54 protein-coding genes and 2 tRNA genes (1 of these 56 only partly in view) are annotated in these 55083 nt (G+C 66.6%); 26 read left to right on the top strand and 30 right to left on the bottom strand.

Features of this window, described 5'->3' with window-relative positions:
• Positions 1-91, bottom strand: the beginning of a protein-coding gene (egtD, locus tag ACWCIA_RS00280; protein WP_454159873.1) for an L-histidine N(alpha)-methyltransferase. Its footprint begins 821 nt before the window's first position; the window shows 91 of its 912 coding nt (coding positions 1-91); its start codon is at positions 89-91; its stop codon lies beyond the left edge, outside the window.
• A gap of 229 nt (positions 92-320) precedes the next feature.
• Between egtD and ACWCIA_RS00275 the strand changes: the two genes are divergently transcribed.
• From ACWCIA_RS00275 to ACWCIA_RS00250, 6 genes are all read left to right on the top strand, one after another.
• The gene (locus tag ACWCIA_RS00275) at positions 321-1193 is read left to right on the top strand and encodes a putative selenate ABC transporter substrate-binding protein (RefSeq protein WP_454159872.1); all 873 of its coding nucleotides are present in this window, start codon (positions 321-323) and stop codon (positions 1191-1193) included.
• A 22-nt stretch (positions 1194-1215) separates the two neighbouring features.
• Positions 1216-2031, top strand: coding sequence for a phosphonate ABC transporter ATP-binding protein (locus ACWCIA_RS00270; RefSeq protein ID WP_454159870.1), 816 nt, complete (start codon positions 1216-1218; stop codon positions 2029-2031).
• Between the two features lie 12 nt (positions 2032-2043).
• Positions 2044-2877, top strand: coding sequence for a PhnE/PtxC family ABC transporter permease (locus ACWCIA_RS00265; protein ID WP_454159868.1), 834 nt, complete (start codon positions 2044-2046; stop codon positions 2875-2877).
• Entirely contained in the window at positions 2874-3671 is a 798-nt protein-coding gene (gene phnE / locus ACWCIA_RS00260) for a phosphonate ABC transporter, permease protein PhnE (protein WP_454159866.1), read from the top strand. Before ACWCIA_RS00265 ends, phnE begins: the two co-directional genes overlap by 4 nt.
• 13 nt (positions 3672-3684) lie before the next feature.
• Positions 3685-4329 (top strand): ABC transporter ATP-binding protein, encoded by a 645-nt coding sequence (locus ACWCIA_RS00255; RefSeq protein ID WP_454159864.1) that lies wholly within the window; start codon positions 3685-3687, stop codon positions 4327-4329.
• Positions 4330-4594: 265 nt separating this feature from the next.
• Positions 4595-4882 (top strand): hypothetical protein, encoded by a 288-nt coding sequence (locus ACWCIA_RS00250; RefSeq protein WP_454159862.1) that lies wholly within the window; start codon positions 4595-4597, stop codon positions 4880-4882.
• A gap of 42 nt (positions 4883-4924) precedes the next feature.
• Here ACWCIA_RS00250 and ACWCIA_RS00245 read toward each other — a convergent pair whose 3' ends face one another.
• From ACWCIA_RS00245 to ACWCIA_RS00235, 3 genes are all read right to left on the bottom strand, one after another.
• On the bottom strand, positions 4925-5674 hold the full coding sequence (locus ACWCIA_RS00245; RefSeq protein ID WP_454159860.1) for a hypothetical protein: 750 nt from the start codon (positions 5672-5674) through the stop codon (positions 4925-4927).
• A gap of 40 nt (positions 5675-5714) precedes the next feature.
• Positions 5715-6716 (bottom strand): Ppx/GppA phosphatase family protein, encoded by a 1002-nt coding sequence (locus ACWCIA_RS00240; protein ID WP_454159858.1) that lies wholly within the window; start codon positions 6714-6716, stop codon positions 5715-5717.
• A 96-nt stretch (positions 6717-6812) separates the two neighbouring features.
• On the bottom strand, positions 6813-8003 hold the full coding sequence (locus ACWCIA_RS00235) for a GGDEF domain-containing protein (protein WP_454159856.1): 1191 nt from the start codon (positions 8001-8003) through the stop codon (positions 6813-6815).
• Positions 8004-8261: 258 nt separating this feature from the next.
• Between ACWCIA_RS00235 and ACWCIA_RS00230 the strand changes: the two genes are divergently transcribed.
• The 5 genes from ACWCIA_RS00230 (at position 8262) to ACWCIA_RS00210 (ending at position 14209) form a co-directional block, all read left to right on the top strand.
• Entirely contained in the window at positions 8262-9332 is a 1071-nt protein-coding gene (locus ACWCIA_RS00230; protein WP_454159854.1) for a DUF2515 family protein, read from the top strand.
• Positions 9329-10033 (top strand): hypothetical protein, encoded by a 705-nt coding sequence (locus ACWCIA_RS00225; protein ID WP_454159853.1) that lies wholly within the window; start codon positions 9329-9331, stop codon positions 10031-10033. The genes ACWCIA_RS00230 and ACWCIA_RS00225 overlap by 4 nt, the downstream gene beginning before the upstream one ends.
• A gap of 114 nt (positions 10034-10147) precedes the next feature.
• Positions 10148-10918 (top strand): fused MFS/spermidine synthase, encoded by a 771-nt coding sequence (locus ACWCIA_RS00220; RefSeq protein WP_454159852.1) that lies wholly within the window; start codon positions 10148-10150, stop codon positions 10916-10918.
• 118 nt (positions 10919-11036) lie between these two features.
• Positions 11037-13904, top strand: coding sequence for a bifunctional diguanylate cyclase/phosphodiesterase (locus tag ACWCIA_RS00215; protein WP_454159850.1), 2868 nt, complete (start codon positions 11037-11039; stop codon positions 13902-13904).
• A 95-nt stretch (positions 13905-13999) separates the two neighbouring features.
• Positions 14000-14209, top strand: coding sequence for a hypothetical protein (locus ACWCIA_RS00210; RefSeq protein WP_454159849.1), 210 nt, complete (start codon positions 14000-14002; stop codon positions 14207-14209).
• 120 nt (positions 14210-14329) lie between these two features.
• Here the strand turns inward: ACWCIA_RS00210 and ACWCIA_RS00205 are convergent, their stop codons facing one another.
• A complete protein-coding gene (locus tag ACWCIA_RS00205) occupies positions 14330-14701 on the bottom strand; it encodes a hypothetical protein (protein WP_454159848.1) in 372 nt (123 codons plus the stop codon).
• A gap of 99 nt (positions 14702-14800) precedes the next feature.
• On the bottom strand, positions 14801-14938 hold the full coding sequence (locus ACWCIA_RS00200; protein WP_454159846.1) for a hypothetical protein: 138 nt from the start codon (positions 14936-14938) through the stop codon (positions 14801-14803).
• Positions 14939-15135: 197 nt separating this feature from the next.
• Between ACWCIA_RS00200 and ACWCIA_RS00195 the strand changes: the two genes are divergently transcribed.
• Complete coding sequence (locus tag ACWCIA_RS00195; RefSeq protein ID WP_454159845.1) at positions 15136-15330, top strand: hypothetical protein; 195 nt, start codon at positions 15136-15138, stop codon at positions 15328-15330.
• Positions 15331-15445: 115 nt separating this feature from the next.
• Here ACWCIA_RS00195 and ACWCIA_RS00190 read toward each other — a convergent pair whose 3' ends face one another.
• Positions 15446-15628: a hypothetical protein gene (locus ACWCIA_RS00190; protein WP_454159843.1), complete on the bottom strand. Its 183-nt coding sequence runs from the start codon at positions 15626-15628 to the stop codon at positions 15446-15448.
• Between the two features lie 122 nt (positions 15629-15750).
• Positions 15751-15930 carry a hypothetical protein gene (locus tag ACWCIA_RS00185; RefSeq protein WP_454159841.1) on the bottom strand — a complete coding sequence of 60 codons (180 nt, stop codon included), beginning with the start codon at positions 15928-15930 and terminating at the stop codon, positions 15751-15753.
• 131 nt (positions 15931-16061) lie between these two features.
• On the opposite strand from ACWCIA_RS00185, the gene ACWCIA_RS00180 reads away from it, so the two are divergent.
• The gene (locus ACWCIA_RS00180) at positions 16062-16997 is read left to right on the top strand and encodes an alpha/beta hydrolase family protein (protein WP_454159840.1); all 936 of its coding nucleotides are present in this window, start codon (positions 16062-16064) and stop codon (positions 16995-16997) included.
• On the opposite strand, the gene ACWCIA_RS00175 is transcribed toward ACWCIA_RS00180, so the two are convergent.
• On the bottom strand, positions 16963-17277 hold the full coding sequence (locus tag ACWCIA_RS00175; protein WP_454159838.1) for a 2Fe-2S iron-sulfur cluster-binding protein: 315 nt from the start codon (positions 17275-17277) through the stop codon (positions 16963-16965). The genes ACWCIA_RS00180 and ACWCIA_RS00175 overlap by 35 nt on opposite strands.
• Positions 17278-17392: 115 nt before the next feature.
• Here ACWCIA_RS00175 and ACWCIA_RS00170 point away from each other — a divergent pair, with 115 nt between their 5' ends.
• Together ACWCIA_RS00170 and ACWCIA_RS00165 are read left to right on the top strand one after the other, a co-directional pair.
• Entirely contained in the window at positions 17393-18397 is a 1005-nt protein-coding gene (locus tag ACWCIA_RS00170) for a L,D-transpeptidase family protein (RefSeq protein ID WP_454159836.1), read from the top strand.
• A gap of 28 nt (positions 18398-18425) precedes the next feature.
• On the top strand, positions 18426-19127 hold the full coding sequence (locus tag ACWCIA_RS00165) for a M23 family metallopeptidase (RefSeq protein WP_454159834.1): 702 nt from the start codon (positions 18426-18428) through the stop codon (positions 19125-19127).
• Between the two features lie 164 nt (positions 19128-19291).
• Here ACWCIA_RS00165 and ACWCIA_RS00160 read toward each other — a convergent pair whose 3' ends face one another.
• The 5 genes from ACWCIA_RS00160 to ACWCIA_RS00140 all read right to left on the bottom strand — a co-directional run bounded on the left by ACWCIA_RS00160 (position 19292) and on the right by ACWCIA_RS00140 (position 24434).
• Complete coding sequence (locus ACWCIA_RS00160) at positions 19292-21097, bottom strand: M4 family metallopeptidase (protein WP_454159833.1); 1806 nt, start codon at positions 21095-21097, stop codon at positions 19292-19294.
• Between the two features lie 180 nt (positions 21098-21277).
• Entirely contained in the window at positions 21278-21949 is a 672-nt protein-coding gene (locus tag ACWCIA_RS00155) for a hypothetical protein (RefSeq protein ID WP_454159831.1), read from the bottom strand.
• A 9-nt stretch (positions 21950-21958) separates the two neighbouring features.
• Positions 21959-23179, bottom strand: a complete 1221-nt coding sequence (locus ACWCIA_RS00150; protein ID WP_454159829.1) for a zinc-dependent alcohol dehydrogenase — start codon at positions 23177-23179, stop codon at positions 21959-21961.
• Between the two features lie 212 nt (positions 23180-23391).
• Positions 23392-24261 (bottom strand): KPN_02809 family neutral zinc metallopeptidase, encoded by an 870-nt coding sequence (gene ypfJ / locus ACWCIA_RS00145; protein WP_454159828.1) that lies wholly within the window; start codon positions 24259-24261, stop codon positions 23392-23394.
• Positions 24258-24434 (bottom strand): hypothetical protein, encoded by a 177-nt coding sequence (locus tag ACWCIA_RS00140; RefSeq protein WP_454159826.1) that lies wholly within the window; start codon positions 24432-24434, stop codon positions 24258-24260. Before ACWCIA_RS00140 ends, ypfJ begins: the two co-directional genes overlap by 4 nt.
• A gap of 165 nt (positions 24435-24599) precedes the next feature.
• On the opposite strand from ACWCIA_RS00140, the gene ACWCIA_RS00135 reads away from it, so the two are divergent.
• Positions 24600-25535, top strand: coding sequence for a methyltransferase (locus ACWCIA_RS00135; RefSeq protein WP_454159824.1), 936 nt, complete (start codon positions 24600-24602; stop codon positions 25533-25535).
• Here ACWCIA_RS00135 and ACWCIA_RS00130 read toward each other — a convergent pair.
• The 3 genes from ACWCIA_RS00130 to ACWCIA_RS00120 form a co-directional block, all read right to left on the bottom strand.
• The gene (locus tag ACWCIA_RS00130; protein WP_454159822.1) at positions 25532-26728 is read right to left on the bottom strand and encodes an MFS transporter; all 1197 of its coding nucleotides are present in this window, start codon (positions 26726-26728) and stop codon (positions 25532-25534) included. The two genes, ACWCIA_RS00135 and ACWCIA_RS00130, sit on opposite strands and share 4 nt — an antisense overlap.
• Positions 26729-26785: 57 nt before the next feature.
• The gene (locus ACWCIA_RS00125; RefSeq protein WP_454159821.1) at positions 26786-27835 is read right to left on the bottom strand and encodes an NAD(P)-dependent alcohol dehydrogenase; all 1050 of its coding nucleotides are present in this window, start codon (positions 27833-27835) and stop codon (positions 26786-26788) included.
• Between the two features lie 198 nt (positions 27836-28033).
• Positions 28034-29110: an MBL fold metallo-hydrolase gene (locus ACWCIA_RS00120; RefSeq protein WP_454159819.1), complete on the bottom strand. Its 1077-nt coding sequence runs from the start codon at positions 29108-29110 to the stop codon at positions 28034-28036.
• Positions 29111-29394: 284 nt separating this feature from the next.
• Between ACWCIA_RS00120 and ACWCIA_RS00115 the strand changes: the two genes are divergently transcribed.
• Positions 29395-30288 carry a LysR family transcriptional regulator gene (locus ACWCIA_RS00115; RefSeq protein ID WP_454159817.1) on the top strand — a complete coding sequence of 298 codons (894 nt, stop codon included), beginning with the start codon at positions 29395-29397 and terminating at the stop codon, positions 30286-30288.
• Here the strand turns inward: ACWCIA_RS00115 and ACWCIA_RS00110 are convergent.
• Both ACWCIA_RS00110 and ACWCIA_RS00105 read right to left on the bottom strand, forming a co-directional pair.
• Positions 30285-31100, bottom strand: a complete 816-nt coding sequence (locus tag ACWCIA_RS00110) for a DODA-type extradiol aromatic ring-opening family dioxygenase (RefSeq protein ID WP_454159815.1) — start codon at positions 31098-31100, stop codon at positions 30285-30287. The genes ACWCIA_RS00115 and ACWCIA_RS00110 overlap by 4 nt on opposite strands.
• Positions 31101-31152: 52 nt before the next feature.
• A complete protein-coding gene (locus ACWCIA_RS00105; RefSeq protein ID WP_454159813.1) occupies positions 31153-31728 on the bottom strand; it encodes a YceI family protein in 576 nt (191 codons plus the stop codon).
• 145 nt (positions 31729-31873) lie between these two features.
• Between ACWCIA_RS00105 and ACWCIA_RS00100 the strand changes: the two genes are divergently transcribed.
• Positions 31874-32758, top strand: coding sequence for a LysR substrate-binding domain-containing protein (locus tag ACWCIA_RS00100; RefSeq protein WP_454159811.1), 885 nt, complete (start codon positions 31874-31876; stop codon positions 32756-32758).
• Positions 32759-32874: 116 nt separating this feature from the next.
• Here ACWCIA_RS00100 and ACWCIA_RS00095 read toward each other — a convergent pair.
• Positions 32875-32964: transfer RNA gene (locus ACWCIA_RS00095), tRNA-Ser, on the bottom strand.
• Positions 32965-33112: 148 nt separating this feature from the next.
• Here ACWCIA_RS00095 and ACWCIA_RS00090 point away from each other — a divergent pair.
• A complete protein-coding gene (locus ACWCIA_RS00090; RefSeq protein WP_454159810.1) occupies positions 33113-33553 on the top strand; it encodes a thioesterase family protein in 441 nt (146 codons plus the stop codon).
• A gap of 202 nt (positions 33554-33755) precedes the next feature.
• Here ACWCIA_RS00090 and ACWCIA_RS00085 read toward each other — a convergent pair.
• From ACWCIA_RS00085 to ACWCIA_RS00075, 3 genes are all read right to left on the bottom strand, one after another.
• Positions 33756-33845, bottom strand: a tRNA-Ser gene (locus ACWCIA_RS00085).
• Positions 33846-33954: 109 nt separating this feature from the next.
• The gene (gene serS / locus ACWCIA_RS00080; protein WP_454159809.1) at positions 33955-35250 is read right to left on the bottom strand and encodes a serine--tRNA ligase; all 1296 of its coding nucleotides are present in this window, start codon (positions 35248-35250) and stop codon (positions 33955-33957) included.
• A 69-nt stretch (positions 35251-35319) separates the two neighbouring features.
• Entirely contained in the window at positions 35320-36624 is a 1305-nt protein-coding gene (locus ACWCIA_RS00075; RefSeq protein ID WP_454159807.1) for a replication-associated recombination protein A, read from the bottom strand.
• Between the two features lie 207 nt (positions 36625-36831).
• Between ACWCIA_RS00075 and ACWCIA_RS00070 the strand changes: the two genes are divergently transcribed.
• Entirely contained in the window at positions 36832-37380 is a 549-nt protein-coding gene (locus ACWCIA_RS00070) for a hypothetical protein (protein WP_454159805.1), read from the top strand.
• A 3-nt stretch (positions 37381-37383) separates the two neighbouring features.
• Here ACWCIA_RS00070 and ACWCIA_RS00065 read toward each other — a convergent pair whose 3' ends face one another.
• The 4 genes from ACWCIA_RS00065 to ACWCIA_RS00050 form a co-directional block, all read right to left on the bottom strand.
• Positions 37384-38349, bottom strand: coding sequence for a Bug family tripartite tricarboxylate transporter substrate binding protein (locus tag ACWCIA_RS00065; RefSeq protein ID WP_454159803.1), 966 nt, complete (start codon positions 38347-38349; stop codon positions 37384-37386).
• A gap of 198 nt (positions 38350-38547) precedes the next feature.
• A complete protein-coding gene (locus tag ACWCIA_RS00060) occupies positions 38548-41388 on the bottom strand; it encodes a hypothetical protein (protein WP_454159802.1) in 2841 nt (946 codons plus the stop codon).
• Between the two features lie 225 nt (positions 41389-41613).
• A complete protein-coding gene (lolA, locus tag ACWCIA_RS00055; RefSeq protein ID WP_454160547.1) occupies positions 41614-42309 on the bottom strand; it encodes an outer membrane lipoprotein chaperone LolA in 696 nt (231 codons plus the stop codon).
• A gap of 75 nt (positions 42310-42384) precedes the next feature.
• Positions 42385-44880, bottom strand: coding sequence for a DNA translocase FtsK (locus tag ACWCIA_RS00050; RefSeq protein WP_454159800.1), 2496 nt, complete (start codon positions 44878-44880; stop codon positions 42385-42387).
• A gap of 180 nt (positions 44881-45060) precedes the next feature.
• On the opposite strand from ACWCIA_RS00050, the gene trxB reads away from it, so the two are divergent.
• The 5 genes from trxB (at position 45061) to ACWCIA_RS00025 (ending at position 50683) form a co-directional block, all read left to right on the top strand.
• Positions 45061-46023: a thioredoxin-disulfide reductase gene (trxB, locus tag ACWCIA_RS00045; protein ID WP_454159798.1), complete on the top strand. Its 963-nt coding sequence runs from the start codon at positions 45061-45063 to the stop codon at positions 46021-46023.
• 21 nt (positions 46024-46044) lie between these two features.
• A complete protein-coding gene (locus ACWCIA_RS00040) occupies positions 46045-46713 on the top strand; it encodes a Smr/MutS family protein (RefSeq protein ID WP_454159797.1) in 669 nt (222 codons plus the stop codon).
• Between the two features lie 148 nt (positions 46714-46861).
• A complete protein-coding gene (locus ACWCIA_RS00035) occupies positions 46862-49069 on the top strand; it encodes an ATP-binding protein (protein ID WP_454159795.1) in 2208 nt (735 codons plus the stop codon).
• Between the two features lie 105 nt (positions 49070-49174).
• Positions 49175-49783, top strand: a complete 609-nt coding sequence (locus tag ACWCIA_RS00030) for a trimeric intracellular cation channel family protein (RefSeq protein ID WP_454159794.1) — start codon at positions 49175-49177, stop codon at positions 49781-49783.
• A 123-nt stretch (positions 49784-49906) separates the two neighbouring features.
• Positions 49907-50683: a phosphatase PAP2 family protein gene (locus tag ACWCIA_RS00025; protein WP_454159792.1), complete on the top strand. Its 777-nt coding sequence runs from the start codon at positions 49907-49909 to the stop codon at positions 50681-50683.
• 45 nt (positions 50684-50728) lie between these two features.
• Here ACWCIA_RS00025 and ACWCIA_RS00020 read toward each other — a convergent pair whose 3' ends face one another.
• From ACWCIA_RS00020 to ACWCIA_RS00010, 3 genes are all read right to left on the bottom strand, one after another.
• Positions 50729-51103 carry a hypothetical protein gene (locus ACWCIA_RS00020; protein ID WP_454159790.1) on the bottom strand — a complete coding sequence of 125 codons (375 nt, stop codon included), beginning with the start codon at positions 51101-51103 and terminating at the stop codon, positions 50729-50731.
• Positions 51104-51188: 85 nt separating this feature from the next.
• Positions 51189-51527, bottom strand: a complete 339-nt coding sequence (locus ACWCIA_RS00015; RefSeq protein WP_305824866.1) for a P-II family nitrogen regulator — start codon at positions 51525-51527, stop codon at positions 51189-51191.
• Positions 51528-51552: 25 nt separating this feature from the next.
• Positions 51553-53601, bottom strand: a complete 2049-nt coding sequence (locus ACWCIA_RS00010) for an NAD(+) synthase (RefSeq protein WP_454159787.1) — start codon at positions 53599-53601, stop codon at positions 51553-51555.
• 88 nt (positions 53602-53689) lie between these two features.
• Between ACWCIA_RS00010 and ACWCIA_RS00005 the strand changes: the two genes are divergently transcribed.
• The gene (locus ACWCIA_RS00005) at positions 53690-54835 is read left to right on the top strand and encodes a GNAT family N-acetyltransferase (RefSeq protein ID WP_454159785.1); all 1146 of its coding nucleotides are present in this window, start codon (positions 53690-53692) and stop codon (positions 54833-54835) included.
• The last annotated feature ends 248 nt before the right edge of the window (positions 54836-55083 follow it).

Below are 55083 nucleotides of genomic sequence, written 5' to 3'. Positions count from 1 at the left end.
CGAACAGCGTCGAGCCGAGCCCGTCATAGAGGAATTTCGGCGAAATCTCGGCCTGGTCCGCGGCCAGGCCGTCGGCCAGTTGGGCGAGCACCTGGGCCGGGGCCTGGGATTGGGCGCGGGCACCTGGTGCGGCAGAGTGCCTTTCGGTTGTGCATGACGTCAGCATAAGGTTTATCATTCGTGCCGCCGGGGCGCAGATGCACCCTGGACCGGGGAAGTTGCCGTTTTTGCTATCATAGCGGAATAGTCGATTTCCCCGCGTTTGCCAGCAGCCCAAGCGTGCTGGCGTCCCATTCCCCGTCATGAAAAAGAAGACCGCCATGTCCACGATGTCCCGTAGAAAATTGCTGCTCGGCGCCTGCGCCGCCCTGGCCCTGACCGCCGCCGCCGGTGCGTCCGCCCAGAACACGCCCGGCGTGCTGCGCGTGTCCGCGATCCCCGACGAAGCGCCGACCGAGCTGCAGCGCAAGTTCAAGCCGCTGGGCGAATACCTGGCGAAGGCCACCGGGCTGAAGGTCGAGTTCACCCCGGTGACCGACTACGCGGCCTCGGTCGAGGGACTCATCAACCACAAGATCGACATGGTCTGGTTCGGCGGCTTCACTTTCGTGCAAGCCAGCGTGCGCAGCAAAGGCCAGGTCGTGCCGCTGGTGCAGCGGGCCGAGGACGCGAATTTCCGTTCGGTGTTCGTCACCACCTCGCCCGCCATCAACAAGCTGCAGGACCTGCGCGGCAAGACGCTCTCCTTCGGCTCGGAATCCTCGACCTCGGGCCACCTGATGCCGCGCTCCTTCCTGATGGCCGCGAACATCAATCCCGACACCGACCTCAAGCGCATCGCCTTCTCGGGCGCCCACGACGCCACCGTCGCGGCAGTGGCCGGCGGCAAGGTCGATGCCGGCGCATTGAACATCTCGGTCTGGCAAAAGCTGGTCGAAGCGAACAAGGTGGATCCGAAGGTGCGCGTGTTCTACACCACGCCCGGCTACGTCGACTACAACTGGACCGTCCACAGCAGCATGAACCCGGCCCTGCAGAAGAAGCTCCGCGACGCCTTCCTGGCCCTGGACGCCTCCAAACCCCAGGACCGCGAAATCCTCGAACTGCAGCGCGCGACGAAATTCATCCCGACGGCGGCCGAACACTACCGGCCGATCGAAGCGGCGGCGCGCGGCGCCGGCCTGCTGAAGTAAGCCGCAGCGATATCGAGGCCCAATGACGTTCAAGTTCGACAAGGTGACCGTCCGCCACCACGCCGCCGAACGCGGGGTGGCGGTGTTGCACGAGCTCGATTTGACGATCGGGCAAGGCGAGCAGCTGGCGCTGATCGGCCCCTCCGGCGCCGGCAAGACCACCCTGCTCGCCACCCTCGCCTGCGCGCACCGTCCCGCCGCCGGCAGCTTTACCGTGTTCGGACAGAATCCGTGGGCGCTGGCCCAGGCGGCGCGCCACCGCCTGCGCGCGCGCCTGTTCCTCGCGCCCCAGACCCCGCCCCTGCCGCCGCGCCAGCGCGTGGTGACGGCCGTGCTGGCCGCGCGCCTGCCGCACTGGAGTCTGTGGAAGGCGCTCGCCTCGCTGTTTCGCCCGGTCGATCCGGACGCCGCCCACGCGGCCCTGGCGCGCTTCGGCCTGGGCGACAAGCTGTATGCGCGCGTCGACCGCCTCTCGGGCGGCGAGCGCCAGCGCTGCTCGCTGGCGCGCCTGCTGCTGTCCTCTAGCGAGGCCTTCCTGGTCGACGAGCCGATTTCCGCGCTCGACCCGACGCTGGCCCGGCTGACCCTGGCCACGCTGCAGGCCGAGGCGGCCGCGCGCCGCGCTACCCTGGTGTGCAGCCTGCACCAGGTAGAAATGGCGCGCGCCCACTTCGACCGGCTGGTCGGGCTGAAGGATGGGCGCATCGTGTTCGACCTGCCGCGCGAGCGCGTCACCGACGCCATGATCGCAGCCCTGTACGAGAACGACACCGCGCTGCCGCAGCCGCACAGGCCGCACGAACCGCCCGAGCGCATCGCCGTCGGCGCCTGCTTCTAAAATGCGCTTTTCATGCCATTGACGATGCAGCCCCTGCACCCGGACCCGGCCTGGCGCCGGCGCCTGCTCGCCTGCGCGGCCGGCATCGCCCTGCTGTGGCCGATGCTGGTCTACAGCGAGTTCAAGCCCTGGCTGCTGTTCGACCTGCAAAGCCTGGCCGCGGCCGGCAGCTTCCTGTCGGACTTCCTGCGCCCCGAACACTCTTCCGAATTCCTGCTGATGGTGCTGCGCGACACCTGGGTCACGGTGGCGATCGCGACCGCCGGCCTGGCCCTGGCCCTGCTGGGCGCCATCCCCGCCACGCTGCTGGTGAGCGAGCGCCTGTCGATCTCGCGCCTCGGCACCGGGCGCATGCGCGCCCCGGCCGCCGCCCTGCGCCAGATCGTACGCTGGGTGCTGGTGCTGCTGCGCAGCGTGCCGGAACTGGTATGGGCGCTGCTGTTCGTGCGCGTCGTCGGCCTCGGCCCCACGGCCGGGGTGCTGGCGATCGCCCTCACCTATTCGGGCATGCTGGCGAAAGTCTATGCCGAGATCCTCGAGTCCGGCGACGCCCACGCCACCGACGCCCTGCTGGCCAACGGCAGCCCGCGCCTGGCCGCCCTGCTCTACGGCGCCCTGCCGGACGCCGCCGCCGAGCTGGTCTCGTACACGGTCTACCGCTGGGAGTGCGCGATCCGCGGCTCGGCGATCATGGGTTTCGTCGGCGCCGGCGGGCTCGGGCAGCGGATGGACGAATCAACCCGCATGATGGCCGGCGGCGAAGTGGCGACCATGCTGATCGTGTTCGTGCTGCTGGTGGCCTGCGCCGACCTGGTCTCGAAACTGCTGCGCCGGAGGCTGGGATGACGCGCCCGGGCTTGCCGCCACCTCCGCCGCCGCGATCCTGGACGACGCCCCTGCTCGTGCTTGGCCTGGCGGCGCTGGTCGCGGCCAGTTTCGCCACCCTGCAGCTGGAATGGAAAGCCTTCCTCGCGCCCGAGGCGCTCGGGACGACGCTGGAATTCCTGTCCGGCTTCGCGCCGCCCGAGACCGCGCCGGCCTTCCTGCGCAAGGTCCTGCAAGCGTCGCTCGAGACGCTGTCGATGTCGGCGCTGGGCACCCTGCTCGCGGTGGCCGCCGGCATGCTGCTGGCGCTGCCGGCCTCGGGTCGCTGGGGCCTCCCCTTGCGCGCGGCGGTGCGCCTGGTGCTCAATGCGCTGCGCTCGATCCCGGAGCTGGTCTGGGCCGCGCTGCTGCTGGTGGCGGCCGGCCTCGGCCCCTTCGCCGGCACCCTGGCCCTGGCCGCGCACACGGCGGGCGTGCTGGGCCGGCTGTTCGCGGACGCCCTGGAAAACGCCGAGCCGGGCCCGGAGGCGGCGCTGCGCAACAACGGCGCGCCGGCGCTCAGCGCCTTCTTCTATGCCACCCTGCCGCAGACCCTGCCGCAAATGCTGTCCTATACCCTGTACCGCTGGGAGAACAACATCCGCGCCGCCGCCGTGCTGGGCGTGGTTGGCGCCGGCGGCCTCGGGCAGATGCTGAAATACCACCTGTCCCTGTTCCAGATGCAGAGCGCCGCCACCGTGGTGCTGGCGATGCTGCTGCTGGTCGCCCTGGTCGATGCGGCCAGTTTCGCGCTGCGGCGCGCCCTCACTCGATAAGCACGACCATCCCATGCTCGAACTCTCCGGCCTGACCAAGACCTATGGCGGACGCGCCGTGCTTTCGAACCTGTCGCACCGCTTCGCCTCGGGACGTTTTGTCGCCATCATGGGCGAATCGGGCGTGGGCAAGTCGACGCTGCTGAACCTGATCGCGGGGCTGGACGGCGCCGACGGCGGCGAGATCCTGGTCGACGGCCAGCCCATGTCGGCGCTCGACGACGATGCCGCCACCAGCCTGCGCCGCACGCGCATGGGCTTCATCTTCCAGGCCTTCCACGTGCTGCCGCACCTGACGCTGCAGCAGAACGTGGCGCTGCCCTTGCTGCTGAACCGCAGCGATACGGCGCGCGCCGGGGAGATGCTGGCGGCCGTGGGCCTGGCCGGGCGCGGCGGCGACTTCCCGCGCCAGCTCTCGGGCGGCGAACTGCAGCGGGTGGCGATCGCACGCGCCCTGGTGCACCGGCCGGCCCTGCTGCTGGCCGACGAGCCGACCGGCAACCTCGACCCGGAAACGGCAGGCGGCATCCTGCGCCTGCTGCGCACCGAAATCCGCGCCACCGGCGCCGGCGCGATCATGGTCACGCACTCGCATGCAGCGGCCGAGATGGCCGATGAAGTGCTGCTGCTGACGCGGGATGGGCTCAAGCCGGCCTGAGCTTCGGTGTGGCGTGTTTTCTGCGTTATGCGGGCGTACAAACGCGTGGAGTCAGGATTCCGGTGAAGCCGTTCCACGCGTTAACGTAAATTCCGCGAGGAAACGAGCACGTTACGTTCAGTTACAGTTCAGTTAATGCGAATAGTGCGTCGTGCGCAACGATGACGTAGTAATATCACAACGACCCGAACGCATAAGCTATCAAAATCTCCGGGCGTCTCCAGAACGGTCCTGTCCCCTCAACCAAAGTATTTTGGAGGAGTACATGAACGTACGCCAAAAAAAACAGGAAATGCTGGCCGCGATGCATCGCGCGCGCGCGCTCGAGCCCTCGAGCTTCGTCCCCAACAAGCTGCTCGACACCTTGATCGAAAAGATGCACCTCAAGAATGACGCCGAGCTGTGCCGGGTGCTCGAGGTGCAGCCGCCGATCATCAGCAAGATCCGCCACCGCAAGCTCAACGTCGGCGCAACGATCCTGCTGCGCATGCACGAGAAATCGAACATCCCTATCCGCGAACTGAAGGAGCTCACCACGGCATCGCTGCACTAGCCCGCCCCCTGCCCCGTGCCGGCAGCGGCGGGAACCGGCGCCTCAGCTGGCCGGCGGACGCCCCGTCTTCAGTTGCGGCAGGCTGTCGAGCACCTGGCGCAGGGTGGCCATGTCGAGCCGGCCGACCAGGGCCACGCCGATGCGCAGCAATTCGCTCTTCTTGACCTCGACGCCCGCCTTCAGGCAGGCCTGCTTCACCGCCGCCAGCACCGCGTATTCCGACTCCGGCATGGTGAAGCTGTCGCGCACCAGCGCCGGACGCGGCCCCTCGCCGGCTGTCGGCGCGGCGCGGCCGGCCGGGCCAGCCTTCGCCGCCTTGACGATGGCTATGGCGGCATTCTTCACTGCCGCGGCAGGCTTGGCGGCGCTTGCACGCGGCGCCCTGGCCTCCGCCTTCGCGGCGGTTTTCGACACGGTCTTTGCCGGGGCCTTGTCCGCGTTCGCCGCACGCTTGGCTGCAGGTTTGGCCACCGCTTTCGCGGCAGGCTTTGCGGCTGCCTTCGCGGCCGGCTTGGCGACTGGCTTGGCGGCCGCCTTGACTGCGGTTTTCACTGTCGCCCTGGCCTTGGCCGGGGCTTGCGCCGGCGCCCTGGCCGACGTTTTCGCCGGCGTTTTCGCTGCGGTTTTCACGGCGGCGCGGGCGGCGCTAGCGCCGGACGCCTCGCTGTCGGACGGGGCCGTACGGCGGGCGCGCGGCGCCGCCGGAGTTGCTGCAACCGCAGGGGTCGCGGCTTTCGCCCGCGCCGGCGGGGTCGCGCCCCGGCCCGCTGCGGGAACCGATTTTCTGGTCATTGGGTATTCCACTGCTTAACAAGATAAACAATATAGTCGATCACGCGCATTCCGGATAGGGCGCGTACGTTTGCCCGGCCTCTTGCCCGCCCTCGCGCGCGCGGCGGTGCAGGTCGCGGATCACGCCGGCGCGCAGCCCGGCCTGGACCGTCACCAGCTCGCGGATACCGAGTTCTTCCACCAGCGCCAGCAGCAGCGCCAGGCCGCCGGCCAACTGCACGGCGCGTCCCGGCTGCGGCCAGGCGCGTGCGGCCAGGGCCAGGCCGCCCTGGTCGACCAGTGCGTGGCGCAGCGCCTGCAGGCCGGCCAGGTCGAGCACGGGCACGCTGGCCAGCTCGGCCAGCGCGCGCAGCGAGCCCGAAGCGCCGTAGGCGCGCGGCCAGCCCTGCACTCCTGCAAATGCACTGACGAGCGCACCAGCGTCGGCCACCCGGCTGCGCGAGGATGCCAGCGCGGCGGCAAAGGCGGCCGGCGAGATGCCGTCGCCGAAGAAGGCCAGGCCCTGGCGCAGAGCGCCGACCCCGAAGGATTGCACCAGCTCGACCTGCATGCCGCGCCCGAGCGCGACTTCGGTCGAGCCGCTGCCGACGTCGAGCACCAGGCGGCGCTCTCCGATGGCACCGGCGGCACCGGCAGCGCCGGCGGCGCCCAGGGCGCCGGCCACGCCCAGGTAGACCAGGCGCCCCTCTTCCTCGCCGCTGATCACTTCGACCGGATGGCCGAGCGCTGCGCCGGCGGCGGCCAGGAAGGCCGGCGTGTTGCAGGCCTGGCGCAGCGCGGCGGTGGCGACCACGCGCACCGCGCGCGGCTCCCAGGGCGCCAGGCTGGCCCGGAAGTCGCGCAGGCAGGCCAGCGCGCGCCGCATCGATTCCGGTCCCAGGCAGCCGTTGGCGCCGATGGCCGCGCCCAGGCGGATCGGCTCGTTCAGGGTGGCGAGGATGTGCACCGCCTCATGCTCGACGCTGGCGACGTGCAGGCGAAAGCTGTCGGACCCGAGTTCGACGGCGGCGTAGACGGGTGCTGCTGGGGTGGGCTCGGCCATGGTTCGTCCTGGGTACGGGGAACCCCGAGTATGGCCGGGCTTTGTGACGCGCCGATGACCGCCGGCGACCCGAAGCCGCCCGGCCCGATCCCGCGCTTATTCTGTATCCGGCGCGGTCTCCGGCGCGACCGGGCGCGGCGCCAGGCGCACCGTATTCCGGCCGCCGTCCTTGGCCATGCGCATCGCGGCGCCGGCGCGCTGGAACAGGGTCAGGTTGCTGTCTTCCGGACGGATCGTGGTCACGCCGAAGCTGGCCGTCATCGAGATCAGGGCGCGCTCGGTCTTCACCGGCGTGCTCTCGATGGCCGCGCGCATGCGCTCGGCCACCAGCATCGCCTCCTCGCCGCCGGTACGTGGCAGCAGCAGTGCGAATTCGCCGCCGACCAGGCGCCCCAGCAGGTCGCTGTCGCGCAGCTGGCGCCGGCACAGGTCGGCCACGTGGCGCAGCACCACGTCGCCGGCCGGGTGGCCGTAGCCCTCGTTCACGCGGGTGAAGCTGTCGAGGTCGAGCACGACGAGCGCGGTCGGCGAACCAGGGCGGCGCGCCAGCGCCATCCACGGCGCCAGGGCCTGGAAGAAGCCGCGCCGGTTCGCCGTGTCGGTCACCATGTCGACGACTTCCAGGCGCGCCATGTCGCGCTGCAGGCGTTCGCGCCCCAGCAGTAGCCAGCCGAAGCCGCTCACCAGCATCAGGAGGTAGAAGGCGGCGGTCGAGAACTGGCGCAGCATGTCGTGCGAGAGCCAGCGCCAGCCGCCGGGCATGACCAGCACCAGGATGCCGCGCGCGGCCACCACCAGCGCCAGCAAGGCAATCGTGATCGCCAGCGCGCGCTGCAGCATGCTGGCCTCGCGCCAGCCGCGCGCCAGTGCCGCCGCGCCCAGCAGGTAGAAGGCGCCGAGCAGCAGGGCCGCGGCCAGCGTGCGCAGGCCTTCCTCATCGATCCAGTACGACACGAGGAAGGCCAGCACGGCGGCGAGCGCCAGCGGCACCATCGCGCGGCGCCAGCGCATGCGCCCGTCCGCCTCCCAGAGCGCCCCCGCTTCGAGCGCGACGCCGCCGATCAGGAGCGCCCAGCCGCCGGGGATCGCCAGCGGCTCGGGTACCACGCGCGCGCTGCCCAGGAGAAGCAGGATCCAGGCCGCGGCCTGGAGCTGTTTCGACACGCTCCAGGTGGCCGCCGCGGGGCTGCGCTGTCCGCCGGCCTCGGAAAAGAACAGCGCGCTGCACAGCACCAGGTTGCCCAGCGCGAGCACCAATACCATCGTGGTCGGATCCATGGAGGTCATTGCGGCGCCCGGCGTGCGTGGTCGAGGTGGACAGGCGCGTTTCGGCGCTTGCTGGCGGTGATCGATGGTTGATCGGGGAACATGGATACTCCGTGTGGCGGCTGCGGCCAGCTTAGCAGAATCTGATGCTTGTGAACAAGACGCGGAGGCTGGGTCGGGGCGTCATGGCCACTTCTGCGCGCCCTCAAGCTGGCGATCTCATCCCCGACTAGATTGGAGACTTTGCCCGAGCGGCTCGCGACTGACAGGAAATCCGTGATGCAGGCCAGATATTTACCCGGAGAGCCGTCCCCCTGGTTCGCCAGACACAAGTACCACGGCATCCCGGTCCACAGGAACATCAAGCCGATCCAGGAATGCAAGCTCCACCATTGCGTCGGCCCGGCCGCCACCCTGCAGAAGGCGATTGCCGTCCACATCCTGACGCCCGAACACCTGTGGGGTAGCTTCCAGAAGGAGGCAGAGGACGTCCTCAAGATTAACGGCAGCTTCGAGGGCAATGACCGCGAACGCAACCACCGCATCAATGCCGCCTACGCCAAGTTATGGCTGGCCGACAACCGCTTCCAGTGGGCAGGGCTGGCCGCGTTCGCATCGAAGCAGGTCGGCTGCGGCCTGCTGCATTCGGCCGAGGTCAGCGAGAAGAACCGCCGCGTGCGCGAGCAGGTGGGCCGGGCCTTCGCCGCGTTCCCGGGCGCGGGAGCGTCTACCGCCGTGCAATCGAGCACCGAGGCAGCGGCGCAGTACATGTACCGGAAGCTCGGCTTCGGGAATGCGCATTTGTTTTTGGATATTTATCCGCTGCATAGATTTTTCATGGAGCGGGGGTGGAAGGAGTTCAGCACCTATCTGGACAAACGGCAAAACGACAAATACCCGGTGTATTGGGCGGTCAACAGGAACACGCTGCGGTTTGGAACGCCATTTGCCGAAATTAGGGAAGGATTCGGGCATATCGATTCGGAAGATCTGGCATCGAGCGTTGCAAGCCTTGCCAAGCATGAACAAGTCAATATCCTCCAAAAAATCATGTACAGCGATCCCGTTCTGCAGAAGTTGCTTGCCATGAACCAGTATGCCTGGGCGACCGGATTTCCGACCGGTGATTACGAGGAAATCAAACTGACGCTGTCGGCCGAGTGTAGGGCGAAGACGGGTTTCACGTCGTGGTTCTCTCGGAACAAGAATGCACAATTATGGGTGGTGGAGCAGCGCATGCAATTCGTGCTGGCAGCCGCCAGACAGTTCCACGACCTCGTGCACGGTCCGGAGCGCCCCTATGTCGAGGCGTCGATGCGCGCGATTGCCGCCGGTGGAGGTGTGGCGTGAAGCGCCGGTATCGAGTCGTGGCCATTCTGGCTGGTCTCGCCACCGTCGCCGCCTGGTGGCATTCGCGCACACCCGAGCCGACGGTCCTGGCCTTCCGCCTCGGCCAGACCTTCGAGCAGGTTATCAAGGAGTCCAGCTACCCGGCGCTGCAACGCTCGAACCGGCCTGCCGAGGATCCGGGATACCACAAGTTCGGCGCAATCTGGGTCACGGAACCGGCCGTGATCATCCGGTTCACAGATCCGAAGCACGGCTTCACCCTGCCGCCGACTAAATTTGCCGCGCTTGGCTTCTCGGAAAACCAAGCGATCACGCTTGCCACCTCGCCGATGCTGGAGCCGATGCCCTTCGACGAGGCCGTTGCCATCCTGGAAAATCTGCAGAACCAGTTCAAGGCGGGCGGCTGGGAACCCTGGGCGGACAATGACAGTACCTGGTTCGACCTGACGCCGGAAGGAAAGAAGCGGCTCTACGACCGTATGTTCGAGCCGGGATACATGGCGTGGAACGATTTGCGTGTTCCGACGATGTACAGCATGATTTTTCGACTGAAATGCACCGAAGGCTGCTGGACGCGGGAACCACCTTACCTGTTTCTTATCGATATCGGGCTAGGCGACGATGTCCATTCTTGGAAGCGCGGTGAGCCCAGGCGCTGGCAGCGCCCAGAGAATGCCGTCACCGGTAGCAGCGTGCAATGAAGATGCGCCATCGCATCGCCGCACTGGCCGGCACGGCCTGAGTCGGGGCACACGCCGCGCTCATCCGTTTTGCCCGACGCTCTGCGGTTTCCCGCTCATCGCTATACTGGCGTCATGCCACCCCCAACCGCCTCCACGGAATCCCGCACCGCGCCGCTGGTCCGCACGCGCGGCAACCGGCGCACCCTCGAATTCCAGGACGGCGACATCCAGAGCGAGATGCTGCTCTCGCACCCCGACGCACTGGTGCTCGACTATGCGCGTGCCATGATGTGCTTCGCCCTCTTCGCGCCAAGCCCGCGCCACATCCTGATGGTGGGCCTGGGAGGCGGCTCGCTGGTCAAATTCTGCCATCGCCACTTCCCGCGCACGCGCATCACGGTGCTCGAGATCAGCGCCGAGGTGATCGCCCTGCGCGAGCAGTTCTGCGTGCCGGCCGACGACGCCCGGCTGCGCATCGTCCACACCGACGCCGCCGCCTATCTCGCTGCGGCGCCAGCTTCTTTCGACGTCATCCTGCTCGACGGTTTCGATGCCGCCGGCATGCCCGAGGCGCTCGGCAGCGCGTCCTTCTACGCCGCCTGCCGGCGCGCGCTGCGCGAGGACGGCGTGCTGGTGGCCAACATCCTCGCCTACGACCCGGCCCACGGCGCGCTGGTGGGACGCGTCGAGGCGGCCTTCGGCGGCCGGGTCTGCGACTTCCACGGCATCGCCGGCAACAACCACCTGCTGTTTGCGTTAAAAACAGCGCCCGGGGCGGCGGCCTCCTCCAGCGCCGTCCGCATGCTCGAGCGCGTCCGGCGCCGCCGCGGCCTGCGCTTCGCCTTCCTGAACCGGCTGCTGGCGCGCGCGCTCGTTATGTGGCTGACATGCCGCCCTGTCTGATCGCGGCGACAGTCGCACTCATCCTCGCTTATGCCGCATGAATTGTTTGCGGAAACAACCGAAGATGTGACAAACTTCTTCGTTTAATGCCCGTAGGCAAATAATTCCAGGACGGAACATGTTGCGTCGCCTCCCGTTTTCTCCGACCCGCGCGGCTGCCCTCACCTTCGGGGCCGGCCTTGCCGCGTCCATCGCGCTGTTCCTGGGGGTGAGCCACCTGGAATACGACAACCTCGCCCTGTCGTTCGCCCAGCGCGCCGACCAGCGGGTGGCGGCGGTGCGCGAAGGCCTGCACGATGCGGTCGAGGTGATCACGGTGACGAACCGCCTGTTCGCCCTGGGCACGCCGGTCACGCGCGAGCAGTTCCACGATTTCACGGCGCCGCTGCTGCAGCGCCATCCCTTCATCAAGGCCTTCAACTACCACCGGCTGGTGGCCGACAGCGAACGCGCTGCGGTCGAGTCCGAGCTGCAGGCCGTGCTGCCCGGCACCGTGATCCGCGAGGAGCGCGACGGCGTCCAGGTCGCGGCCGAGCGCCGGCCGGTCTACAACATCGTGCATTACCTGGAACCGATGGCGGGCAACGAAGCGGCCTTCGGCTTCGATTCGGGCACGCGCGCGCCGATCAACGACGCGCTGGCGCGGGCGCAGGCTGAAGGCCGGGCCGCGGCCACGCCCCTGTTCCCGCTGGTGCAGGACCCGCATCCCCAGCCGAGTTTCCAGGTGCTGCTGCCGGTCCACGACCGCGCCGGCGCCCTGGTCGGCGACACCGCCGTGGTGGTGCGCGCACGCGAACTGGTGCAGCGCGCGCTGGGCGGCGCCGGCCTGCTCGCCGACGACCGCGTGGTGATGTCCGTGTATGCGGGCGCCCAGCCGGTAGCGGCCGACCTGGTGTTCAGCACCGGCAGCGGCGGCACCATGCCGCAACCGGACGAGCTGTCGCGCTGGATCGCCCCCGAACACGTCGGCCGCACCATCCGCACGCTCGATGTCGCCGGCCGCCCCTGGCTGGTCGAGGTGGCCGCCACCCCGCGCCCGTTCGCGGCCGACCACCTGGCCTCGCTGGCGACGCTGGCCGGCGGCATCCTGCTGAGCCTGTTGACGGCGGCCTGGGTGCAGAACTCGGGCGAGCGCACGCGCCGCGTGCAGCAGCTGGTGCGCGCCCGTACGGCCGACCTGAAGCGCACCAACCGGCGCCTGGTCGACGACATGGTCGCGCGCGAACGCACGGAAAAAGCCCTGCAGCAGAGCGAACAGCGTTTCCGCCAGCTGGTGTCGATGTCCTCGGACTGGTACTGGGAGCAGGATGCGCAGCTGCGCTTCACGATGATCACCGGCGGCTTTTCCGAAAAGGCCGGCATCCTGGTCGAGCACCTGCTCGGCAAGACGCGCTGGGACTACGTCCCCTCGCTGGGCGACAGCGACAGCGGGCGCGCCCACATCGCCTGCGTCAAGAGCTTCCAGCCCTTCAACGATTTCGAATACCAGGTGGTCGACGACCATGGCGAGACCCGCTGGTTCTGCGTCAACGGCCAGCCCGTGTTCGACGGCCACGGCAAGTTCACCGGCTACCGCGGCACCGGCAGCGACATCACCGAGCGCAAGCTGACCGAGCAGCGCGTGCACCACGTGGCCCAGCACGACGTGCTGACCGGCCTGCCGAACCGCTCGCTGCTGCAGGACCGCCTCGGCCAGGCGGTGGCCTACGCCAACCGCAGCGGCAATCCGGTGTGGGTGATGCTGATCGACCTCGACCGCTTCAAGTTCGTCAACGACAGCATGGGCCACAAGGCCGGCGACGTGCTGCTGATGACGGTGGCGGCGCGCCTGCGCTCGGCCCTGCGCGACCTCGACACGGTGGCGCGCCTGTCGGGCGACGAGTTTGTCGTGATCGTGTCGGAACACGGCGAGCAGCAGCTGGCGCCGGCCATCGTCGAGCGCGTGATGGCGGCGGTGGCCCAGCCGGTCATGCTCGGCACCAAGGAATTCTTCGTCACCTGCAGCATCGGGGTCGCCGTCTACCCGAGCGAGGCGACCGACGCCGACGCCCTGATCGAGCACGCCGACATTGCCATGTACCGTGCGAAAAAACTGGGCCGCAACAACTTCCAGTTCTATACCCCGGCCATGAACGAGGAATCGCTGGAGCGGGTGCGCATCGAAGGCGCGCTGCGCAACGCCCTCGAACGCGACGAATTCGTGCTGCACTACCAGCCGCAGCTGGACCTCAAGAGCGGCAAGATCGTCGGCATGGAAGCGCTGCTGCGCTGGCAGCATCCGGAACTGGGCATGGTACCGCCGAGCCGCTTCATCAGCATCGCCGAGGAAACCGGCCTGATCGTGCCGATCGGCGCCTGGGTCATGCGCACGGCCTGCGCCCAGAACAAGGCCTGGCAGGACGCCGGCTTCGACAAGCTGCGCGTCGCGGTCAACCTGTCGGCCCGCCAGTTCGGCGCGCCCGACCTGATCGAAGGCCTGGAGGCGGTGCTGAAGGACACCGGCATGGAGCCGAAATACCTCGAGATCGAGCTCACCGAGAGCCTGTTCATGAGCGACATCACGCCGGCCGTCGACCTGCTGCACCGGATGAAGGCGCTGGGCGTGAACCTGTCGATCGACGACTTCGGCACCGGCTATTCCAGCCTGTCCTACCTGTCGCGCTTCCCGATCGACGTGCTGAAGATCGACCGTTCGTTTGTGGCCGACATCACGCGCGACGCCAACGACGAAGCCATCGTCACCTCGATCATCGCCCTGGCGCACAACCTGAAACTGGCCGTGATCGCCGAGGGTGTGGAGACGGCCGAGCAGCTCGATTACCTGCGCCGCCACGGCTGCGACGAGATGCAGGGCTATTACTTCAGCCGGCCGCTCGCCAGCGCCCAGTTCGAGCAACTGCTGCGCGAAGGCCGCGGCCTGGCGCTCGAGGAGACGGCGGCGCCGACGGTGGACGCGGAAGCCGAAGCGGAAGCCGCGAACGCCTGAGCCCCCTGTAATTCATGATAGGAATTGAGCTGTGGTAATTTTCACATCGTTGCTCTACAATAGTCGTGTCTCTATTGCAATTTCAGGAACCGACGATGGAAGAAGTAGAAGTACGTTCCGCACAGGCGGCACAGGCACGCGTCACCAGGACTGACCTGCGCACCCGCGACCTGGTCAATCAGGCAGTGGCCTCGGTACCGACGCTGGGCCTGCAGCGCGCAGCGGAGTTTCTTGCGGCGATGAATGTGCCGGCCGAAATCGCCGTGCGCACCCTGGTCTATCCGCAGCGCCGCCGGCGCTATTGAGCAGCCAGCCGGCCCGGCCAGGCGGGCCTGGTGAATACCGTACCGCCGACGCCCACGCGTCGGCGTTGTCGTTTACGTTGACAACAAGCAGCGCCGGCAACCAGCGCTGCCGTCCTGAACTTACTTGCGCGGTTCCTGCGCCCGGATGTCGGCAAGCGACTCCAGTCCCCGCGGCGTGACTTCGAAGCTGCCGTCTTCGCGCTGCGCGATGTGCGACTTGCGGATCAGGAACTGGGCGACGTCGCCCGGAATGGATGCCGCCGGGTCCGCCTCGAGGGCCGTGAGCGCCTCGACGCAGGCGCGCAGGAACAGCACCTGCTGGCCCTTCTCGGTCAGGTCGACCCGCCCGTCGCGGGCATAGGAAATCATCTTCAGGCCCGACAGGCGCTTGGCATTGCGTCCGACGCAGGCATTGACCCGGTCGGTGCGCGCACCGCGCCGGATGAACTCGAGCGCGTTGTATTCGTCTGTCGTCAGTTTTTCGTTCTTCATTGCCGCCTTAGGTGTCGTTTGCGGCCGTCATGGTAACCGCCACGGCGCCGGGCGGCAACCGATGCTTCGTCAGGCGCCGTTCCGGCGCCCCGCCCCGTTTTAGCGAGACGAATGCAGGACGACCCACAGCAGGCCTGCGACGACGATGCCGCCGATGGCCAGCACGCCCTGGAAGCGGCGCGAAGCAAAGCCGGTGCTCCGGCCCAGGTAAATCTTGTTGTGCAGCGAATTGCCCATCTGTGTCTCCGTGATTCAATCGATCAGCTCATGAAAATATATTATAAAAAAAATCACAAAATAGGAACGTTCGGTACCGAACATAATTGTAACTTTCTGTGTTTTTAGGCAACGACGCAACACCATCGTACTGCGCGCCGGTGGCAGGTGACGGCTGTTAGGATTGTTCCAACATTGACCAAGCCTTGGAGTGCACCATGACCCGAACGAAACACCCAACCGACCCAGCCGCATCCGGCGGCGCCTACCTGGACGAAGGCGACATCGGCAGCGGCGAAAAGACGCCGGCCCAGAAGGAAACCGAAGAGATGATCCGCGAGATCCCGCCGCTCCAGCCAGGCAGCGCGCGCGAGCACAGCAAGCAGGAAGACGGCGGGCAATCGAAACAGTAAGGAGGGAAGAACTGCCGCCGCGTGCGGCAGTTTTTTATAGCGGAAAGGTAAGAGAATCAAGGCAGGCGACACCGCGGCGCGGCATCGCTTGGACAGCCGGCAGGCCGGCGTCTCCTTACTCGGCCCGGATGGGCGGCTCGGGGATCAAGGGCTCCTCGACGGGCGCATGCGCCGGATCGGGAACGTCGTCCGGCACCGGAATCGTGGGCGGGTTCGGCGAAGGGTCCGGGTCCGGCGTCGAGTGGGCATGCAGCGCGCCCGGGTGTTCGCCGTGACGCGGATCGATCGTATCCATCATCGATTTATCTCCAATAAGTGAACCGCAAGGCGCGCGGCCGGGAGGACCGCCCGCCCTGGACAAGAGAACACGGATGCCGGAGGCAAGTGTCCCGCCTGGGGCATCCGGAGAAGCTCCGCTGCTTAGTGATTCTGCTTCTGCTTGGCGCCGCCGCCGGCGCCTTCGCCGGTGCCGGCACGCACGCGCGACTTGGCGTCGTGGCTGCTCTTGTCTTCCTTGCCGGCGCGCTTCTTCGCCATGTCCTCTTCCGACATGCGGTCGGACTGCTTGCTCTGGGTATCGTTCGCTTTCGATTCGTTCATGGTGCTCTCCCGTGGTAGATGAAAACATTGACGTTTTGCGCAGACTAGCATGGAAGAACGGGAAAGGTTTTCAATCGTGCGCATCGGGTAAACTTGCGTATAGTTCAAGTTTTCCAGTCATTGGCACCCCCATGAAAATCCGTCCGCTCCTGCTGGCCGCGCTCCTGTCGGCCATCGTTCCCACCCTCGCCACTTCCGCACCCATGATCCTTGCCGACTACATGGCCCTGACCGGCCCCGCCCCCGCCGCCCGCATCGCCTACGGCCCGGCGCCCTCGCAATACGCCGAGCTGTTCATCCCCGAGGGTCCCGGCCCCTTCTCGGTGGCGGTGCTGGTGCATGGCGGCTGCTGGACGGCAAAATTCGGCGGCATCACCCAGCTGCGCAACATGGCGGGCGCCCTGCGCGCACGCGGCATCGCGGTCTGGAACGTCGAATACCGGCGCGTGGACGAGCCGGGCGGCGGCTATCCGGGGATGTACGAGGACATGCATGCGGCGCTGGACGCCCTCTCGGTCCAGGCCGGCAGCGCGAAGCTCGACCTCGACCGGGTGGTGGCAGTCGGGCATTCGGCCGGCGGCCAGCTGGTGCAGTGGATCGCGGGCCGCAGCCGCATTCCGGCCAGCAGTCCCCTGTACCGCGGCAAGATGCTGCCGGTGCGCGCGGTGGTCAGCCTGGGCGGCCTGGCCGACCTGCGCCGCGAACGCGAACTCATCAAGGCGAGCTGCGGGCGCGACACGCCCGAGCTGGCCGGGCAGCCGAGCCGCGAGCGGCCGGACGTCTACGTGGACACGAACGCGGCCGAGCTACTGCCCAACGGCAGCCACACGGTCCTCGTGACGGGCGAGCTGGACACGATCTCGCCGCCGCGCGTGGCGCACGACTACGCGAAGCGTGCGCGCGCCGCCGGCGACAGCGCGGAGGTGGTGATCCTGCCCGGCGCCAGCCACTACGACGAGGTGGCGGCCAGTTCGGCTTCCTGGCCGCTGGTGGCGGCCGCGATCGAGCGCGCGCTGGCGGCGACCGCGCAGCCTACTCCCAAGACCGCCGCGCCAGCGGCGCGTTGACGATCACGTCGCTGATCGGCACCGCGACGCAGGGCAACAGGTAGTGTTCGCGCTTCTCTTCGATTGACAGGCCCGGCCACTCGACGAGGTAGCGTACGCTGCCGCCCTGCAGGCGGCACAGGCAGGTGCGGCAGGTGCCGTTGCGGCAGGAATTGGGCAGCGTGAAACCGGCTGCCTCGATGCTCGCCAGCACCGTCGCGCCATGCGCCGGGACGCTGCAGCCGAGGGGTTCGAGGGTGATCGTGAAGCTGTCTTGAGAAGTCGTTGCAGGATCGCTCATGGTTACTGATTGTAACGCCGGCGGGGTGGCCGGTGACTGGGTTCGTTCCCGCACAGACCGATGAGTGCGCCAAGCCTACGCTGGAGTTTCCTTAAGTCAGCATTGCAGGTGCCCTATGAAGAAATTTGTCGCCCCGGTTGTCCTCGCCGCCTTCGCAGGCGCCATGTCCATCCCGGCCAGTGCCCAGCAAGCGGCCCCGGCTCCCGCGCAAGTCCAGCCTGGACAAACCCTGCCCGGCCAGGCCGGCGTAGTCGACCCTGCCGCCGCCAAGCGCGCCCAATTCGAGCGCATCCTGCGCGCCCAGGTCCTGCTCGACCGCATGCACTTCTCGCCCGGCGAAATTGACGGCGCTTACGGCTCCAACATGCGCCAGGCCCTGTCCGCCTTCCAGAAGTCGCGCAACCTCGAGCCCACCGGCAAGCTCGACGAGGCCACCTTCAACGCCCTCAACCAGGACACCACCGCCACCCTGGTGAACTACACGATCGCCGAGGAAGATGTCGCCGGTCCCTTCCATGACGTACCCGAAGACATGATGGAAAAGGCCAAGCTGGAAAAGCTGGGCTATGCCAATTCGCTCGAGGGTCTGGGCGAGAAATTCCACGCCAGCCCCACCCTGCTCCAGCGCCTGAACCCGGGCAAGGACTTCAGCCGCGCCGGCGAACAGATCGTCGTACCGAGCGTGCACGGCGGCGCGCCGCTGCCGGCGGCAAGCAAGGTCGTGGTCAGCGACAGCCGCAAGGTCTTGATGCTGTTCGATGCGTCCGACCGCCTGATCGCGCAATATCCTGCTTCGACCGGCAGCTCGAACGATCCGCTGCCGATCGGTAACTGGAAGATCAATGGCGTGCACCCGAACCCGACCTACCACTACAACCCGAAACTGTTCTGGGATGCCGAGCCGGGCGACAAGAAGGCCAAGGTCGCCCCGGGCCCGAACAATCCGGTGGGCGTGGTCTGGATCGACCTGTCCAAGGAGCACTACGGCATCCACGGCACGCCGATCCCCAAAACGATCGGCAAGACCGAATCGCACGGCTGCATCCGCCTGACCAACTGGAGCGCCGCCGCAGTGGCGGGCGTGGTCGCGGCGGGCACGCAGGTGGTGCTGCAGCAGTAAACCGTTTGTTCACCCCAGGGAGGCTTCGATGAAATGGCTGGTTTCGTTCCTGCTCGGCGCTGTGGTCGGCGCCACCGCGTTGTTCATCTACCTGCGCGAGGTCGCTAACGCGCCGGACCCGATCGTGACGGAAGCGGCCGCCGGTGCGCCGGCGGCCGCGCCTCCCGCCGGGGCGGCAAGCCCGGCATCCGCCAACGCCATCCCGACCGACCTGAACGACGCCGAGCTGCCGATCCGCCCAGCCTCGGGCGCCACCAGCGCCACGCCCACCGCGCCGGAACTGACGGCCGGCGGCAGCATGCCGGCCAAGCTGCTGGTGCCGGTCGAGGGCGTCGCCTACAGCGCGCTGACCGACACCTTCGACCAGCCGCGCGGCCAGGAACGCCACCACGAAGCGCTCGACATCATGGCCCCGAAAGGCACGCCGGTGCGCGCCGCCGGCGACGGCAAGGTCGTCAAGCTGTTCGACAGCAAGGCCGGCGGCATCACCCTCTACCAGTTCGACCCGGCGGAGAAGCACGCCTACTATTACGCCCACCTCGACCGCTACGCCGACGGCATCAAGGAAGGCATGCAGCTCAAGCGCGGCGACGTGCTCGGCTACGTGGGTGTGAGCGGCAACGCCGATCCGAACGCGCCGCACCTGCATTTCGCGGTGGTGGCGCTGACGCCGGAGAAGCAGTGGTGGAAAGGGACGCCGGTGAATCCGTATCCGTTGCTGGGGGATTGATCAGAGTTTCGTAGGGTGGACGGGTTTTCCCGTGCACGCGTTCAACCGCAGGTAGCACAATCGCGACGATGCCAACGATGGACACGATTGGTGTGGAGATTACATATTGTGGTGACGCCAGCGTCCGTTGAACGCGTGGACGGGAGACCCGTCCACCCTACGTACTACAGCGCCGCGGTTGCTTCTGCCACGGGCTCGGCGCGCGGGAGCTCCGTACCTACCTCATCCACATCCGCCCCCACATTGATCGCCGCATAGGCCCGCGTCACCGCAATCGCCTCGCGGCTGGCGGCGCCGTACAATTCCTGCGCCGCCTCGATCATCTTCGCGCGCGCCTCGGCGTAATTGGTGCTCGAGGTGAACTTGGTCGTGTTCGCCTTGAACCAGATGCGGAAGGCCTTGTCGATGCCGATGCCGGTCATGGCCTGGGGCGACTTGACGAGGTACTTGCTGTAGTGATCCCCGGCCTGGTCGCTCTTCGAGCCCTGGGCCAGGAAGTAGAACATGCGGTTGTTCGGGCCGCTGCTGTAGTGGACGTCGAGGCGCTTGAGCGAGGTGCTCCAGGCGTCCGGGCTGCTGCCGTCCTTGCTGGGGCGGTACATCCAGCGCAGCGGCTCGCCTCGCGGGCTGATCTCGGTGCCGAGCATCCAGTCGTTGCCGCTGGCGGGAATGACTTCGCCCTTGCCGCCGGCCCGCGCATAGGCCTCGACGACCTCGCCGCCGATGTCAGAGCTCGATTCGTTGAGCCCGCCCGATTCCCCGGAATAGATCAGGTTCGAGGTGGCCGCCGTCACGCCGTGGCCCATCTCGTGGCCGATCACGTCGATCGAGCCGAGGCTGGTGAAGCTGGAGCCGTCGCCGATGAACATGCAGCGGCAGGTGTCGCTGTAATAGGCGTTGTCGTAGGCCGTGTTGACGTGGACGGCGATGTAGGTGGCCGTGTTGTGGCCGTCGAGCGACTGCCAGCCGAGCACGTTCTTCAGGGCGTCGTAGGTATTCATCAGGCCCCACATGGCGTTCACGGCCGCGGTCTGGCCGTTGGCGTCCGTCGTGCTGCCGCCGCGGATGTACTGCTTGCCGTCGCCCCAGGTATTGCTGGTGTGGGTGTACATCTTGCCGGCGCTGCTGGTGCCGTTGGCGTTGGTGATCGCCATCGCGCCGTGGGTGCCGCCGGTGCCGCGCTCGGGGTCGAGCATCTGGAAGCTGGAACCGGACTGCGTGGTGCTGATCGGCACCTCGCCGTTGTACTGGCTTTTGCCGACGCCGATCACGGTCTGCAGGGCGTTCCAGCGGTCGATCACGCGGCCGTTCTTCGCGCTGACGATGGTGTCGTAATAGAGCGGCTTGTCCCCGCGCTGCATGCGCGTGCGCACCAGGTAGGCCAGCTCGTAATGGTCGACGACTTCCTGCACGTCGAGCGCGTTCAGCTCGGCATCGAGCTTGTCGGCGGCGCCGGGCAGGCGCTCGGTCTTCATCACCGGATAGATCAGCAGCTCGGAGGTGGGCGGCGTGATGTGGGCGGCGCCCGCCCCGGTCGCGGCCACGGCGGCGTCGACCGCCGCTTTGGGCGGCATCGCGGGTTTCACGTCGAAGTCGGCCGTGGCGGCGCCGAGCCGGTTCGACGGGCCGCGCCCGAGGTGCAGGCGCCGGTCCGAGGCAGCTTCGGAAACGATGGCGCCGGACGCGTCGAGCACCACCACCGACTCCGAACCGAACACGCGCAGGCCTTTATAAGTGTGGGCCGCGCGCACGACCTGGGTGCCCTGCACGCCCGGATGCTGGAGGGCCACCGTGAAGCCGTGGTTGTTGTCGAGTCCGCGCGCGGCGCGCGCCTGCGCCAGCTTCGACACCAGCGCCGCATTGGTTTGTGGCGAAGGCGCTTTCGGGGCGCTCATCATGGGTGCGGCAGCGGCAAAGCTGGCGCAGGAGCTGGCGACCAGGACGGCCAGCAGGCGTGTGCGAAGGTTCATCTCGTCTCCATTCGATAGTCGCAGCGAAGTTTCCTAACCGCAAAGGTGCGGCGGACCTCATCGAATATTGGACGAGCCTCAAAAACAGTAATTGCTCAAACGCAAGAAGCCCCGCGCGCCGCGTGGAAACGCGGCGGCGGGGCGACAGTGATGCGTAAGCTTATTTGTGGATATTGCGCCTTAATACCTGTCGTAGCGGTCGTCGTAACGATCATCGTCATAACGATCATCGTCGCGCCGCTTCATCAAGTAATACGCAGCCCCGGCCAGCACACCGGCAATGGCGACCTTCTTCGCCAGCCCGGCCTTGTTGTGCTGCCACTCGGACTTGATGCCCATTTCCCCGAGGATGTTCGGCACGTGGCCGTGCGCCAGGTCCTCGACCACGCCTTCGACGACGTTGATGCGGTCGGCGCCGAGCAGGATCAGCCAGTGGCGCAGGTCGTTTTCCGAGTACTTGAAGGCGGCGCGGCGCAGCATGCCCGACAGGCCGGACGGCGGCTGGACAGTGCCGTGCAGCTGGGTGATGCCGGGACGCTCGTTCGACACCAGCACTTCGACGTGCTGCTCCTGCGCCGGCGGGGTCGCCATGTTGGCCGGGGTGTAGCGCGGCGGGGTGCGTTCCATCGGCACGGCCGGACGGTTCTTGTGGTCGAGGTCGGCGCCCCAGCCCTTGATGTGCGTCAGCTGCTCGCGCGTGCGGCGGGTCTGCTTCGCCTCGGGCTGCACCGGGTGGCGGTAGCCATGCTCGTGGTCATGGGTATGGTCGTGTCCCAGGCGCTCCAGGCCTGCCTGGCCCGGGCTCGGCTGGTCTTGCTCGTCGTTCTTGGTCATGGCGGTTTGGCTTTCCATGTGTCCTCCTTATGGCGTGGTGCTGGGCGTGGTGCCGGGCGTGGTGGCGGTCGACACACTGGCCGCGACGGCGCGCACTTCGTGGGCGCGTGGCGGGATCAGGATCGGCTTGATGCAGTTGTCGAGCTTGCTCGAGAAGATGTGGTACGCGTCCGCCACCTCTTCCAGCGGGATGCGGTGCGTAATGATCTGCTTCGGATCGATGTGCCCGGCGCGGATGTGCTCGATCAGGCGCGGCAGGTGGCGCTTCACGCTGGCCTGGTTCATGCGCATCGTGATGCCCTTGTTCATCGCATTCCCGATCGGCACCGCGTTGAAGGTCGGGCCGTAGACGCCGACGATCGACACGTTGCCGCCCTTGCGCACCGAGTTGATGCACCAGTGCAGCACGATGGCCGAGCCGGACTGGGCCTTCATCAGGCGGCCGGTGATGGTCTGCAGGGTGCTGCCGGCCGCGTCGCAGCCGACGGCGTCGATGCAGACGTCGGCGCCCAGGCCGTCGGTCATCTTCTTGATGTGGATCGCCATGTCCTTCACGTCCTTGAAGTTGACCACTTCGCACTGGGCGTAGTTCTTCACGAACTCGAGGCGGTATTCGACTTCGTCGACCACGATCACGCGCCCGGCGCCGAACAGCCAGGCCGACTTGGCGGCGAAGATGCCGACCGGGCCGGCGCCGAACACGACCACGGTGTCGCCTTCCTTGATGTCGCCCATCTCGGCGGCCTGGTAGCCGGTCGGGAGCGCATCGGTCAGCAGCACGGCGTCGTCGTCGTGGATGTCGTGCGGGATCTTGATCGGGGCGACGTCGGCCATCGGGATGCGCACATACTCGGCCTGGCCGCCGTCGTAGCCGCCGGCCGTGTGCGAGTAGCCGTAGATGGCGCCGACGGCGGTGGCCGCCGCGTTCACGTTGTGGCAATTACCGTAGAGTTCTTTCTGGCAGAAGAAGCAGGAGCCGCAGAAGATGTTGAACGGCACCAGCACGCGGTCGCCGACTTCCAGCGTCGTCACCATCGCCCCGACGTCCTCGACGATGCCGATGAATTCGTGGCCGAAGGTATGGCCGACGCGGGTATCGGGCACCATGCCGTGGTACAGGTGCAGGTCGGACCCGCAGATGCACGAGCGCGTGACGCGGATGATGGCGTCGCCGGGATGTTCGATCACGGGATCGGACTTGTGTTGGGCGCGAACGCGGTAAGGCCCCCGATAGTTCATTGCCAGCATAAATTCCTCCTCGAAAGTTTTTGCATGTCCGCCATTCCATGCGGACGCATGAGCTCCAAACTTATGTCAAAACGCTATGAATTACGATAGGCGCACGGAAACGAACGCAGGTTTTTTAACTGATTTTCAGGTATTTTTAGCGACTGTTCGCCGCAGGAAAGCGAAACTTCCCAACGGCATCGCGGCTCGGCTCGCCGCGTATGCCGTAGGGGTTACAGCTGGCGCGCCTCGAAGGTATTGCACTGCTGCACGTCCCCGGTCTCCATGCCGCGCTTGAACCAGCGCACGCGCTGGGCCGAGCTGCCGTGGGTGAAGGAATCGGGCACCACCGTGCCCTGCGAGCGCTTCTGGATGGCGTCGTCGCCGATCGCCGTCGCAGTCGCCAGCGCCGACTCGACGTCGCCCTGTTCGAGGAAGGCCTCCTTCTTTTGCGTGTGGTAGGCCCAGACGCCGGCGAAGCAGTCTGCCTGCAGCTCGAGCCGCACCGAGAGCGCGTTGCCCTGGGTCTCGGACATCGAGCGCTGCGCCTGCTGCACCTTGTCCGACACGCCGATCAGGTTCTGGACGTGGTGGCCGACCTCGTGCGCGATCACGTAGGCCTGGGCGAACTCGCCGCCGACGTTGAAGCGCTGCTGCATCAGGCGGAAGAAGCTCAGGTCGATGTAGACCTTGCTGTCGCCGGGACAGTAGAAGGGGCCGCTCGCGCTGCTGCCGGTGCCGCAGGCGGTCGGCACCCGGCCTTCGAAGAGCACCAGCTTGGGGGCCTGGTAGGCTGCGCCCTGGGAGGCAAACAGCGGCGTCCAGGCGTCTTCGGTATAGGCCAGCACGGTGCGCACGAAACGCGTTTCGGGATCGTTGGCCGGGGCCGCATCGGGCGTGCGCTGCTGCACCTGGGGCGCCGGGCCGCCACCGCCCATCATGCCGATCACGGTGCCCGGGTCGACGCCGAAGAAGAGCGAGGCCACCAGCGCGATGGCAATCGTCCCCAGGCCGACCGATTTTCCGCCGATGCCGAAGCCTCCTCCGCCACCGCCGCGGCGGTCCTCGACGTTCGAGCTCTCGCGGTCGCCTTCCCACTTCATCGCGACCTCCGCAGGTTGCCCGAATTGGTGCTTTCGCGCGCGTCCTTCATGCGGAATTCGTCGTCCACCGCCAGCCCGGCGCGGGCCTCGTCGTTGTGGGTGCGTTCATGGCGTTCGCGCTCGACTTCGCGTTCGACGCGCACGTGTTCCTGGTCCGGAAGTAATGGTTTCATGGCGATCCTTGGCTGGGTTCCGATGACGGTATGGCCAGTATGGACGCGCGCCACGACGCGGTATGTTCGGGCATTCACATAAGAACCTTGTCAGGCGGATAAGTTCGAGCGAAGTGTGTACGCCAGCGAACAGAGTCGGCGCGCGCCTTCCCGCATGCTCGCCGCATGACCCCAACTATCGATCCCGATGCCCTGCTCGCGCTGGGCCAGGCCCTGCAGCGCGCAGGCTACCAATTCACGACCGTCACGCCCGCCACCCATCGCCGTGTCAACGGGCGCGACGGCAATGCCTGGGCGAGCGACCTGCGCGGCGTGTTCGGCTGGAGCCGGCCCTTCCGTGAAGGCGTCGTCCCGGATGACATCGTCGAACTGATGCGGCGCGCAGGCGTGGTGGAAGAAAAGAACGGCGGCTGGTGCGCCGGCGTGCGCGCGTCGACCATCGGCGAGCGCCTGTATTTTCACTCGGCCTTCCCGACCCGCGACGACGACGCTGTCTTCTTCGGCCCCGACACCTACCGCTACATCGCCGCCGCCAAACGGTCGATGGAGCGCATCGCCGCTCCAGCCCGCGCCGTGGACATCGGCGCCGGCAGCGGCGCCGGGGCGATCGAAGTGGCGGCCCGCTTTCCCGACGCCACCTGCGTCGCGGCCGACATCAACGACCGCGCCCTGGCCATCGCCGGAGTCAACGCCCGGCTGGCCGGCACGGACAAGGTCGAGCTGCGCCACAGCGACCTGTTGAAGGACCTGGACGGCAGCTTCGACCTGGTGATGTCCAACCCGCCCTACATCCTCGATCCGGACCAGCTGCGCTACCGCCATGGCGGCGACATGCGCGGGGCCGGGCTGTCGCTGGCCATCGTCGAGGCGGCGCTCGAGCGCCTCAATCCCGGCGGCACCCTGCTGCTCTACACCGGCATTGCGATCGTCGACGGGCGCGACGAGTTCCTCGACACGATCCGCCCGAAACTGGACGCGGCCTGCAGCAGCTGGAGCTACGAGGAGCTGGACCCCGACATCTTCGGCGGCCAGCTCGATTGCGAGGGCTACGAGGAGGTGGAGCGGATCGCGGCCGTGTGGTTGCACGCGACCAAACGCTAGGCTGCTGCACGCTCGCTGCGCGCCGCCAGCCCCGCCAGCACGGCGGCCACGACCAGCAGCACGGCGCTCAGGCTGAAGGTAGCCTGGTGCCCTCCCGCGTCGAACAGCATGCCGCCCACGGTGGCGCCGATCATGATCGCCAGCTGGACGACGGCCACCATCAGCCCGCCGCCGGCTTCGGCGTCGCGCGGCAGGGTGTTCGCCAGCCAGGTCCACCAGCCGACCGGCGCCGCGGTGCCGACCAGGCCCCAGATGCCGAGCAGGATGGCGGTCGTCGTCAACGAGCCGCCGAAGGCCATGAAGGCGACGGCGAGCAGCGCCATCAGCGCCGGGATCGCGACCAGGGTGCGGTACAGGCCGCCCTTCAGGTAGCGCCCGATGAAGATGGTGCCGATGAAGCCGGCTACGCCGTTCACGAGCAGCAGCAGCGACAACGTCCACACGCCGACCCCGGTCACGCGCTCGAGGAAGGGCCGCAGATAGGTGAACAGCGCGAACTGCCCCATGAAGAAGAAGCTGGTTGCGGCCATGCCGTAGGCCACCAGCGGTCGCTTGAGCAGCCGGAACACGTTGGCGGAGCCCTCTCGGCCCTCGGCCGGAATGGCCGGGAGGCTGAGCAGCTTCCAGGCCAGGGCAAGGGCGGCGATGGGCACCATGCAGAAGAAGGCGCCGCGCCAGCCGACGATCCCGCCCAGGAAGCTGCCCAGCGGCGCCGCGACGACGGTGGCGAGCGCGTTGCCGCCGTTGACGATGGCCAGCGCGCGCGGCACCTGGTCGATGGGCACCAGCCGCATCGCGATCGCGGCCGACATCGACCAGAAGCCGCCGATGGCCACGCCGATCAGTGCGCGCCCGACCATGAAGAGGAAGTAGTTCGGGGCGAAGGCGGCAAGGGTGCTGGAGGCGATCATCAGGAGCGTCAGGCCGAGCAGCAGCACCTTGCGGTCGAGCCGGCCGGCCAGCACGGGAATGAGCAAGCTGGTGAGCAGCGCAAAGGCGCCGGAGACGCCGATCGATTGCCCGGCCTGCCCTTCGCTGACGGCGAGATCGAGGGCGATCGGCGTGAGCAGGCTGACTGGCATGAATTCGGAGGCGACCAGCACAAAAGCGCCGAGCGAGAGCGCAAACACCGCGCCCCATGCTGCGCCCTGCTCTGGCGCCTGGGGCGGAGCGGGAGGTATTTCGAGTTTCATTGGGATGTCAATCGTTGATGCGCCGCCGGCACGCTGCCGGCGGCGTGTGCTGCGGAATCAGGCGGCGAGGGTCTTGTTGTCGATCACGAAGCGGTACTTCACATCGCCCTGGAGCATGCGCTCATAGGCGGCGTTGATCTCTTCGGCGCGGATCATCTCGATGTCGGCCACGATGCCGTGCTCGGCGCAGAAGTCGAGCATCTCCTGGGTTTCCGGAATGCCGCCGATCATCGAGCCGGCGATGGCGCGCCGCTTGCCGATCAGGTTGAAGACTTCCGGCGACGGGTGCGGCGTGGCCGGGGCGCCGACCAGCACCATGGTGCCGTCGCGCTTGAGGAGCGAAGTAAAGGCGTCCAGGTTGTGCGGCGCGGCGACCGTGTTAACGATCAGGTCCAGGCTCTTGCGGTGGGCCGCCATGGCATCGGGATCCTTCGAGACCACGACTTCGTGGGCGCCCAGCGCCTCGGCATCCTGGCGCTTCGATTCCGAGGTGGTGAAGGCGACCACGTGCGCGCCCATGGCGCGGGCCAGCTTGATGCCCATGTGGCCGAGGCCGCCGATACCGACGATGCCGACCCGCTTGCCCGGCCCCGCGCCCCAGTGGCGCAGCGGAGAGTACGTGGTGATGCCGGCGCACAGCAGCGGCGCCACGGCGGCCAGCTGCTCTTCGGGGTGGTTCACGCGCAGCACATAGCGCTCGTGCACGACGATCTGCTCGGAATAGCCGCCCAGGGTGTGGCCGGGCGCATCCGGGGTCGGGCTGTTGTAGGTGCCGGTCATGCGGTCGCAGTAGTTCTCGAGGCCCTCGCCGCAGTCGGGACAATCCTTGCAGCTGTCGACAATGCAGCCGACGCCGACCAGGTCGCCGACGCGGTGGTTCTTGACGTGGGCGCCGACGCTGGAGACGCGGCCGACGATCTCGTGGCCCGGGACGCAGGGATACTGGGTGCCGGCCCACTCGCCGCGCACCTGGTGCAGGTCGGAGTGGCAGACGCCGCAGAAGGCGATGTCGATCTGGACGTCGTGCGGGCCCGGTGCGCGGCGGGTGATGTCCATCGATTCGAGAGGCTGGTCGCCGGCATGGGCGCCGTAGGCTTTGACGGTCATGGAAAATCCTTTCGCTTGCTGAAAATCGCGTGTTTGAAATGACAACGGCCGGATCGGTCCGGCCGTTGGGGCTGGCGTTCTACGCCTATGGAATCTGCATGATAGCGGCAATGACAAGGCTCGGGCGCACCCGGGATTGGATGACCTTATGAATTCCGCTCATGAATGCCCCATCCCATTCATACTTCCCGCTACTGATTATTCCTTCACCTCGCGCCACCAGGCACGGCCGGCATGCGGCTGCTTCAGATTCAAGGGTTCGCCGATGGCCGGCGTCGTGATCGCCACCCCGCCCTCCTTCGCCAGCGCGCTGATGCGCTCGAACGGGTCCTGCCAGCGGTGGCGCGCCAGGTCGAAAGTGCCGTTGTGGATCGGCAGCAGCCAGTTGCCCCGCAAGTCGCGGAAGGCTTGCAGGGTCTCTTCCGGCTGCATGTGGACGTCGGGCCACTGCTTGTCGTAGGCGCCGGTCTCGACCAGGGCGACGTCGAAAGGCCCGTACTTGTCGCCGATGGCCCTGAAGCCGGCGAAATAGCCCGAGTCGCCGCTGTAGAACAGGCGCAGGCCATCCTGCACGATCACCCACGACGCCCACAGGGTCGAGTTGCGGTCGCCCAGGCCGCGGCCCGAGAAGTGCTGGGCCGGCGTCAGTGCGAAGCGCAGGGCGCCGAGCTCGGTTTCCTGCCACCAGTCGAGCTGGCGCACCTTGGCCGCATCGACGCCCCAGTCGAGCAGGCGCTCGCCCACGCCCAGCGGCGCCAGGAAGTGGCTCGTCTTGCCGGCCAGCGCCAGGATGGTGGCGTAATCGAGGTGGTCGTAGTGGTCGTGCGAGAGGATCACCGCCTTGATCGGCGGCAGCGCCTCGATGCCGATCGGCGGCGCATGGAAGCGGCGCGGTCCGGCCCACTGCACCGGCGAGGCGCGCTCCGAGAACACCGGATCGAACAGGTAGAAGTCGCCCGCCAGCTTCATCAGGATCGAGGAGTGGCCGAGGCGAAACATGGTGTTGTCGGGCGCCGCCAGCAGGGCTTCGCGGCTGATCGCCTGCACCGGCACCGTGCCTGCCGGGGTCGTGCCGGCCGGCTTGTCGAACATGAAGGCCCACCAGATCTTCGCCATCGCGCCGACCGAATGCTCGCGCATCCGGACCGGGTTGGTGAATTTGCCGTCGCGCCACTGGGGCGAGTCGTGAGCCGGTTGCTTGGCCGAGGCCAGCACCGAGCATCCGGCAAGGGCGATGAGCAGGAGGGAGATCGTAGCGATCAGGACGCGGGTCATGGGTGGTTCGACTTTCTTGCAACTGTTTGATGGAGCGTGAGGCCGGGCGGCACAACCCCTTATCCTAACCTAGAAGTTGCCCGTTGGCATTTTCTCGACGCTATAGCCCTAGAGGAAAACCTCGGTTCCAGCGCGCGGTCCTGCCGGCATCGCGTGGCCGTCATTGTAGCCGGTCGCCGCGTCGGAAAAGCCTGTGTGGATTGCATGGGCTTATGAACCCAATTCATGGATGAGCTCGGCGATTCTGCGGTAGGATTCATGAAATCCCATTACCCAGGACCCGCATGGCCCGCGAGAACCTCAACGACATCCTCGTCTTCCTTGCCGTCGCGCGCGAGCGCAGCTTCACGCGCGCCGCCGCCAGGCTCGGCATGACGCAATCGGCGCTCAGCCACATCATCCGCTCGCTGGAAAGCCGCCTCGGCGTGCGCCTGCTGACGCGCACCACGCGCAGCGTCTCTCCGACCGAGGCCGGCGAACGCCTGCTGCAGAACGTGGCGCCGCGCCTGGAGGAAATCGAAGCGGAAATCGCGGCCGTCAGCGACCTCGGCGGCAAGCCGGCGGGCACGATCCGCATCACGGCGATCGACCACGTGATCGACACCGTGCTGTGGCCGCGCATCGCGCCCCTGCTGCCGCAGTATCCCGACCTGCACGTCGAGATCAGTTCCGACTACCGCCTGGTCGATATCGCCGCCGAACGCTACGACATCGGCGTGCGCCACGGCGACCAGGTGGAAAAGGACATGATCGCGGTGCGCCTGACGCCCGACGTCGCCATGCGCATCGTCGCCGCCCCGCAGTACTTCGAGCGGCGCCCAAGGCCCGCATCGCTGCAGGACCTCATGAAGCACAACTGCATCTCCCTGCGCCTGGCCGGCAGCGGCGGCCTGTACGCCTGGGAACTGGTGCACGAGGGACAGCCCTTCGAGGCGCGCGTGCGCGGCCAGGCCGTGTTCACGAATGCCTACCACATCCTCGGCGCGGCGCTGGTCGGCACCGGGATCGGCTTCCTCCCGGACAGCCTGGTCGACCCGCACATCGCGGCCGGGCGCCTGGTGAGCGTGATGGAAGACTGGTGCCCGGCCTTCCCGGGCCTGCATGCCTACTACCCGAGCCGGCGCCACTCTTCGCGGGCGCTGGGGCTGGTCATCGATGCGATCCGCTATAAAGGCTAGCGAACTGCGGGACCGCCGAATTCATAGGACGCCATCGGCACCTTGAACACATGGTCGACGAACAGGGCCTGCCCGACGTCGTCTCCGGCCGCCCCGGCCACCACCATCAGCGGCAGCAGGTGGTCTTCGCGCGGATGCGCCAGGCGTGCGGCGGGCGCCGCTTCCCAGTCCACCAGCATGGCGTTGCGCGTGGCCGGGTCCTGCTGGCGGATGACGCCGTCCAGGTAGCGCTCGAACTGGGTCGCCGGCGAGGTCGACTCGTCGCGGTTGAAGCCGCGCATGTTGTGGTAGGTGAGCCCGCTGCCGATGATCAGCACGCCTTCGTCGCGCAGGGGCGCCAGCGCCTGGCCGACGCGGATATGCTCGGCCGGGTCGTAGCTGGATTTGAGCGACAGCATGACGACCGGGATGTCGGCCTCCGGATACATCAGGGCCAGCGGCACGAAGACGCCGTGGTCGAAGCCGCGTTGCGCATCTTCGCCCGCAGCCATGCCGGCGGCCTCCAGCAGCACCTTCACCCGCGCTGCCAGTACCGGATCGCCTGGCGCCGGGTACTGCACCTGGTAGGTATGCTCGGGGAAGCCGAAGTAATCGTATTCCATAGGCGGCCGCGCCGCGGTCGATACCATGAAGCCCGGCGCTTCCCAGTGCCCGGAGATGGCCAGGATGGCCTTTGGCCTCGCGGGCAGGCGGCCGGGCAAGGCGGCGAACTCGCGCGCGGTGTTGGCGAAGGCCTGGCGCATTCCGTCTACCCAGGGCCATGGCCCGCCGCCATGGGAGAGGAAATACACGGGCTGCCTGGACTGGTTCATGATAGCTCCTTGTTCGGGGGCGGCAGCGCCTCGGCTGCCGCCTTGTACTTTCTTACTGCGCGATCGCCTCGATAGCGACGTCGATGCGCACCTCGTCGCTCACGGCCGGCACGTACTTGGCCGCGCCGAAGTCCGAGCGCTTGATCACGGTGTAGGCGTTGGCGCCGATGGCGTCCTTCTTGAGCATCGGATGCTGGGCGGCCTGGAAGGAGGTCACGGTCAGCGTGACCGGCTTGGTGACGCCCTTGATCGTCAGGTTGCCCTCGATCTTCGCCGGCTTGTCGCCCTCGAACACGACGCGGGTCGACTTGAAAGTCGCGGTCGGGAATTTCGCGGTGTCGAGGAATTCGGCGGCCTGGATGTGCTCGTCGAACGCGGCGACGCCGGTATCGACCGACTTCATGTCGATCGTCACGTTCACCGACGCCTGCTTCGCCTGCTGGTCGAGCGACACCTCGGCCTTGGTCGTGTTGAAGCGCGACAGCTGGGTCGAGAAGCCGAGGTGGTTGTAGCTGAAGCGCGCGACGGTGTGGGCCGGGTCGGCGGCATAGGTCTTGGGCGCGGCGAAGGCCGAGCCTGCGCTGGTGGCGATGACGATGGCGGCGACGATTTTGCTGAGCTGGTTCATGTGGGGGTCCTCGTCTGGTTGTTGAATGCAATGCGGGATGCAATGCGGATGCATCAGGTGCTGCCGATACCGCTACTCTAGCCCTCCTCCCGCCTCCCTACTAGACGGTAAAATAGGGAATCACTGTGCCACCAACTGGACAATCATGGACCTGGATGCGATTCACGTTTTCGTGAAAGTCGTCGACAGCGGCAGCTTCTCCGCCGCCGCCCGCCTGATGAAGATGCCGAAGACCACGGTCAGCGCCAAGGTGGCGGGCCTGGAAAAACGGCTGGGCGTGAGCCTGCTGCACCGGACCACGCGCAAGCTGAACATGACCGAAGCCGGCCAGCGCTACTACGAGCACTGTGCGAAGGCGGTACAGGAAATCGAGCTCGGCGAAGCGGCGCTGTCCTCGGCCAGGGACCGCCCGAGCGGCCTGCTGCGCGTGAGCGTGGCGGTCGACGTCGGCCACACCCTGCTGCCGCGCATCGCCCGCGCCTATCTCGACAGGTATCCGGACACCGGCGTCGAGATGATCCTGTCGAACCGCATGTCCGACCTCGTCGGCGAAGGCATCGACCTGGCGATCCGGGCCGGCAACCTGAAGGACTCGTCGCTGGTCGCGCGGCGCTTCATCGACCTCTCCGCCCACCTGTGGGCCTCGCCGCGCTACCTGGCCGCAGCCGGCACGCCGCGCACACCCGGCGAACTCGCCGGCCACGCCTGCGTCGGCTTCGCCGGCATGCGCTCGGTGCGGCTAACCAAGGGCAAGCTTGAAACCGAAGTGCCGCTCCAGGGACGCGTGCTTGCCGACGATTTCGAAGCGGTGCGGGCCATGCTGGTGCTGGACGGCGGGATCGGCCTGCTGCCGGACTTCGTGGCGGCCGAAGCGCAGGCAGCGGGGACGCTGGTGCCGGTGCTGCCCGACTGGACGCTTGGCAGCTTCGGCGGGCTCTCCTTCGTCTATCCGCGCCAGAAGTACGCCTCGCCGAAGGTGCGCGCCTTCATCGACACCGCACTGGAGTTGGTCGAGACCCGCGAACCGTAGGGTGTGAGGGGGGCGCCGAGCCTCCTGACTCCACGCGTTTGCGGCGCGTGCGAACCGGAAGAAACAGCAGGACCAATAACGAAAAAGGCCCTCGATGAGGGCCTTTTTCTTACTACTGGCGGAGAGGGTGGGATTCGAACCCACGGTACGATTTAACGTACGCCTGATTTCGAGTCAGGTACATTCGACCACTCTGCCACCTCTCCTGGTAACCGGTCGCTTGTATTCGCGAGAGGCCGAATTATAGCGAGACTCCCATGTTTGTGGCAAGGAAAAATATGCTGTTCGTATTCGACGCCGCAGGACGTGTAGAGTAAGAGGATCCGAGCCGCTCACCATCAACGAGGCATTCTCATGTACACCAAAATACTCGTCGCCGGCTGGGGCGACATGGACTTCAACGCGCACATGCGCAACACCGCCTACCTCGACAAATCCGCTGACGTGCGCATGATGTACTTCGCCGAGCACGGCTTCCCGATGTCCGAGTTCGCCAGGCTCAAGCTGGGCCCAGTGGTGATGCGGGACGACGTCGAGTATTTTCGCGAGTGCCGGCTGCTCGACGAGATCACTGTGAACTTCGGCATCGCAGGCTTGTCGGAGGACGCGAGCCGAATGATGCTCAGGAATGAGTTTTTCAGGGACGGCGCCTTGTGCGCGCGCGTGACCTCGACGGCCGGATGGTTCGACCTGGCTGCGCGCAAGCTGGCGGTGCCGCCGGTGAATCTGGCAGAGCTCTTGCGGGCGCTGGAGAAGACGGGGGATTTTGTGGTGTTGCCTGGAAGTGTGAAGTGATGGTGCTTCTTGAAAGCAAAGTCAAAGGCAAAGCCTGAGATGGCTCCCTGCGGGAGCGTGGGGGTGGGATTCGCCCACATTCTGCGGGCCGCCCTCGCGCAAGTATGCGCGAGGCTTCGAATCCCACGCGGGAGCCCCTCAGGGGCTCCCTCCTCTCCCCCAGCAAATAAAAAAGGCTCCCGAGGGAGCCTTTTTCATTTACTGGCGGAGAGGGTGGGATTCGAACCCACGGTACGATTTAACGTACGCCTGATTTCGAGTCAGGTACATTCGACCACTCTGCCACCTCTCCTAAATCGGTGTTGCGGTCGCTGCAAGAGACACGCATTATAGCCAGCCTCCGCCAAAAACGGAAGAGCAAAATCGGCGCCCGCGAAAAAACTTGCGGGCGCCCTTCCCTCTCAGGCTGCTGGTACGAGACGCTCCAGCCCACCCATGTACGAACGTAGCACTTCCGGAATCACGACGCTGCCATCCGCCTGCTGGAAGTTCTCCAGCACCGCGACCAGGGTGCGGCCCACGGCCAGGCCGGAGCCGTTGAGGGTGTGCAGCAGTTCCGACTTGTTCTGGGCGTTGCGGAAACGCGCGCCCATGCGGCGGGCCTGGAAGGCTTCGCAGTTCGACAGCGACGAGATCTCGCGGTAGGTGTTCTGCGCAGGCAACCAGACTTCGAGGTCATAGGTCTTGGCGGCGCCGAAGCCCATGTCGCCGGTGCAGAGGGACATCACGCGGTACGGCAGGCCCAGCGACTGCAGGATGGTTTCGGCGTGGCCGACCATCTCTTCCAGCGCTGCATACGACTGCTCGGGATGGACGACCTGCACCATTTCGACCTTGTCGAACTGGTGCTGGCGGATCATGCCGCGCGTATCGCGGCCGTAGCTGCCGGCTTCCGATCGGAAGCACGGGGTGTGCGCCGTCATCTTCAACGGCAGTGCGTCGAGCGCCACGATCTCGTCGCGCACCGTGTTCGTCAGCGTGACTTCCGAGGTCGGGATCAGGTAGAAGCTTTCGCCCTCGCCTTCCGCGCCACCCTTCTTCACCGAGAACAGGTCTTCCTCGAATTTCGGCAGCTGGCCGGTGCCGCGCAGCGAATCGGCATTCACCATGTAAGGGGTGTAGCACTCGAGGTAGCCGTGCTTGTCGGTGTGGGTGTCGAGCATGTACTGGGCCAGCGCGCGGTGCAGGCGCGCGATGCCGCCCTTCATGACCGAGAAGCGCGAGCCGGTCAGCTTGGTGGCGGTGTCGAAGTCCAGGCCCAGCTTTTCACCGATGTCGACGTGGTCCTTCACCTCGAAGTCAAAAGTCGGCGGCGTGCCGATCTTGCGCACTTCGACGTTGCCGCTTTCATCGACGCCGGCGGGCACCGACTCGTGCGGCAGGTTCGGGATCGATTCCATGAACTCGGCCATCTTGCGCTGCACGTCGGCCAGGCGGCCCTCGTTGGCCTTGAGCTCGTCGCCCAGGCCCGCCACTTCCGCCATCACGCCGGCCGTGTCCTCGCCCTTGCCCTTGAGGATGCCGATCTGCTTCGACAGCGAATTGCGCTTGCCCTGCAGCTCTTCGGTGCGGGTCTGGATGGACTTGCGCTCGGCTTCGAGGGCGTTGAAGCCGGCCACGTCGAGCTGGTACTTGCGCGTGGCCAGGCGGGCGGCGACGTTATCGATGTCTTTGCGGAGGAGTTGGATGTCGATCATTGTGAATGTTGGCGAGCAGTATGTCGAAAACGCAATTGTACCAAGTAGGCAGATGTTCCAGAGGGAGATTCAGCCCTCACCCGCGTCCTCATCCAGCTGGCGCAGGAAAGCCAGCTTCTCCGCAATCTTGCTCTCCACCCCGCGCGGCACCGGCTGGTACCAGCGCGGCTCCGGCATCCCGTCCGGCAGGTAGGTCTCGCCGGCGGCATACGCGTTCGGTTCGTCGTGGGCGTAGCGGTACTCGTGGCCGTAGCCGAGCTCTTTCATGAGCCTGGTCGGCGCGTTGCGCAGGTGTACCGGCACTTCGCGCGACTTGTCCTTGCGAACGAATGCCATGGCCGCATTGAAGGCGTTGTAGCCCGCATTGCTCTTGGCGGCGATCGCGAGGTAGACCACGGCCTGCCCCAGCGCCAGCTCGCCCTCGGGAGAGCCGAGGCGCTCGTAGGTGGTCGCGGCGTCGTTGGCGATCTGCAGCGCGCGCGGGTCGGCGAGGCCGATGTCTTCCCAGGCCATGCGCACGATGCGGCGCGACAGGTACTTGGCGTCGGCGCCGCCATCGAGCATGCGGCACAGCCAGTACAGGGCCGCGTCCGGATGCGAGCCGCGCACCGACTTGTGCAGGGCCGAGATCTGGTCGTAGAAATTGTCGCCGCCCTTGTCGAAGCGGCGCGAATTCAGGGTCAGCGCGTTGTCGACGAATTCGCCGGTAATCGTGGTGATGCCGCTCGTCTCGGCTGAAGTCTTGGTCTGCTCCAACAGGTTCAGGAAGCGGCGGGCGTCGCCGTCGGCATAGCCGATCAGGGTGCTGACGGCGATCTCGTCGAACTTCAGGTGGGCCAGCACCCGTTCCTGCGCGCGTTTCAACAGCTGGCGCATCTCGTCGTCGTTCAGCGCCTTCAGCACGTACACCTGCGAGCGCGACAATAGCGCCGAGTTGACTTCGAAGGACGGATTCTCGGTGGTGGCGCCGATCAGCGTCACCAGGCCCGACTCCACGAAGGGCAGCAAGGCGTCTTGCTGCGACTTGTTGAAGCGGTGGATCTCGTCGATGAAGAGGATGGTGTGCTTGCCGCGCGCCAGGTACTGCTCGGCCTGCTCGACCGAGGCGCGGATGTCCTTCACGCCGGACAGCACGGCCGACAGCGCAATGAATTCGCAATCGAAGGCGTAGGCCGTCAGGCGCGCGAGCGTGGTCTTGCCCACGCCCGGCGGGCCCCACAGGATCATCGAATGCGGCTTGCCTGATTTGAAGACGAGGTTCAGCGGCTTGCCCGGCCCCAGCAAATGGCTCTGGCCGATGACCTCGTCGATGGTGCGCGGGCGCAGCGCCTCGGCCAGCGGGGCAGCCGGTTCGTTCCTGAACAGGTCATCCATGGCGGGCTCCGGTGGCGCGTGGCGACGACATGGTTTGGGACGGCAAAGTGTTGTGCATGTGGCTAGTGTAGCCGATGCCCCGCATTGCCGCTCTCGCTGCGGCCTGCGCGCACGCTTGATCAGTGCGTAACGTCCGCGGGCAAATCGGTGGAACGGCGCGTGGAATGCCCCTTATATAATGGCCGGGTCGCCACACTGGAGTGCCCGATGAAGAAGAATGCGCCGGTCCTGGTGATTCAGGACGTCTGGTTTCGCTGGACCAAAGCCACCCGCGCCGCCGCTGACGCTAAGGCGAGGCTCGCCGCGCCGCGCGTCTACCTGCTTCCGCAACTGAGCGGCGAGCGCTCGATCCACCACGAGGTGCTGGTGCACGAGTCCGAGGGCTTCGTGCCCTTGCACCGGATTCGGCCGATCGGCGACCCCGGCTGGCACCAGGACCGGCCTATGCGCCCCGACAACCTGCAGGCGCGTGTGACGGGCGATGGCTTCGCCGTGTCGCTCAAGCCTCCCTTCGGCAGCCTGTTGACCACGAAATGGCCGGCCTTCCTGCCGTCGCCGCTGTTCGAAGGCAAGCTCGGCGAGGCCGTGCAGATCGACTGGAATGGACGCTTCCGCTCGTCGTTGGGCGGTTCCAACCGTTCCTACTTCTTTGAGGAGCACGCGATCCGGGTCGCCCTGCTGGCGGCGCCGACCGACGCCGCCCTGCTCGCGCTCGAACCGGTCAAGCACATCGACCTGCGCACCAACATCTATTGAAACTTAGTCGGCGGTGATCTTGCCGGCTTCGATCACGCCCTTCCAGCGCGCCTGCTCGCTGACCAGGAAGCGGTCGAACTGCTCCGGCGTATTCGCCACCACCTCGAAGCCCTGCTCCACCAGCTTCGATTTCAGGCCGGGCTCGTTGAGCGCCGCGACGATGGCGCCGTGCAGCTTGGCCTTCACGTCCTTCGGCAGGCCCTTCGGTGCGGCGATGCCCTGCCAGGAATACACCTCCACGCCCGGAACGCCCGATTCGGCCAGGGTCGGCAGCTTCGGCAGGACGGCGGCGCGCTCGTCGCCGGTGACGGCCAGGGCTTTCAGCCGGCCGGTCTTGATGTAGGGAAGCGCAGCGTTGATGTTCACAAAAGAGAGGTCGGTCTGGCCGCCCAGCAGGTCGGTGATCGCCGGCGCGCCGCCCTTGTAGGGCACGTGCAGGCCGCTGGTGCCGCTCTTTTGCCAGAACAGCTCGGTCGTCAGGTGGTCGGAGCTGCCGTTGCCCGAGGAGGCGAAGTTCAGCTTGCCCGGGTTCTTCTTGAGGTGGGCCAGCAGTTCCTGCATGTTCGACACTGACAGGTTGGCGCGGGCCACCAGCACGTTCGGGGCGCGCACGGCGACCGTCAGCAGGTCGAAGTCGCGCTGCGGGTTATAGGCGATGCCCTTTTGCAGGAACTGGTTGACGGCATACACGCCGATCGAGGCGACCATGACGGTGTGGCCGTCGGCAGGCGAACGCTTGACCACGCCCGCGCCGATCGCGCCGGTGGCGCCGGGACGGTTGTCGACGATCCAGGGCTGGCCGAAGCGGGTCGAGATTTGCGGGCCGACGGCGCGGGCGATGGCGTCGGTGGAGCCGCCCGGCGGGAACGGCACGACGACCGTGATCGGCTTCTCGGGATAGGCCGCCTGCGCGCCTGATACCAGCATCATGCTCGACAGCACACCAAGCAGCAACTTCTTTGCATTCATTTCGCGTCTCCTGATTGTAAGTGGGATGCAAGGCCGGGCACATTTCGCCGATGTGCTTTCCGGTGCCGGGGCAGTTCCCCTGACCCGCAGGGGAACCTCTTGCATAAATACAATCATAGAAGCGTAATCCACCGTCAGCAAACCAATGGCTGACGTGCTCGATTCAAGAATTGAATCGTTGCACCTCCACCCTTTCGCTTACCGCTTGATCCGCACCGCTTCCAGCTTCGGCGTCATGCTGACTCCGACCGCCGCACGCTGCATCGATGCGGCCGCCGCCTGCTCGAGCACGGCCGGAATCGGGGCCGCCACCAGGTTGGTGTTCCCCATGAAGAACAGGGTCTTGCCGTCCGGGCTGATCGTACCCAGCGCCCGGGTGTCGCAGTAGTAGTCGCTCGAGTTGCAGGTCGGATAGTCGGCCAGCGCGAAGTAGCCGAGCAGGGGCAGGTCGGTGGTGACGGTCATGCGCTGGCTGCTGTCGAACACGTAGACGCGCGGCTTGTCCGTGCCGTTGGTCATGCCGGACGAACTGTAGGCCAGCACGTAGACCCGGCTGCCGTCGGGCGAGACCACCGGCGTGCGTCCGTACCAGTTGGAGCCCGGCAGCGCCAGAGCGCCGACCACCCCGAAATCGCGGTCCCAGACCCGGTAGGTGCCTTCGACGAAGCGCTCTCCGCGCAGGCTCTGGGCGGCCTCGTACCAGAAATCGATCGCGGCCGGGTTCGACTTCGGCATGCGGTCGGCGCTGTCCATGTACAGCATTTCCGGGCTCGGCGAGATGCTGGCCGATTGCACGATGTTCAGGCGCGAGCCGTCGCCGGAGACGCTGAACCACGGGCCGCTGTAGAAACTGTAGCCCTGGGCACGCGTCACCGAGCCGAACTGGCGGCTGGCCAGGTCGAAGTAGGCCAGGCCGCCCCAGGTGTCGCCCTGGAAGTAGGCGCGGCCGTCGTTGGTGATGGCCAGGCGCGGCAGCGCGTTCAGGGTGTCGCCGCCGACCGCCACCGGGCCGTACCTGCCCTGCTCGGCCAGCGTGGCCGGGTCGAGCAGCACGATGCCGGTCGTGGTCGAGGTGGCGACCAGGGTCGCGCCGTCGGGCGAGAGCGCCACCGCGTCGACGCTCGGTACCGAGGTGCTCGACACGTCCCAGCTGCTGCCGTTCCAGGCGAAGCGCATGACCGAATGCATGGTCTTGTTGGCGGTATAAATCGCCTTGCGCACCGGGTCGTACACCAGGCCGCCCTTGTTGCCGGCGGTGGGCACGGCGCGGTAGGCGAAGCTGGCCGGCGCCACCACCTTGAGCGCCGGCTCGCCGGTTGTGGCCTCGAGCGCGTTCGGCACGCTGAAGTCGACCGTGCCCGCGGCTGCGGCCGCCAGGCGGACATTGATCTGGGTGTCGTTGACCCGGGTGATCTGGAGCGGCACCGCGCCATCCACCAGCAGCCCGGCCGACAGGTCGGCGATGCTGTCGAATCCGCGTCCGCGCACGATGTAGGTGCCGCCCTCGCCCGGCAGGCGCGTGTGCGGGCTGACGAAGTGGGTCTCCGGCAGCGCCTTCTGGAGGTTGAAGGTGAGCGTGGTCGGCGCGATGCGGCTGTCGCCCGCGCGCAGCACCACCTCCGCCGTGTGCGAGGCGAAATTCGCCAGCGCCAGCGCCTTGGCCCGGTCCACCGTGACGCGCAGCGGCGCGCCGCCCGTGGTGCCGCTGGCGGTAGCCACGCTCAGCCAGTCCGACGTGGTGCTGGCCGTCCAGTTCTGCGCCGGGACGTTCGGCAGCTCGACGGTGACGTTGCTGGCCAGTTGCTCCGCCCTGGTAGCCGCGGTGAGGGCGAAGTGGGTGTTGCCGCCCAGGCGCCACGTGGGGGCGCCGACCGTGAAGCTGACCGGTACCGTCACCGGCGTCGTCATCGGACCGGACTTGAGCAGCAGCGAGGCCTCGTAGCGGCCGGGCGCCAGGATCGCCGCCGAGGCGGCCAGGGCGTAGCTGCGCTCGCCGGACTTGCTCAGGTCGAGCCAGCCCGTGGTACTTCCTTTGTAGCTGAGCTCAGCCTCGAGCACCTTCGTCCAGGATGGCAATGTGACGTCGAGCGTGGCACGCGCCGTGCCCGAAATGTATGCGCTCAGGTCGAGGTTCGGCGCCGACGGGGTAATGTGCAGCACCGTGCTGGCGTCCCCCGTGACCGTGTAATCGACCGACACATCCCTGGTGCGCCCCGCGGCAGTGACGTTGACGCGCGCGGAATACCTGCCTGGTGGCATGGGTTGCGCGGTCACCTCGAAGCCTGTCGTCGTCAGGTTCGAGATCGCCAGCCACTCGGTTCCCGTGGCGGCGGTGAACGACGACGCTCCCGTCGGCAGGCCGACCGCCACCCTGGCGCTGGCGGTAGCGCCGCTGAGCGCGGTCAGTGCGACAGGCGCGGACGTGACGGTGAACGGTTTGGTGATGGTGATGACGTACGGGATGGTGACCGGCGAGCCGGCGAAGTGTTTTGCGCAGCGTTCGTCCGGGCAGGCGAAGAGCTGGAGCGAGCCGCGGTATTCGCCCGCAGGCAGGTTCCACTTCGGGTAGACTTTGAAGTTGACCTGCATGTCCGCCACTTCGACCACGACGCGGTCGAGCGAGGTGCCGAGGTCGACGCTGCCCGTGTAGACGACCGGCGTCGGGATGCCCGAACCGGTGCCGACGACGGTGGCCATGCCCAGCATCGTGCCCTCCTCGCCGCGGAACGTCAGCTCACGGGTGTCGATACTGACGCGGAATGCGTCGTAGACGGCAGAGGGCGGCGGTGTCGTGCCTGTCGAGCCGCCGCCGCCGTTGCCGGAGCCGGAGCCGGTATTACCCGATCCGGTGCTGCCGCCGTTCGAGCCCGCAGGAGGCAGGCTGGTGCCGCTGTCGGTCGGCGGCGGCGTGGAGGGAGTGGTGCTGCCTGTTTCGCCGCCTGCGACTGGCGGGGGAACCGGCGCCGGGCCGGCGCTGCCGACAGACGGCGCTGCTGCGCTCGGATCGCCGCCTCCACCGCCGCCGCAGCCCGCGAGCAAGCTGAGTGAAACGATCGAGAAAAGGGAAAGCTTCCGTAATCCGCGCAGCATTGCCATGATGCCCCAGGTAATAATCGATTAAATTGCAGGATCAGCAATTGTAATAATGATAATTGGATAATGGCAAGACAATATTTACACGGCTTTCGCTGCTGTTGTAAAAAGCAGCAAGGGGCGCCGCAGCGCCCCTTGTGACCGACATTTGTTGATGAAATCAACCCTTGTTTACTGCCGGTTGACGTCAGCCCCTTTCGGGATCTGGAAACTGAATTGCTGGGCGCCCAGCGAGGGATTGCGCTGGAAGCTGGTGAACTTCAGCACCGAGGTCTGACCGAAGTTGTCCTTCAGTTCCATCGCTTCGGGCACGCCGTTGCGCAGGCCGATGCTGATCTGCTCGAAGCTGGTGTCGCGCGCCTTCGGCACGGCGTTCAGCCACTCGAGGCCGTCGCGGGCGCCCGCTTCGGACAGGGTGAAATTCTTTTCCAGGTCGTTGCTGCCGAACAGGATGGCCGCCGGCGAGGAGCCGAGGGCGTTGCCGAGCTTCTTGATCGTGACCTGGTTCAGGTCCTTGTCGTAGATGTAGAGCTGGTCGCCGTCGGCCTGCAGCAGCTGGTCGTAGGGCTTCTGGTAGTTCCAGATGAACCTGCCGGGACGGGCGAACACGAAGCTGCCGCTCGAGACCGGGGCGGCCTTGCCGGTGGCGGACTTGCGCAGTTGCTGCTGGGTGAATTCGCCCTTGGCGGACTTGGTGGTCGCGACGAAGGACTTGAACTGGTCGAGGGCGGCGGCGTGGGCGGCGCCGGACAGGGCCAGGGTGGCGATCAGTGCGGCGATTTTGATTTTCATAGTTATCGTGTCCTTTTTAGTGTGCGGTGTGCGTGAGTACGACCGCGTGGGGTGATTGAAGCCAGTGGCTTCAATCACAAGCCCACCCTACGGGATTCGACCTCGTCAGTCGGTGCGGGAGTCAACAGGCCGCGGCAAAAACCGCAGCGCTTACTCGGCCTGGGTGGCAGGCACGAGGATGTCGCGGTTGCCGTTGCTCTGCATCGGCGAGACCACACCACTTTGCTCCATCTGCTCGAGCAGGCGCGCGGCGCGGTTGTAGCCGATGCGCAGGTGGCGCTGGACCAGGGAGATCGAGGCGCGGCGGTTCTTCAGCACCACGGCCACGGCCTGGTCGTACATGGCGTCGGACTCGCCGCCGCCTTCGCCGGCCATGGCGTCGCCGCCACCGCCCGCACCGCCCTCTTCCAGCGTGCCGCCTTCCAGGATGCCCTCAATGTAATTCGGCTCGCCCGTCGACTGAAGATGTTTTACAACTCGATGCACTTCATCGTCCGACACGAAGGCGCCGTGCACGCGCACCGGCAGGCCGGTACCCGGCGGCATGTAGAGCATGTCGCCCATGCCCAGCAGCGCTTCCGCGCCCATCTGGTCGAGAATCGTGCGCGAGTCGATTTTTGAAGATACCTGGAACGCGATGCGGGTCGGGATGTTCGCCTTGATCAGGCCGGTGATGACGTCGACCGACGGACGCTGGGTGGCAAGAATCAAGTGGATCCCGGCGGCACGCGCCTTCTGGGCGATACGCGCGATCAGCTCTTCCACCTTCTTGCCCACGACCATCATCAGGTCGGCCAATTCGTCGATGATGATGACGATGGTCGGCAGCTTTTCCAGCGGCTCCGGATTGTCCGGCATGATCGAGAACGGGTTCGGGATGTGCTCTTCGCGCTTGGCCGCTTCCGCGATCTTCGCGTTGTAGCCGGCCAGATTACGCACGCCCAGCTTCGACATCAGCTTGTAGCGGCGCTCCATCTCGTTCACGGCCCAGTTCAGCGCGTGGCCGGCCTGGCGCATGTCGGTCACGACCGGCGCCAGCAGGTGCGGAATGCCCTCGTAGACCGACATTTCCAGCATCTTCGGGTCGATCAGGATCAGGCGCACGTCGGCCGGATCGGATTTGTAGAGCAGCGACAGGATGGTCGCGTTGATGCCCACCGACTTACCGGAACCGGTGGTACCGGCGACCAGCAGGTGCGGCATCTTGGCGAGGTCGGCCACGACCGGCTTGCCGGCGATGTCCTTGCCCAGCGCCACGGTCAGGTTCGAGGCACTGTCGTTGTAGACCTTGGAGCCGACGATCTCCGTCAGGCGCACGATCTGGCGCTTCGGGTTCGGCAGCTCGAGCGCCATGTAGTTCTTGCCGGGAATGGTTTCCACCACGCGGATCGAGGTCAGCGACAGCGAACGCGCCAGGTCGCGTGCCAGGTTGACGATCTGGCTGCCCTTGACGCCGGTGGCCGGCTCGATTTCGTAGCGGGTAACGACCGGGCCCGGGAAGGCGGCCACGACCTTGGCTTCGACGCCGAAGTCCGACAGTTTCTTCTCGATCAGGCGGCTCGTGAATTCCAGGGTATCGACGGCCACGGTTTCCTGCACCGGCGGCGGCTCGTCCAGCAGGGACAGCGGCGGCAGCGGCGAGTCGCCCGGCAGGTCGCGGAAGAGCGGCGTCTGCTGCTCTTTCACGGCGCGTTCGCCCTTGGGCACCGACATCATCTGCGGCTCGATCTTGATCGGCGACGGCGCGCCCGGCATCGGCGCCGGATCGTCCGCGTCCAGCGATGGCGCGACCGCGAGCGCAGGATTCGGCATCAGCCTGGGCGCCGGCGCGGAAGGCGCGGCGTCGAGCTGCGCGAGTTGTGGTTCAGCGCGCTGCGGTTCGGTACGCTGCGGCTTTTCCACGTGCTTCGCGCGCTCGGTGACGACCGCTTCGTCGCGCCGCACGGCGGCTTCCTCGCCATGGCGGCGGTCTTCGCGGTCTTCGACGCGCATGCGGAACCATTCCATCGTGGCTTCGGCCTTCTCGCCGATGCGCTCGGCCACGGCCAGCCAGGACACCTGGAAGAACAGCGAAAAGCCGAGGCCGAACAGCAGCAGCAACAGCAGGGTCGCGCCGGTGGAGCCGAAGGTGACGTGGGCCGCATGGCCCAGCAGCTGGCCGAGCACGCCGCCCGGGGCGCGCGGCAGTTCCACGTTCCACGACCACATGCGCAGGTATTCGAGGCCGACGCTGCCGGCGAACATCAGCCCGAAGCCGATCCAGCGGATGATGAATTCGTCCTGGTGCTCCGGTTCGCTCGGCGACGCCAGCTTGCCGCTCAGGCGCTGCCAGCCGCGCCAGACGGCGCGCAGGAACAGCACGCCCCACCACCAGGCGGAGAAACCGAAGATGAACAACAACAGGTCGGCGATCCAGGCGCCGGCGCGGCCGCCCAGGTTGGCGATGTCCGCCACCGTGTTGGCGTGCGACCAGCCCGGATCGGCCTTGTTGTAGCTTAACAAGATCATCACGAAATACAGGAAGGCAGCGGCCATGGCGATCCAGCGCGCTTCCAGCAGGAGGCGCGCGAGGCGGCTTGGCAACGGCGTGCGCGACGTGTTGCGTGGGATATTGGCGGCGGGGGCTGCGGGACTCTTCTTGCTCATGCTGCTGCGTTGATGGGTTCGCTTTTGCGGAATCCAGACATTCTAAGCCATATAAGGCCTGAGAGGCCGGTGATTCATGCTTTAGCGCATCATCGTCTATAATCTGTGTTGCACCTGACGACCTTGATTCTCGTCGTCCCGTCCCCAGTTTCTCCATCACCCAATCATTCTTGACTCCCCATGACCACTAAGAAACACGCCAAAGTCCTGATCCTCGGTTCCGGTCCCGCCGGCTACAGCGCCGCCGTGTACGCCGCGCGCGCCAATTTGAGCCCGATGCTGGTGACCGGTGTCGAACAGGGCGGCCAGCTGATGACCACGACCGATGTCGAGAACTGGCCGGGCGACCCGCTGGGCGTGCAGGGTCCGGAACTGATGGCACGCCTGCTGCAGCACGCCGAGCGCTTCAATACCGAGATCGTGTTCGACCACATCCACACGACCTACCTGAACGAAAAGCCGATTCGCCTGGTCGGCGATTCGCACGAATTCACCTGCGACGCCCTGATCATCGCCACCGGCGCCTCGGCCCAGTACCTCGGCCTGGAATCGGAACAGGCCTTCATGGGCCGCGGCGTCTCGGCCTGCGCCACCTGCGACGGCTTCTTCTACCGTAACCAGGAAGTGGCGGTCATCGGCGGCGGCAACACCGCGGTCGAGGAAGCCCTGTACCTGGCGGGCATTGCCTCGAAAGTCACCCTGATCCACCGCCGCGACAAGTTCCGCGCCGAGCCGATCCTGGTCGACCGCCTGATGCACAAGGTCAAGGAAGGCAAGATTGTGTTGGAACTGAACCACACCCTGGACGAGGTGGTCGGCGACAACAGCGGCGTCACCGGCCTCAAGATCCGTTCGACCGCCGACGGTTCGCAGAAGGACCTCACCGTGCACGGCCTGTTCGTGGCGATCGGCCACAAGCCGAACACGATGATCTTCGAAGGCCAGCTCGACATGCACAACGGCTACATCAAGACCCGCAGCGGCACCGAGGGCATGGCGACCGCCACCAGCGTGCCGGGCGTGTTCGCCGCCGGCGACGTGCAGGACCACATCTACCGCCAGGCAATCACCAGCTCGGGCACCGGCTGCATGGCCGCGCTCGACGCCCAGCGCTACCTGGAAGCGCTGGAAGATAGCCAATAAGCAGCCAATAACCGGAGACCGATGGCGAGCATGAAAGACTTTGCCGACCTCAAATCCTTGCGCGACCGGCTCAAGGAAGAGGAGCGCCTGCGCGCCATCGAACAGGCCGAGCGCGAGAAGCGCGAACGCATTGCACGCGAGCGCGCCGTCGAGTTCCGCAGCGCCATGGAAGGCGTCAAGCGGATGCCCGAGTCGAACCGTTACGTCTACCGGCCGGTGCAGGAAGCGCTACTCCGCGAACTGCCGGCGCGGCGCGTACTGACCCGGGAAGAGGACGACGCGCTGGTCTTGCAACAGTCGCTGTCGGACGCCTTCGACGTCGACGGCCTGCTCGACGACGACCCCACGCTGTCCTGGGCGGCAAGCGGCGTCGGCCCCGACGTCGTCAAGAAGCTGCGCAAGCGCCACTGGAAGGTGCAGGACGAACTCGACCTGCACGGCATGACGGTCGACGCCGCGCGCGGCCAGCTGGGCGACTTCCTGCGCCGCGCCACGCGCCGCAACGTGCGTTGCGTGCGCATCATCCACGGCGTCGGCTACGGTTCGCCCGGCGGCCAGCCGGTGCTGCGTTCGGTCGTGCACAGCTGGCTGGTGCAGCTCGACGAAGTCGTCGCCTTCTGCGTTGCCGGCCGCGCCGACGGCGGCAATGGCGCCCTGATCGTCCTGCTCAAGCCCGCGCTCGACCTGTAGTGCTGTTGCTAGTAACCAACCGTCGCTGCAAGCGACTCCTTGTCATTGTAAAATCCTGCTCATCCCGCGGGCGGTAGCCCATTCCTGCGGCCAGTCCACGCATTACGCACACCGTGTGCCCACCGCAGTTGTCATTAAGGGAAGTGAATTGAAGCCAGTTTCGGTCGAGCCGATGCCCGCCCCCCGCCAGGTCGACCTGGCATCCTGCGCCGATGAACCGATTCATACGCCTGGATCGATTCAGCCGCACGGTTTTCTCCTCTTCATGGACGGCGACGGCTTGCTGGCCGGCTGGAGCGCGAACGTGCCCGCCATGCTCCTGCCCTCGCTGCAACTGGGGCGCCCCTACAGCGACCTGCCGCTGCCGCCGGCCAGCCTCGACCTGATCGCCGATTGCGCCGGCGTGCTGGTCGACGGCGAATGCCCGCCGGCAATGGCGGCGGTGTCGGTCGATGGCCGCGAGTACGACGCCATTGTGCACGCCACCAAAGGACGCATCGTCGCCGAATTCGAATCGCGCTCCGTAGCCGCCGACGAGGTCGCCCTGTTTGCCGTCAAGGCGCACAGCTCGATCGAGCGCGTGCGGCGCCAGCGCAGCATCGACGGTTTGCTGGAGACGGCCGTGCGCCAGGTGCGCGAGTTCACCGGCTTCGACCGCGTGATGGCCTACCGCTTCCGCCCGGACGAGAGCGGCGACGTGGTGGCCGAGGCGCGGCGCGAGGACCTGGTCGCGTTCAAGGGCCAGCGCTATCCGGCCGGCGACATTCCGGCGCAGGCGCGCCGCCTGTACGTACTCAATACCCTGCGCATGATTGCCGACATCGGCTACCAGCCGGTTCCCATGCTCGGCGCACCTGGCGACGTGCCGCTCGACATGCGTTTCGCCGTGCTGCGCAGCGTCTCGCCGATCCACGTCGAGTACCTGCAGAACATGGGCGTGCAAGCCTCGATGAGCGTGTCGATCGTCATCAACGGCCGCCTGTGGGGCCTGCTCGCCTGCCACCACATGTCGCCGCGCGCGGTGCCCTACGCGATCCGGATGGCGGCCGACGTGCTGGCCCAGGTGATGGCCTCGACCATCCAGAGCATCGAGGCGCGCCAGGATGCCGAACTGGTCGAACGCGCCGCGCGCGTGCGCACCGACCTGGTCGAGTCGCTGCTGGTCGACGAGGAACCGCTCGACGCGCTGGCGCGCCATGCGCAGGCGCTGCTCGACGCGACCGGCTCGCATGCCCTGGTCTCCCTGCACAACGGCAAGGTGATTCACCACGGACCGATTCAGCGCGAATGCGCCGAACTGATCGCCCAGACGCTGCCACCCGAGGCCAGCGAGATGCTGGTGCGCGAGCACGTCGGCGACTGGCCAGAGCAGCAGCAGGCTGGCATCGGCAAATGGGTCGGCATGCTTGCCCTGCCCTTCGACCCGCCGGGCGGTGGCTGGTGCCTGCTGCTGCGCACCGAGCAGATCGAACATGTGTCCTGGGCCGGGCGCCCGGACAAATCCGTCGAATTCGGCCCGAACGGCCCGCGCCTGACCCCGCGCGGCTCCTTCGACGCCTGGCACGAAACCGTGGCCGGACGCGCCCACCCGTGGGAAGCGGCGGTGCTCGACAATGCCCGCCTGATGCTGTCGGAACTGCTGCGCGCCTCGAACGCGCGCCGCGCCCAGACCGAATCGACCCGCGCCCAGCTGCTGGCCATGCTCGGCCACGACCTGCGCGATCCGCTGCACTCGATCAACATGGCCGGCACCCTGCTCGAGCGCGGCAACAGCCAGCCGACCCTGGGCAAGCGCATCCAGTCCTCCAGCAACCGCATGCAGCGCCTGATCGGCCAAGTGCTCGACATGAGCCGCATCGACGGCGGCCTCGGGCTGGGACTGGTACTGGAAGCGGTCGACCTGGCGACCCTGGTCGAGGACGTGGTCGACGAAGCGCGCACTGCCTACCCGGCCATCGATTACCGCTTCGCCAAACCGGAGCCCGTGCTGGTGCGCGCCGACGCCGGGCGCCTGGCCCAGGTGCTGTCCAACCTGCTGAGCAACGCGCGCCACCACGGCGACCTCGGCCAGCCGATCGCGGTCACGCTGGTCCGGGACCACGCCTGGGTCCAGCTCGAGGTGCGCAACGCCGGCGCCCCGATCGCCGAGGAAGTGGCGGCTTCGCTGTTCAACCCCTTCAAGCGCAGCTCGATGCACAACCCGCGCAACCGCACCGGCATGGGGCTGGGCCTGTACATCGTCGCGACGATCGTGCGCGAGCACGAGGGCGAGATCGGCTACCGCTTCGAGGATGGGCAAGTGGTCTTCAGCGTGCGCCTGCCGCTGGCCGAGACGGAGCGCGCGGGTCCTACCTGATTCGCGACCTGACTGCAGGGATACTACGCGTTTTGCATGGATGACCTACCGCCGGGCGTGCCCGGCATGTTAGGCTAGCAACATGCCAACAGCGCGGTCCCCTGCATGACGCTCATCAAGTTCATCGAAATCATGGCGATCCTGGTCGGCGCCTTTTCCGGCTTCATCGAGGCGCGCCGCAAACGCATGGACCTGGTCGGCGTCTTCACCGTCGCCTTCATCGCCGCTTTTGGGGGCGGCACCCTGCGCGACATCCTGCTCGACCGCCGCCCGCTGTTCTGGGTCACGCACCAGGAATACGCGATCCTGATCTTCGTACTGGCCCTGATCGCCTCGCCCCTGATCCGCACCCTGCGCCACATCGTCTCCGAACGCCTGATCGTGATTGCCGACGCCGTCGGCCTCGGCCTGTTCTCGATCGCCGGCGTCTCGGCCGCGCTGGACGCCAACATGCCGCTCTTCATCGCCTCGATGATGGGCGTCATCACCGGCATCTTCGGCGGCGTGCTGCGCGACATCGTCTGCAACGAAGTCCCGATGGTCTTCCGCGACGGCAAACCCTACGCGATCTGCGCCTTTCTCGGCAACTGGATGTTCCTGCTGATGGGCCTGTACACGAGCGTGTCGCACGATTTCGCGTTGTGGAGCAGTGCGCTCTTCATCAGCGTGCTGCGGCTGGTGACCTGGAAGTTCGACGTGCAGATGGGTCGCTGACGGCCCGGCGCCGGCTGCCCCTGCTTTACCTTGCCTTAACGCCGTGCTGACGGGCGGCTAACGTCCCGTCCGCTATTGTTCCGCTGACGCAGGCCCCCTTGCCGCGTGTTTTCAGTGGAATCCATGCACGACCTCCCCATCGGCCGGCCTGACGCCGGCGCCCCCTCCCGCCCCGTTTCCGATCTTGCGGTCGAGCCGCAACTGCTGAGCAAGCGCAGCGTCGCCTGCACCGTCGCAGGCTTGTGCCTTTGCGCGCTGCTCATCTTCGCAGCCGGGCGCTACACCGACATCGACCTCTACCTGGCCGACATCATGTACGACAGCGCCAGCGGCGGTTTCCCCTGGCGCGAATCGTGGCTGACCGTCACCCTGAGCCACCGGATCCTCAAGGGAGCGCTGACCCTGCTCGCCCTCGCCATCATGGGCGCCGCCGCCTTCGATGCGATCTGGCCGCAGGCCGTCCTCGACGCTCCGCTCGCGCGGGTGCGCCTGCGCGTCGTCACGTGGTCCGCGCTGCTGGTTCCCGTGGTGATCAGCCTGCTCAAGCAGGGCAGCGATGCGCACTGCCCCTGGGACCTGGCACGTTACGGCGGCAGCGAACCCATTACCCGCCTGTTCGACGCCCTGCCCGCCGGCATCCTGCCCGGCCACTGCTTCCCGGCGGGTCACGCCTCGAGTGCACTGTGGCTGGTGTCGCTGGCCGTCCTGTGGCTGCCGGGGCGCCCACGAACGGCCTGGAAAGCATTCGGCGCGGCGCTCGGCTTCGGCCTGGCCGTCGGCTGGATGCAACAGATGCGCGGCGCACATTTCCTCAGTCATACGCTGTGGTCGGCCTGGATTGCATGCGCTCTGGTGCTGGGGGTGATTGTTCTCTTGCAGGCGATTGGCCGGCGGCGATAAGCGCCAGTGGTCAAGCTTCGCGGGCCATGTGGATCTTGACCACTGCTACCCTCGTTCCACGTAAGCGAGAAGTTCCTCGTAACGATGCAGGACGACCTCGATGGCCTGGCCAGGGTCGTAGCTGCCATTCGTATCGACCGCGTCGTGATAGACGCGGTACAGCGGCCCGCCCGCACCATCGCTGGTCCTGACGTAGTACCAATCCCCGCTTCCGTTAAGACATGAGCCGACAGGTACGTATCCGTCCTTTGCGACTGCCAGCCCCGGCCAGAAATTCGTTGCCTCGTCGAAGGATTGTTCTTGCGTCAGGAACGCCAGATCGACACCAAGCTCGGATCGGTCGTGCTCCTCGGGTATCTCGACCGTCGCTCCGACGAGGTTATTGCTCGAAATAAAATTGACCCAGAATTCTGGAAACATAAGGTCCTTTGTCGATAGCCGTCCGTGGTCGCCAGCAGGGCCGCTTCCCGGAAAACGAAGCGACGCCCTGCGTCACCGGACAGGGTCAGACCGCGTCCGGCCCCGTCTCGCCGGTGCGGATACGGATCACCTGCTGCACATCCTGGACAAAAATCTTGCCGTCGCCGATCTTGCCGGTGCGGGCGGCCTTGATGATGGCGTCGACTACCTGGTCGACGATGGCGTCGTCGACCACCACCTCGATCTTCACTTTCGGCAGGAAATCGACCACGTATTCGGCGCCGCGATACAGCTCGGTGTGGCCCTTCTGGCGGCCGAAGCCTTTGACTTCGGTGACGGTGAGGCCGGTGACGTTCACATCGGCCAGCGCTTCGCGCACCTCGTCGAGTTTGAACGGTTTGATCACGCAGGTAATCTGCTTCATGTCTGCTCCTGGTATTTTCGGTTTTTTAATCGGGGATGTTATTCAAGTCGTCGAGCCAGACCGTCGCTTCCGAATCGCTCGGGGCGCGCCAGTCGCCGCGCGGGGACAGCGAGCCGCCGTTGCCGACTTTCGGGCCGTTCGGCACGCAGCTGCGCTTGAACTGGCTGGTCTTGAAGAAGCGCCACAGGAAGATCTTCAGGTTGCGCTTGATGTCCACGAGTGCGTATTCGTTGCGCGACCCGTGCTCGTCCGGCCAGCGGCCCTCCGTCTTCGCACGCCAGGCGCTCCACGAGAGGAAGGCGACCTTGGATGGCGTCATGCCGTAGCGCAGGATGTAATAGAGGTTGAAGTCCTGCAGCTCGTAGGGGCCGATCACGTTCTCGGTGATCTGGGCCGGCTTGTCGTCGCCCTCTTTGCCGGGCACGAGTTCGGGGCTGATCTCGGTGTCCAGGATGTTGAGCAGCACTTCGCTGCCGCCCTTCACGACCGCTTCCGTCTCCGCCACCCAGCGCACCAGGTGGGTGATGAGCGTCTTCGGCACGCTGGCGTTAACGTTGTAGTGCGACATGTGGTCGCCCACGCCGTAGGTGCACCAGCCCAGCGCCAACTCGGACAGGTCGCCGGTGCCGATCACGATCGCGCCCAGGTGGTTCGCGAGCCTGAACAGGTGATTCGTGCGCTCGCCGGCCTGCACGTTCTCGAAGGTGACGTCGTACTGTTCCTTGCCCTCGGCGAAGGGGTGGTTCAGGTCGCGCAGCATCTGCAGGCAGCTCGGCCGGATGTCGATTTCCCGGGCGCTGCAGCCGACCACTTCCATCAGCGCATGCGCCTGCTTCAGGGTGCGGCCGCTGGTGGCGAAGCCCGGCATCGTGTAGGCGAGAATGTTGGTGCGCGGCAGGCCGAGGCGGTCCATGGCGGCGGCGCAGACCAGCAGCGCATGGGTCGAATCGAGGCCGCCCGAGACGCCGATCACCACCTTCTGGATGCCGCTCGAGTACAGGCGCTGGATCAGGGCCTGCACCTGGATGTTGTAGACCTCGGTGCAGCGCTCGTCGCGCAAGGCGCGGTCGGCCGGCACGTAGGGGAAGCGTTCGACTTCGCGGTTCAGCGGCAGCCTGCCTTCGAACGGCAGCGCCAGCGTGCAGCGCTGGACGCGGAAGCGCGCCACTTCCTCGGCATGGCGGCGCGCCGACTGGGCGAAGGTGGTGGCGCGCATGCGCTCCTGCGACATGCGCTCGAGGTCGACGTCGGCGAAGATGATGTGCGACTCGTCCAGAAAACGTGCCGACTCGGCCAGCATCTCGCCCTTCTCGTAGATCAGGGCCTGGCCGTCCCAGGCCATGTCGGTGGTCGACTCGCCGCGCCCGGCCGAGGTGTACAGGTAGGCCGCCATGCAGCGCGCCGACTGCTGGCTCACCAGCTGGTGGCGGTAGGTGCTCTTGCCGACCAGGACGTTCGAGGCCGACAAATTGACCAGCACCGTGGCCCCGGCCATCGCCGCGAACGAGGACGGCGGCACCGGCACCCAGACGTCTTCGCAGATCTCGACGTGGAAGCGCAGCAGGGGAAGATTCTCGACTTCGAAGACCTGGTGCGGGCCGAAGGGCACGTCCTCGCCGAACAGGCGCACGGCCTCGACGGCGGCGCAGTCGGCCGCGCTAAACTGGCGCGATTCGTAGAATTCGCCATAGTTCGGCAGGAAGCTCTTCGGCACCAGGCCCAGCACGCGGCCGCCGGCGACCACCGCCGCACAATTGAACAGCTGGTGATTGACCCGCAGGGGCAGGCCCACTACCATCGCCAATGGCAATTCGCGGGATGCCTCGACTATTGCTTGTAAACCGTCCATGCAGGCGTCGAGCAGCGCGCGCTGGTGGAACAGGTCTTCGCAGCTGTAGGCAGACAGGCCCAGTTCCGGGAACGCGACCAGTGCCGCGCCCTGCCCGGCCGCCTGGCGCGCCAACAGGATCGTCTGCTCGACGTTGTAGGCCGGGTCGGCGATGCGGCAGCGCGGGATCGCAACGGCCACGCGCGCAAAGCCGTGCGAGTACAGGTTATAAAATCGGTCGTTCATCTCAGCCTTTCGCAGGGGTGCGAGAAGTGCGCCGTTACCAGGCAGCTGCGGGCGCTGTGGGCGGCCCCGAGGCACTTCTTTACTAGGTATGAAAGCAATTTTGAATTATCGCACGCATATCGTTTCTTCCCTGTCCGAAATCGGCCAGGCAGCCTGGGATGGCCTGCTCGCGCAGCAGGGCGAAGCGAACCCCTTCCTCTCCTACGCCTTCCTGCATGCGCTGCACGAATCGGGCAGCGCCACGCCCGAGACCGGCTGGCAGCCGCAGTACATCGCGCTCTACGACAAGGAGCAACTGGCGGCGGCGATGCCGCTCTACGTCAAGGGCCATTCCTACGGCGAATACGTGTTCGACTGGGCCTGGGCCGACGCCTACCAGCGCCATGGCCTGGACTACTATCCGAAGCTGCTGTGCGCGATCCCGTTTACGCCGGTGGCGGGGCCGCGCCTGCTGGCGGTCGACGCGCAGGCGCGCGCGGCGCTGATCGAGGTATTGGTGGCGACCCAGGGCGCGACCGAGGTGTCGTCGACCCACATCCTGTTCCCGCCCGAGGAGCACGCACGGCAGCTGGCTGACGCAGGCTTCCTGCTCCGCAGCGGCGTGCAGTTTCACTGGCTGAACCAGGACTATGCCGATTTCAACGCGTTCCTGGCCACGCTGGAGCAAAAAAAACGCAAGAACATCCGCGCCGAGCGGCGCAAGGTGGCGGATGCCGGCGTGACGCTGCGCCGGGTGCGCGGGGTTGACGCCACGGATGCCGACTGGGTGTTCTTCAACCGCTGCTACCGCCACACTTATGCGGCCCATTATTCGACGCCCTACCTGAACCTGGACTTCTTCCGCCGCATCGGCAAGACCATGCCCGACAATATCCTGCTCGTGATCGCCGAACGCGCCGGCCGGCCGATCGCCTCCTCGCTCGTGATCCACACGGCAGACACCCTCTACGGCCGCTACTGGGGCGAACTGGAACACGTGCCCTGCCTGCATTTCGAGGCGGCCTATTACCAGCCGCTCGAGTTCTGCATCGAGCAAGGCATCGGGACATTCGAGGGCGGCGCCCAGGGCGAACACAAGATGGCGCGCGGCTTCCTGCCGACGCGTACCTGGTCGGCGCACTGGCTGGCGCATCCTTCGTTCGCGGATGCGATCGAGCGTTTCCTGGAACGCGAGGCGGGCGGGATCGACGAGTACATGAGTGAGTTGAACGAGCGGAATCCGTTCAAGGGGTGAGGCGTTCGTGTCGGCGGCCTTTCTTGGCCGAGGTCGAGCCGCTCCGATAATCAAACGCCGCAAACGCGTGGGGTCGGGACCCCACCCTTGTATCTTGATCGTGTTGGTGGTTAGCTACCATCAATCGAGGCGAAGACGAGCTTGACTCCACCCTGAAGGCACTGACCTTGCTGCGTAGATAAAGCCTTCGCCTCACCCCACACTACTGAAAACACTGGACGGTATCCAAGGGCCTGGACCCTGCATGT

It is taken from the genome of Massilia sp. SYSU DXS3249, from assembly GCF_053668055.1.
Note: the sequence above shows the minus strand (reverse complement) of the source record. Positions and strands in the feature narration are given on the sequence as shown.

Bases quoted from the DNA above. Each gene is read 5' to 3' on its own strand.
- ACWCIA_RS00180 (WP_454159840.1), top strand. From the start codon at position 16,062: ATGAAAATCCGTCCGCTCCTGCTGGCCGCGCTCCTGTCGGCCATCGTT.
- ACWCIA_RS00160 (WP_454159833.1), bottom strand. From the start codon at position 21,097: ATGAACCTTCGCACACGCCTGCTGGCCGTCCTGGTCGCCAGCTCCTGC.
- ACWCIA_RS00240 (WP_454159858.1), bottom strand. From the start codon at position 6,716: ATGGCCGAGCCCACCCCAGCAGCACCCGTCTACGCCGCCGTCGAACTC.
- ACWCIA_RS00040 (WP_454159797.1), top strand. From the start codon at position 46,045: ATGGCGAGCATGAAAGACTTTGCCGACCTCAAATCCTTGCGCGACCGG.
- ACWCIA_RS00020 (WP_454159790.1), bottom strand. From the start codon at position 51,103: ATGTTTCCAGAATTCTGGGTCAATTTTATTTCGAGCAATAACCTCGTC.
- ACWCIA_RS00250 (WP_454159862.1), top strand. From the start codon at position 4,595: ATGAACGTACGCCAAAAAAAACAGGAAATGCTGGCCGCGATGCATCGC.
- ACWCIA_RS00215 (WP_454159850.1), top strand. From the start codon at position 11,037: ATGTTGCGTCGCCTCCCGTTTTCTCCGACCCGCGCGGCTGCCCTCACC.
- ACWCIA_RS00070 (WP_454159805.1), top strand. From the start codon at position 36,832: ATGAAGAAGAATGCGCCGGTCCTGGTGATTCAGGACGTCTGGTTTCGC.
- ACWCIA_RS00015 (WP_305824866.1), bottom strand. From the start codon at position 51,527: ATGAAGCAGATTACCTGCGTGATCAAACCGTTCAAACTCGACGAGGTG.
- ACWCIA_RS00235 (WP_454159856.1), bottom strand. From the start codon at position 8,003: ATGACCTCCATGGATCCGACCACGATGGTATTGGTGCTCGCGCTGGGC.
- ACWCIA_RS00005 (WP_454159785.1), top strand. From the start codon at position 53,690: ATGAAAGCAATTTTGAATTATCGCACGCATATCGTTTCTTCCCTGTCC.
- ACWCIA_RS00125 (WP_454159821.1), bottom strand. From the start codon at position 27,835: ATGACCGTCAAAGCCTACGGCGCCCATGCCGGCGACCAGCCTCTCGAA.
- ACWCIA_RS00165 (WP_454159834.1), top strand. From the start codon at position 18,426: ATGAAATGGCTGGTTTCGTTCCTGCTCGGCGCTGTGGTCGGCGCCACC.
- ACWCIA_RS00275 (WP_454159872.1), top strand. From the start codon at position 321: ATGTCCACGATGTCCCGTAGAAAATTGCTGCTCGGCGCCTGCGCCGCC.
- ACWCIA_RS00135 (WP_454159824.1), top strand. From the start codon at position 24,600: ATGACCCCAACTATCGATCCCGATGCCCTGCTCGCGCTGGGCCAGGCC.
- ACWCIA_RS00120 (WP_454159819.1), bottom strand. From the start codon at position 29,110: ATGACCCGCGTCCTGATCGCTACGATCTCCCTCCTGCTCATCGCCCTT.
- ACWCIA_RS00100 (WP_454159811.1), top strand. From the start codon at position 31,874: ATGGACCTGGATGCGATTCACGTTTTCGTGAAAGTCGTCGACAGCGGC.
- ACWCIA_RS00050 (WP_454159800.1), bottom strand. From the start codon at position 44,880: ATGAGCAAGAAGAGTCCCGCAGCCCCCGCCGCCAATATCCCACGCAAC.
- ACWCIA_RS00075 (WP_454159807.1), bottom strand. From the start codon at position 36,624: ATGGATGACCTGTTCAGGAACGAACCGGCTGCCCCGCTGGCCGAGGCG.
- ACWCIA_RS00200 (WP_454159846.1), bottom strand. From the start codon at position 14,938: ATGGGCAATTCGCTGCACAACAAGATTTACCTGGGCCGGAGCACCGGC.
- ACWCIA_RS00185 (WP_454159841.1), bottom strand. From the start codon at position 15,930: ATGAACGAATCGAAAGCGAACGATACCCAGAGCAAGCAGTCCGACCGC.
- ACWCIA_RS00115 (WP_454159817.1), top strand. From the start codon at position 29,395: ATGGCCCGCGAGAACCTCAACGACATCCTCGTCTTCCTTGCCGTCGCG.
- ACWCIA_RS00130 (WP_454159822.1), bottom strand. From the start codon at position 26,728: ATGAAACTCGAAATACCTCCCGCTCCGCCCCAGGCGCCAGAGCAGGGC.
- ACWCIA_RS00110 (WP_454159815.1), bottom strand. From the start codon at position 31,100: ATGAACCAGTCCAGGCAGCCCGTGTATTTCCTCTCCCATGGCGGCGGG.
- ACWCIA_RS00210 (WP_454159849.1), top strand. From the start codon at position 14,000: ATGGAAGAAGTAGAAGTACGTTCCGCACAGGCGGCACAGGCACGCGTC.
- ACWCIA_RS00195 (WP_454159845.1), top strand. From the start codon at position 15,136: ATGACCCGAACGAAACACCCAACCGACCCAGCCGCATCCGGCGGCGCC.
- ACWCIA_RS00150 (WP_454159829.1), bottom strand. From the start codon at position 23,179: ATGCTGGCAATGAACTATCGGGGGCCTTACCGCGTTCGCGCCCAACAC.
- ACWCIA_RS00010 (WP_454159787.1), bottom strand. From the start codon at position 53,601: ATGAACGACCGATTTTATAACCTGTACTCGCACGGCTTTGCGCGCGTG.
- ACWCIA_RS00065 (WP_454159803.1), bottom strand. From the start codon at position 38,349: ATGAATGCAAAGAAGTTGCTGCTTGGTGTGCTGTCGAGCATGATGCTG.
- ACWCIA_RS00255 (WP_454159864.1), top strand. From the start codon at position 3,685: ATGCTCGAACTCTCCGGCCTGACCAAGACCTATGGCGGACGCGCCGTG.
- ACWCIA_RS00030 (WP_454159794.1), top strand. From the start codon at position 49,175: ATGACGCTCATCAAGTTCATCGAAATCATGGCGATCCTGGTCGGCGCC.
- ACWCIA_RS00090 (WP_454159810.1), top strand. From the start codon at position 33,113: ATGTACACCAAAATACTCGTCGCCGGCTGGGGCGACATGGACTTCAAC.
- ACWCIA_RS00140 (WP_454159826.1), bottom strand. From the start codon at position 24,434: ATGAAACCATTACTTCCGGACCAGGAACACGTGCGCGTCGAACGCGAA.
- ACWCIA_RS00105 (WP_454159813.1), bottom strand. From the start codon at position 31,728: ATGAACCAGCTCAGCAAAATCGTCGCCGCCATCGTCATCGCCACCAGC.
- ACWCIA_RS00245 (WP_454159860.1), bottom strand. From the start codon at position 5,674: ATGACCAGAAAATCGGTTCCCGCAGCGGGCCGGGGCGCGACCCCGCCG.
- ACWCIA_RS00170 (WP_454159836.1), top strand. From the start codon at position 17,393: ATGAAGAAATTTGTCGCCCCGGTTGTCCTCGCCGCCTTCGCAGGCGCC.
- ypfJ (WP_454159828.1), bottom strand. From the start codon at position 24,261: ATGAAGTGGGAAGGCGACCGCGAGAGCTCGAACGTCGAGGACCGCCGC.
- ACWCIA_RS00190 (WP_454159843.1), bottom strand. From the start codon at position 15,628: ATGATGGATACGATCGATCCGCGTCACGGCGAACACCCGGGCGCGCTG.
- ACWCIA_RS00175 (WP_454159838.1), bottom strand. From the start codon at position 17,277: ATGAGCGATCCTGCAACGACTTCTCAAGACAGCTTCACGATCACCCTC.
- ACWCIA_RS00270 (WP_454159870.1), top strand. From the start codon at position 1,216: ATGACGTTCAAGTTCGACAAGGTGACCGTCCGCCACCACGCCGCCGAA.
- ACWCIA_RS00205 (WP_454159848.1), bottom strand. From the start codon at position 14,701: ATGAAGAACGAAAAACTGACGACAGACGAATACAACGCGCTCGAGTTC.
- ACWCIA_RS00230 (WP_454159854.1), top strand. From the start codon at position 8,262: ATGCAGGCCAGATATTTACCCGGAGAGCCGTCCCCCTGGTTCGCCAGA.
- ACWCIA_RS00220 (WP_454159852.1), top strand. From the start codon at position 10,148: ATGCCACCCCCAACCGCCTCCACGGAATCCCGCACCGCGCCGCTGGTC.
- serS (WP_454159809.1), bottom strand. From the start codon at position 35,250: ATGATCGACATCCAACTCCTCCGCAAAGACATCGATAACGTCGCCGCC.
- ACWCIA_RS00155 (WP_454159831.1), bottom strand. From the start codon at position 21,949: ATGGAAAGCCAAACCGCCATGACCAAGAACGACGAGCAAGACCAGCCG.
- ACWCIA_RS00025 (WP_454159792.1), top strand. From the start codon at position 49,907: ATGCACGACCTCCCCATCGGCCGGCCTGACGCCGGCGCCCCCTCCCGC.
- ACWCIA_RS00265 (WP_454159868.1), top strand. From the start codon at position 2,044: ATGCCATTGACGATGCAGCCCCTGCACCCGGACCCGGCCTGGCGCCGG.
- phnE (WP_454159866.1), top strand. From the start codon at position 2,874: ATGACGCGCCCGGGCTTGCCGCCACCTCCGCCGCCGCGATCCTGGACG.
- trxB (WP_454159798.1), top strand. From the start codon at position 45,061: ATGACCACTAAGAAACACGCCAAAGTCCTGATCCTCGGTTCCGGTCCC.